The sequence below is a fragment of the Clostridium amylolyticum genome, from assembly GCF_900142075.1.
In the GTDB taxonomy this organism is placed as follows: domain Bacteria; phylum Bacillota; class Clostridia; order Clostridiales; family Clostridiaceae; genus Clostridium_AA; species Clostridium_AA amylolyticum.
The window spans coordinates 1-57,671 of sequence record NZ_FQZO01000014.1 but is presented as its reverse complement, the minus strand read 5'-3'; the positions used below and the strand labels follow the sequence as shown (position 1 = coordinate 57,671).

Below are 57,671 nucleotides of genomic sequence, written 5' to 3'. Positions count from 1 at the left end.
CTTATCATAGAAGCCTGCACCGTAGCCAATCCTTCCACCTTTAAGGTCAAAGGCCACCCCTGGCATTATTATTAAATCTATTTCTCCTGGATTCATTAACGGTGCCTTTTCTGAAGGCTCTAATATGCCGTAATAACCTTCTTTCATGTCTTCTAAGCTGCTTATTACCCTAGCTTCCATCATTTTACTTTCTTTATTAATCAAAGGCACTGAAACCTTTTTACCTAGGGTTAAAGCATGCTTTATTATTTCATGAGTATCCACCTCACTGCCAAAGCTTACAAATATAAATATAGATTTTGCAGTAATATACTCCTTAAGCTCTATAGTTTTATTAAATATTAGTCTATCTTTGTATTCTCTTTCTTCAACACTTATTTCATCTCTTCTTGAAATAATATGTTTTCTTAACTCTTTTTTATTCAAATAATCACACCCCACTTCTTACAATTAATAATCTATAATTAGATTATATTTATTATTTAACATTTAATATTAATTATATTATACATCAATAATTATAAAATTACTAATAAAAAGTATGTTAATAATAAAAAATTATTATATAACAAAAATTATTATACCCCTAAGGAACCTTTTATAATTACTATACCTATAAGATAAACTTATTCCTTTTTAATTAATTGTTAAAAGTTAGCTGGATTTAATTTGATGGTGAATAAAGTTACAATGTAAAACCTGATATTTAACTATGTCTAATCCTTCAATATATAAAAATAAGCTGCTGCCACAAATATTATCCCTCCTACCATATTACCTAGGGTTACTGCAGTTAAGTTATAGGCAAAGCCTCCCCAGCTTACTTTATCTCCATGAGGTATCAATAAAGCTGTAGAAAATAAAGTCATGTTTGCTACACTATGCTCAAAGCTTGAACTTATAAAAGCAAATATACACCAAAATATCATGATAAGCTTTGCTGATTCTTCTTTTAGCTTTATGCTGCACCATACAGCAATACAAACTAATATATTGCATAAAATACCTCTTAAAAAAAGCTGGCCAAAAGGAGCATTCATCTTTGCAGCTGATGCTGTTTGAAAAAATTTACCTGTGGTACCTGTGGCAAGTCCAGTTCCCACATATATTAATGCCAACATTATGGATCCTATGAGATTTCCAATGTAGCTAAAAATCCATATTCTTAGCACATCTATGGCTTTTATTTCTTTATTAAGAAAGCCTACAGTCATAACTAAGTTATTTCCAGTAAATAAGTCTGCCCCCGCCATAAGCACTAAGCTTAATGCCACTCCAAAGGACAAACCCATTATAAGCTTGCTATAGGGAGAACCTGCCTCATTTAATGTACCTCCAAGAGTAGCCATAAGTATTACTGCAAAACCTACAAACATTCCTGCCAAAATAGAGGATACTATGTACTTTCCTTTACTTTTATTTAATAAGGACAACTTCCCTTTAGCTGTAGTAGAAACCTTTTCAATGATTTCCACAAAAAATCACCTCACCCTTTTTATACTATAATTTAATTATACCTTTAAATATAAAAAAGGCATGTTATTTTTCTAAACATACCTTCATTAATATAAAACTATTTTGTAGTGCTAAACTTAATGGTATTACCATCTGAAACAGCCTTTATAGTTCCTTGCTCATCGGTTCTATATATTTTTATTTTAGCTTTATTAAGCCTATCCATTACCACCTTATGAGGATGGCCGTAATCATTGCCTGTTTCAGAAGAAATAACAGCATATTTAGGGGCCACTGCCTTTAAAAAGCCATCGGAGGTAGAAGTCTTACTTCCATGGTGTCCTACTTTTAATACATCTGCTTTTACATCTAACTTTTTATCCAGAATTTCTTTTTCACCTAAAGTTTCTGCATCCCCTGTAAATAAGAATGAATTATTTCCATATTGAAGCTTAATAACTATAGAATAATCATTGCCCCCTTCATAACTATCCTTATTAGGTGCCAAAATGCTACACACTGCATCTCCTAGATTAAAGGTAGAACCTACTTTAGGCAAGGTGAATTTTAACCCTTTATTTTTAACTGAATTTACAAATTTCTCATAGGTTTTAGTAGTGGCCACCTGCTTAGGGAAATACACTTTTCCCACGGGAAAGGCATCTATTACATCGTCTAAAGCTCCGATATGATCTTCATGAGCGTGAGTACCCACCACTACATCTAATTTTTTAACGCCTTGTTTTGAAATGTAATCCTTAACTAAGGGTGCATCCCCATTATTCCCTCCATCAATAAGCATGGAGTGCTCTCCCTGCTGTATCAATATGCTATCTGCTTGCCCTACATCTATAAAATGTACTGCAAGCTTGCCATTTAAAGAGCTCTTATCTTTAGAAGCATCTTTATTCTCTTCTCCTGCTTTATTTTTATCTTCCGCCTTATCCTCTGAACCTTTCTTATTTTTATCTTCGCTTACTGTAGTAATCTTCTCATTAACATCTTCTTTTTTCGGTGGTTTACTGCAAGCAGTTGCTCCAAATACTACTGCAATTATTAAAAAAATACTTAGTATCTTATTTTTTATTATTCTCATATCTTATCTCCTTAACGCATTTAATTAATAGTGATACCTATTATTATACTCATATGAAACTATATTTCAAAAGGTTATTGCTTAAAATATAACTATTATTTATTAGGTAATTATTATTATATTTTGCTTTTCAACATCTAGTTATAGTTATACACATTATCCACAATATCTTGTGTATAACTTTTTTTGTATATATTGTGTACAACTTTTTCATAAATCTCCCCCCCTTATTTTGCAGTATTTTTCCTTCTATATTTTTTCAATTACTCCCTATTTTTATATAACTGTTAAAAGTCTTGTATATAAAAATATTTCCCATAAAATTATAAACCTTACTTTTTTCAATATAAAATATAAATTTAAACCTTCCCTAATCTTCTCTTAAAACTTACAAGCATAATTTAAATATGAATATATTAAATTCTATTTTTAAATTTAAACAAAGTTACGATAGAAAAACCCTCTGCTTTTTAGCAGGGGGTTCTTCAACAGCCTGACAAAAAAACTCCCTAAGGAGTTTTTTTATTCATATCAGTTTAAAGAAACTCCCCAAGGAGTTTCTTTCTAAATTCTAAATTAAATACCCATTCTAAATTTTAAATTAACTCATAACTCATATTAATGTCATTAACTTTTACCATTAATATTATAAGGTTTTTAAATAGTCACATATGTCCATGTAAAAATCTCTTATGCGATAAAGCTCGCTTTCTTTGTTTCTTTCTCTCCAAACCTTGGAATAGTCAGCTATCCACTTTTCTAAAAGGGATGCCATTTCCTTTGGTGAGTAAATTAAAGCACTGCCCTCTCGACCAAAATCGTATTTTCTTATTATTAGGGATAAAGCATTTAATAAAGCTACCCCTCTAGCTGAAACATAGAATTCTTCTATATCTATGGTTCTTAAGCTGGATACTTCCCTAGATACCTTTATTAGTTCTTCAGAAAGCTCTAAGGCTCTATCATGAGCTTTAATTACTTTTTCATTATCTGTAGTGAAGTATTCTTTTTTCTTTTCTTCTGAAATTTCTGGGAAGCCTAGGAATTTGTTGTCCTTCCACCAAACAATTTCACCGTGATTTACTGTTTGCTGCCTGGATATTTCTCTTAGTATTCCTACTAAGCTTTCTGTTTTATCTCCATATTCCAGTAAGGAAATACTTTCATCTACCTTTGAGAATTCTTCATCATAATCTGGATTCCAAGATAAAGCTGCCCCATATATCATACCTGGCATGGAATTGCCAAATAGATTTATATGTCCATAATCTCCCCAGTCAGTATTTAAAACTCCTACTGCCTTATGCTTTTTACCGTGGTTTACCATTGTTTTTATATTAGGGAATGCTGACTCAAAGGAGTTCATAATCATGTTCCAGCCACCCACTCCTGGGCATACATATTGCTGTAGTCCTGATTTTGCCATAATCTCTACGTTTATCTCTACAGGGTCTGCAGCATAGTTCCAGTTAAGACAGATAACATCCTTTGGTATTTGGTCAAATAATTCTGGATGGTGTAGTATTATATCTCCCCAGAACATTACTTTTTTGTCCTGAGCTTTAACTATGTCTATAACCTTGTTTAAAAAGTTTACATATAACTGACCTTTACCTACTTTATCAGCTAATGCCTTATTCTTACCTTCTCCTAAGTCAAAGGTTTCATCACAGCAGATATTAAACTTATCTGAGGAGAATAAAGGTATAAACTCTTCTAACATGTTTTTTACAAAATCAATGCTTTCAGGATTTGAAACATCTAAAGTATGATGTGCCATACGATCATACCAAGAATACGGCTTATCTTCAATTTCTAACTCACATAAGTGCCTAAAAGATTTATTTCTTAAAGCCATATATAAGTGGCCAAAGGTAGATAAGGATGGAACTAATTCTATATGGCGCTGTTTACAATACTCATCAAATAAGATTATCTCTTCAGCAGTTAATGGATCTGCTCCCATCCATACTTCTGTAAGATTTTTAAAAGCAAAGGTATGCTCTACATAAAGCTGTATTTGGTTTAATTTATAAAAAGCGGCCCTGTCAGCTAATTCCTTTAAGGTTTCTAAAGTAGGTACCTTACCCCTAGTTACATCATGATAAAATCCTCTAAAGGCAAAATAAGGCTCATCATTAATAACCAAAGCTGGTATGCAAACTCCATGGTTTCTTATAATTTGACGCAGGGTTTGAATACCATAAAATAAGCCAGCTTCATCTGCTGCTTCTATTTCTATACCTTCTTTATAAACGGTTAATTTGTAACACTCTGAATTTCCTTTAGCCTTTCTTAGGTATATACTGTTATTTTCTTTTTTAAGAGATTTATTTACGTTAATATCTATTTTTAAACCATCTACTATCTCTTTCTTAAGCTCTAAAGCTGCCTGTAAATCTGTAGAATTACAGCTTGCGTCAAGTACGATTTCTGTATTAGGAAGTATGGTAAAGCTGCCTTCCTTTAATATCATTTCTTTTGGCATGGGAAGTAAACGCATGAATATCTCTCCTTATAAGTAGATTTCACTGGTGTTAAGCTTGTGAAAACCTCCTAACACCAGCATTAATAGGTTTAATATTTAAATTTATAGTTTATCATTCCTTATAGATGTTGTTACGCTTTATAAATTTAATAACAGGTAATGTTCTACAAATCTAATAAAGTATTTTGGGCAATTTCTTTAAATTCTTCATAGCTTTCACAGGTTTTGCTTCCCCAAAGCTTTTCAGCAAAAATGTGCAATGCTGGTTTTATGAGCTTATCTATTTCTTCTATGGAAGCTCCTTTAGCTTTATTATCATTCCAGTTATGAAGCTTTGCCCCTAGAAAATTAGGGCTGTTTTCTGGGCAGTTGTGCTTGTACCACATATTAGGCTGCCAACTCTCATAAAGATATTTTAGATCTGGATAATGACCTCCGGGAACTATATGGGTATATCCCCCTGAAGAATTTATGATGTCATATCCTCTTTCAATAAATAAATTAGGATCTTCATCTCCAGTCCAAGCATCTATAATGATATCTTTATTAGGCTGTTCTTTTAATTCCGTCTTAAAACCTGTCCAAACCACCGTCTTCTTGCCATGGCTTTTTATCTTTTCATTATATCTATTGATATATTTATTGAAGTTTTCTCCCATATCTCCGCTATATTCGTCTGCTCCTATATAAAAGAAGGATTCATCAAATAAGGGAGCAAATTCATCATATATCTTATCCATAAACTCATAGGTTTCAGGATTATTTATATCTAAATCCATTAAGCTGTTTTTTAAAGCAAGCTCTGGTTTTATCATGGTATAGCATCTAGCATGTCCTGGTGCATCTATTTCAGGTATAATGGCAATATTATATAACTTAGCATAGTCTTGAAGCTCTCTTATTTCTTCTTTAGTGTAATGCTCCTTAGCTGTAAGCTCTGGATAGCTGTCACACTTAATACGGAAGTGAGCATCCTTTTCATCATTAGTATCATTAAAATGAATCTGAAAGTAATTCATCTTATAATAAGAAAGTAATCTTACGTAATCCTTTAAAAAGCTTAAAGGGAAAAACTTTCTTGCTACATCTATCATAAAGCCTCTAAATCTATATTTAGGGAAATCCTTTGCAGTACCTCTAGGTAAATTTTTATGGGATGGCTCTTCCAATAGCATCTGTAAAAGTGTTCTTGTACTATAAAAAACTCCCTTAGCTGTATTAGCTTTCAAAGTAATAAACTCTGAAACCTCTAGTATATACCCTTCATGTCCTAAATCCTCATCCTTGCATCTTAATGTTAGATATAAATCTCCTGGCTTTGGATTATTAGAACTAGCTGTCTCTAGTTTATTACCACTAATCTTCTCTATATCTTCTCTAAATATGTCAGCTGTAATAGACAACTCTTGATAATAGGAGGCATCTACTAAAATTCTAGATTTTTCTCCTAAGGTAAAGGTGCCTTCCTTTGAAATCCAGCTGTTAAGAGCTGGTATTACCTTAGGCATGGCATTATTTAGGGAGTTATTAACACTATTCATTTCTTCATCTCCTCAGGTAATAAATTTTGTCTAATGGTTTACAACCTTCATTATATCACTTGCTATACCTAGTTTATAACCTATAGATTGGTAAACTATTTCACTTTCAGTATTTATCAAAAAAACCATAGGGTATTTTTTAGGTACTTTGTCTATAAGCGCAGAAGTGAAGCTTTCTAATATTTCATGATTTCTATCTATGGAAAAAGCCTTATTATCTGGCAGTTCTTTATAGTTTTCCAAATTAAAAGATGAAGTTAGCTTATCTTCTCCTATGATTAAATATATCCTTCCATCCCAATTATCAAATTCTTCTGAAAGCTCTTTTAGCTCTCTTAAGAGATGTTTAGTAGGCTCCCTGTCTGGTTCTATAAAGGCTATTACCGCGCCCTTATCTCCTAGAGAGTCCTTAATACTTTCAATTTTTCCATCTGCCAAGGTTATATTAAAGTTTTCAGGAATATTTCCATGGAAATTTAATTTGGCCTTATCCTTTAAAAATTCTACTTTCACTGAAGTTTTCTCATTAGGCTTTACTGTAAAATAAGTAAATTTAACTAATACCGTACCATCAGTAAGCCTAGTACCTGTAGTTAATCTATAGCTGCCCATAGGTACTTCAAAGCCTTTTTGGAAATAACTCAGGTCATTTCCTTCATAATCTAAAGTTTTAAAAATTCCATCTTCAAATCTAGCTAGAGAAAAGTTCCCAAAATACTCAGGTTTATTTTGCATATCCTCTTGGAATCTTAAGGTTATGCTACCTAGGGTTTTATTTACACCTTTTTCACTCTTTATTAATAAGGCCGCATCCTGCCAGCTTCCATCCTTTAGGTACTGAGGCCTTTTATCTGAGGGTTCCAACCTTGAAGGGATACCAAAGCTTCTGGCTAGGCTTACAAAAAGTATATTCCTTGAAGGAGCATCAGCTTTTTTAAGGCTAAAGGTGCCCTTGGAAGAAGCATATCCTACATAATAATTATAGCCATCCAGCACTTCTATATTTTCTTTCACCCACTTTACAAGCATTTCTGGATTTTCCTTAAAGACATTTATTTCACTTTCTTCGAAGCTTTCTTGAAATAGCTTTTTATGTTCTCCCAGCATTTCATAATTAACTCTTGGACACATTATATAAGGAAGAAAAATTTCCTCTTCATAATCACTTTTATACTTTAAAGAATTTACTAGATGATCTTTTAATACAGGCTTAAAGGTATCTTGCAAATCCTTTTCTCTTAAACTTTCTAAAAGTTTTAAAGGCCACTCACCGTACTTTTCTGTTTCCTCTTGTAAGAAAGCTACAATTTCCTTACTATTCCCTCTAGCGGGTTTTAAAACCTTCCAAACCCTATCTTTAGGAAGTTTTAATTGTAGTGCTATTTTTCCTGATTGCTCTTCACTTATAAAGATAGTTTCATAAGCTGTCCTTATATTATCTTCTTCTTTTAACCTTATATCGTTAGCTTTACGTTCTTCTTGGGTAACTTCTATATCTCCCTTATGAATTTCTGGAGGAGGCACCATTTTAAACTCCATGGTTCCATTCTCAGGAAGCTTATCCTCAATTATTACTTGAAATTCCTCTCCATCTTTAACACTGATTTTCTTAAACCCCCAAGAGGAATCTTTAAAGGCGTGAATTAATACATCACCATAACCTGTAGTTAAAAAAGTTTCTCCCTTTTCATCTGTAGTCTTTTTTACTATAGGATAAAACTCTGCAGTGTTGTATAGCTCAAAGTGAACTTTAGCCCCCTGAACTCCATGTCCTTTATTATCTATAACCTTAACTTTAATGCTTTTATTAGGAGAATAATTATCTAAAAGATTTATTTCGGTAAACCAATTTTCTGCTAAGGTTATTTCTTCAGGACCTGGATAGTTTCCTGCCACCCTGGTATTTACCAGCATAGCTCTTCTGGCAGGACCGCTAAACCATCCCATATTTAATCTTGGCTCTGGTTCACAGGCACCTAAAAAGTACCAGGTTCCATCTGCTAAGGCTTCTACCCAAGCATGATTAGAGTCACAGTGAGCCCAGCGAGGGGTATAACACTGACGAGCAGGTATGCATACACTTCTTAAAGCAGCTACCAAAAGTGTGGACTGCTCACCGCATCTTCCTAAAGCAGTTCTCATTAATGTAAGAGGTGACACTGTTCTCATATCAGTACCTATGTAAGTAGCCTTTTCATGACACCAATGGTTGATTTCTGAAATAGCCTCCTTAATGGATAAGTTTTCTATTCTAGGATAAAGTTCCTGAAAAATAACCTGTACAAAATCTTCTATATTTTCGTTGTTTATCCTATAAGGAAGGACAAAATGCAGGAATTGAGAGCCTGTTATACTCTTTCTCCAAGGCATTTTATCTCTGATGTTTAATATATTTCTTATGTGATTTAGAAAAAACTCGCCATCATGATCTGCCATATCATTTAAAGGCATGTAGGCATAGAGATAAGTTAAAGCAAATCTTTCTTCTTCTGTAAGCTCCTCTTTAAAAACAGAGAATAACTCCTTTTCTCTTTCCTTGGCTATTTCCTTTTTTATATTAAATTTTTCTTCTATGGTTTCTACATATTTATCATCTAAATTAAATATATTCATAAATTGTATCACTCCCTCCATACCTTTCCATCTTGCCTTATGCAGATACGATATTTTTTATCTTTAGAAAGAGTGGAAATTTGAAACATGCTGCTGGTAATTTCAATATCAGGGTTAATAGTAAAACTATCCCCTTGTGAAAGCTGGTTAAAATCACCGCAAAAACTTCCATGCTTTTCATAGTAATTTCTTTGTCTATAATATAGCTTTCTAAGCTGCCATTTTATAATCTCGTCTTCAGGAATTTCAAAATCTATATCTCCCTGCTCAGAGAAAACCACAAATCCCCAAAGCTCTGGATAATGCATGTTTATTACTCCTGTAGGGCTCCATACCCAGTTATCCTCAGCATAAGGAGCATTGGTTTCAGAATTAATTAATTTTCTATACTTTCCAGCCTTAACTTCCGTTTTCCATTGAACCCTGGAAAAATTAACCCTCCAATACTCTCCATGCTTTGGTTTTCTAGATTCAAAGGCACATTCCCGTAAAACCTTCCAAGGCATAGCCACCTCTACGCTCCATGATAAATTATGAGCTTCTGGGTTATTAAGCTCTCCTTGAATATGGATAGCGGTTTTTATACCTCTTATATCCCAACTGTTAACAGGTTTTCCATTATCCCTATAAGGCTGGGGAAGAAATAAATCCCAAATAGTATTTAAAGCATTTATCTCAAACTCGTAATAATTATGAGTATCACCATCTGGATCTATGAAAATTTCAAAATCATTGTCATGAAATATCACTGAATCCCTTTCCGTTAAAGTGGCCCATATTTTATCTTCTTCTAATTTGGCTCCAAAGTATAGGTACTCATCATCCCAAAGCATTTTAAATCTTGTACTTTTATTGGGCTTAGGTCTTATATCTCCTTCTATATCTACAAATTCTTCACTCCAAGGGGCATCTTCCCAAACCTCCTTTTGCAAATTTCCATCTAAAATAAGCTCCTTGGAAGTTTTGTGGCATATATAATCACTGGGTGCAAAATCTATATATGGCTCTAGGACACCGCTAAACTTCATAATTATCCGCCTTCCTCTGTATATATATTTTAGTTAATACTATTTGTAAGTATCCTGTAGGGATTTTATAAATAATCCCTATACAGTTAGTTCACTTCTATATTTTGACCTGTTCCTCTATATAGGTCTAACTCTTCTTCAAACTCTAGCTTTATAACGGTACAGTTTTTATCTAAGCTTTCTTCCTGTACATTTATCCAAAGTATACCCGGTATATTAAGCCATGGAGCTCCCCCCATGTTTCTATGATTAAGTTCTATGTCCGTACCCACTACAGAAGCTTTTTTTATCTTATTTCTAATGCCTTTAACTCCTATGTCATCATAAGGTCTGTCAAAGCAGAAAAGATAAAGGGTCTTTTTATCTTTTGAAAGTGTAGATGGTCCATAAAAGTGACCTAAAGGCAGTCCAGCATCTGTTTCAAAGATAGCCTCTTCATGCTTATTTATCCATTCTCCTAATCCTAAAAGCCTCTTTTCCTGCTCTGGGTCTATAGTTCCATCTTCCATAGGTCCTATGTCAAGAAGCATGTTTCCACCCATGCCTATACACTCTGCAAACATCCTAACCAATTGTCTTACGGATTTATAATTCTTATCATCGTGCTGATATCCCCAAGAATCATTAACGGTAACGCAGAATTCCCAAGGTCCTTCTGGTCTTACTATAGGTATACCTTGTTCTGGAGTCCTATAATCTCCATGATTCCACATTCTAGAGTTAAGCACTACCTCTCTGTTTAAACTATGTAAAAACTCTCTAAGTTCTGGCATTCTCCACTGGTCCGAGCTCTTTTCCCAGTCTCCATCAAACCATAAAAGGTCTACAGGGTTAAATTCAGTCATAAGCTCCTTAAGCTGCTCTCTATGAAACTTTAAAAATCTTTCCCAAGCTTCAAAATCTTCCTCTCCGCTAGGATGAGTATATCTATTTCTAACTAGCTTATCTAAATTTTTTCTTTCATCCTCTCTATAAATAGAAGCATAATCAGGATGAGACCAATCTAAGTGCGAGTAATAAAGACCTACCTTTAACCCCTGCTCTCTCATAGCTTCTACCCAAGGCTTTACTAAATCTCTTGCTGCAGGAGTCTTTTTAACTACGCTTAAATCATTAGTCTTTGTATCCCATAGTGCTACCCCGTCATGGTGTTTTGTGGTAAGCACGGAATATCTAGCTCCAATGCTCTTAAATAATTTCGCCCAAGCCTTTGGATCATAATTCTTAGCTGTAAAGCCTTCACACTGTTTCATATAGTCCTCATAAGAGATTCCATCGTGATAAAAGGACCAGGATTCCGCTATGCCATTTACAGCGTATATCCCCCAGTGTATGAATATTCCAAGCTTAGCATCTTTAAACCATTGCTGCATCATAATTAACTTCCCCTTTACTTTTTATTTATTAACTAATCCATTATATATACTATTTAAAAGCGTTCTTGTGTTATCTAGAGAATACTCCCAGAACATAATGCCTCCTAGGTTATTTTCCTTAATATAATTAGACTTATTCCATAGAGATTCTTCATCATCATAGGATATAAAAGAACTTCCATTAAAGACATAAGCAGCCTTAGAAGTATCATCCCAATGCCTTTTAAATCCATTTTTATCTATAAACATCTTATGTATATCTGAGTAGTTTACCATATGTCCTCCCGTGGTTTCAGCTAAAGAGTTTAAGCCTATCCCATCATCTTCTACCCCCTTCCACATACGGCCATAAAAAGCTGCTCCAAGTATTATTTTACATCTAGGAACCCCATAGGATAGTATCTTTTTAACAGCTTTGTCTGCACTGATTCCTTGTGGATCAAATTCAGGAGAATATAAATTAGCATGATGACCAGTGGTATGGGTAAAGCTTCCTCTCATATCGTAGGTCATGATATTAATAAAATCTAAGTAGTTATGGATTTTGTCCATCTCCATATCCTCTATTATTTCATCTGCTGCTCCCACAGCTATGCTGAGTATATATTCTTTATTATTTTTCTTTTCTAAAACATCCAGCTTTTCTCTAAGTGACTTAAGCATTAATGTAAAATTCACCTTATCCTCTGGTCTTGCTGTTATCCCTGCTTGATCAGAGCAAGGATACTCCCAATCTATATCTATACCGTCAAAATTATTATCTATCATAAACTCCACTGCACTTTGAGAAAATATCTCTCTGCTTTCACTACTTAAGGCAGCATCGGAAAACCCATCTGCACCCCATCCCCCTACGGAAATAACAGTTTTAATATATGGATTTTTATTCTTAATTTCATTTAACAAATCAATTTTTCTTAAGTTTCCTATTATCCTTCCATCCTTAACATGTACAAAGGCATAATTAATGTGGGTAAGCTTCTGTGCTTCTATGTCAGTTTCTTTCCAATCTTCTCCATCTCCTAAGTATGCCATTATTTTATATTCACTACTACTATTAAACTTCATCTTATCTATCATGCTTACTCTCCATTTCTTATAATATTTACCTTTTTAAAAATTAAAACTGACAACCTTATATTGTCAGTTTTAATTTTTTATAACTATAGCTTTAAATCTATACCAATGAATTTTCTTTAATATAATCTATAAGCTCATCTACATCGGCATAGGCTAAACCTGTTACCGTATCTGCTGCACCGTAATATATAGCTATTTTTCCTGTGTCCGCATCAGCTAAGGCAGCGCAAGGGAATACTACATTTGGTACATCTCCTACACATTCATAAATCGTCTGAGGGGATATTATGTAAGGTGCTGTTCTATATAGAACCTTCCAAGGTTCATTTATATCTAAAAGCGCTGCACCTGCGCTATATACATAGCCATTGCAGGAAGTTAACACCCCATGATATATAAGCAGCCATCCCTCTGAGGTTTCTATAGGAACAGGGCCTGCACCAACCTTTGTACTCTGCCAGCTTCCTGTTCTACCCATAACATGGCGATGATGTCCCCAATGCTCCATATCAAAGCTTTCACTATAGAATATGTCACCGAAGGCTGTATGTCCCATATCACTTGGCCTGCTTAGCATAGCATACTTGCCATTAATCTTTCTTGGGAAAAGCACTCCATTTCTATTAAAAGGTAGAAATGCATTTTCTAACTGGTGATATTCTTTAAAATCATAGGTATAGGCAATCCCTATAGTAGGACCATGATAGCTATTACACCAAGTAACATAATATCTATCATCAATGTAACAAACTCTAGGATCATAAGCATAAACAAAATTACCAACTTCCGCATCGTCACATTTAAACTTAATAGGTTCTTCCTCTATAACCCAGTTTACACCGTCTTTACTCTTACCTGTATGTATTCTCATTTCTCTACATTTATTATCACATCTAAAAACCCCGGCAAATTCGCCATTATATGGTACTACAGCACTGTTAAATATACTGTTAGAGGTGGGGAGCAAATCTCTCGGTATAATTGGATTTAAACTAGAACGCCATACTACATCTTTACAGTTCTCCGGTTTATCTTCCCAAGGAATATTAGGTATAGACTGTCCGATTATTTTATATTTAGTCATTTTATTTCTCCTTTTCTGCCATAACCAGTTTAGTATTATCTATTAACCCTTAACTGAACCTACCATAGTACCTTGTACAAAATATTTTTGTACAAAAGGATAAACTATTAATATAGGAATAGTAGAAACCATTATAGTTGCCATGGTTAATGTCTTTTGAGAAACATTTGCTGCATTTTCATTTCTCACTGTTATGCCCTGCCTTGACATGGCCTCTTGAGTATTGGTAATTATTTCTCTAAGTACTGCTTGTAATGACCATTTATCTTTATCAAATATAAACATTACTGATGAGAAGAAGTCATTCCAAAAACCTACTGCTAAAAACAATGAAATGGTAGCTAAAATAGGTTTAGATAATGGTAATATGATCTTAAAGAATATAGTAAGGTCTGAAGCTCCATCTATTCTAGCAGATTCTTCAAGGCTTTCCGGTATACCTTTATAGAAATTTTTTATAACAAGTATATTCCATACACTGACGCAACTAGGTAAAAATAATGCCCAATAAGTATCAATCATATGAAGCTTCTTTAAAAGCAAGTATTCTGGTACTAATCCACCACCAAAAAACATAGTAAATAGGAATAAATATGTGATTCCTTTTCTTCCTGGAAGTCGCTTTTTAGATAGAGGATATGCAGTCATAGCTGCTATCATGGTACCTATGGCCGCTCCTCCAGTAGTTACTATTATTGAGGTTCTAAGTCCTGTTAATATAGATTTATTTCTTAAAACCATCTTATAAGCATCTATGGTAAATCCCTTTGGTTTAAGAAAGGACCCTCCGCTGGCAGCCAAGTCTGGATTACTTAAAGAGTACATTACTACATACCAAAAAGGATAAATCATAAATATTATTAATAACACCATTAATATGGCATTAACTATACGGAATGTTCTTTCTCCACGTGATTCCTTTATAACCATCTACGTTTCCTCCTTACCATACCCCTTCTTCTCCTACCTTATTGGCAATCTTATTAGTTAATATAATAAGCACCATGGCTATAACCGACTTAAACATTCCTGCAGCGGCACCAAGACTGTAAGCAGCTTCTTTTATACCTTTTCTATATACATAAGTATCTATTATGTCTGCTACAGGCATAACCATATCATTATAAAGCAAGAAAATTTGTTCAAAACCAGCATTTAATATTCCGCCAAGTCCAAGTATAAACAATGTCATTATAACTGGTTTTATACATGGAAGAGTTATGTGCTTCATCCTTTGGAAAAGATTAGCTCCATCTATCTTTGCTGCTTCATAAAGTTCAGGGTCTACCCCAGCTAAAGCTGCCATGTAGATGATGGTTCCCCATCCTATTCCTTTGTATATATCTGTAACCACTAGTAAACTTCTAAAAGTATCTTTATTTCCTAAAAAGTCATAAGGCGCTGCGCCAAAGAACTTAATTATCTCATTTATAAATCCATCTACGGGATTAAGGAAGGCTCTTAATATTCCTGCAAATACAACCCAAGATACAAAGTGTGGCAAATATACTATAGTTTGAGTAATCTTTTTAAACTTAATATGTCTTAGCTCATTTAGTAATAATGCCAGTATTATAGGTGCAGGAAATCCAAATAACATCTTAAGTAAACTTATTATAAGTGTATTTTTCATAACTAATGGAAATTTAGGAGTATTAAACAAATCTCTAAAATTCTTTAAACCTACCCAAGGGCTTGCAAAAATCCCTTTAAACATGTTGTAATCCTTAAAAGCTATTACAGACCCATACATAGTGGTATATTTAAAAAGTATCAAATGAATTAATCCTGGAAGAAGGAGCAAATATAAATATTTATTCTTGGCTATTTCTTTCCATACCTTATTTGAAGAAGGCGTTTTTAGTGCTTTTTTTGTCTTACCACTATCTACTGTTGCATTTAATTGACTCATTATAGTTCACATCCTTAAAACGCACTTAATTTTACTTTAGAACAAAAGTTTCACCTTATAACTAAGCCCAGCTTTAGTATTTTGCAGCCTAAGACTACAAAATGTTACAACTGGGCCTTAGCCTAGGTTTTATAAATTAATTAACTTTTAACTCTTTGTCATATACCTTCTTGAAATCTTCAAAGGCTGTCTTTTCTTTAGCTGCAAGGTCTGTTGCTTCTTTTTCTATTTGTTTTCCTTCAAACTTGTTATAATATGTTTCTACGAATTTATCATACTCAGACATTGGTTTTTGTCCTGTAATAACTCCTACAAAAACTTCATTCATAAGGTCATCTATCTCTGTAGCATGTTTCATATATGTAGGCATGTTATCTCTAGCGCTTAAGCTGAAGTGGTGTATTCTTTCTCTTGTTTCATTAGCAGCTTTTGCTCTGTCTTCACCTAACTTTTTCATCTTTTCAGTCTTTTCTAAGAAAGGCTTACCAAACCAAATCCAACCAAGTGATCCTAACCCTAAATTGTTCTTTTCTTCTTCTGATATAGTTCTCTTAGGTTGTCCATTTTCCATAGTATAATGTTTTCCTTCTTCACCATACTCATTAAGCAATCCTATTTCAGGAGTCATCATCTTATCAAGAACATCAACTACTTTTTGTGGATTCTTTGCTTTATTAGTTACTGATATGTAACACCAAGATCCTGCTGGTTCTGGATATTCACCACTTAAACCTTTAGGTCCTTTTATAGCTTCTATAGGTAATAAGTTTGCATTTGGCACGTTAGCTTTTAATGCTTTTGTAGTAGCATCTTCATCATCAGCATATCCTTGCCAGCTGTAGAACATACCTACTTTACTCTTGGATATTAATTGACCAAAATCATTTCCAGTGAAGGTAGTTGGCTCTATTAATCCTTCTTTATACATATCCCTTAATACTTGTAAAGCTTCTTTCATTTCTGGAGTAGTTCCTCCAAGCTTCATAGTACCATCGGTATATTTTCCAAAGAATTCTGGAGCATATCCATAAGCATAAAATACTGGTGCAAAGGCTCTCCAGTCCATACCACCAGAGTTTTGTCCTCCAAAACCAAAGGTATCTGCTTTTCCATTTCCATCAGGGTCATTCTTTGTAAAGGCTCTTGCTACATTTATAAACTCTTCTAAAGTTTTTGGCTCTTTTAATCCTAATTTATCTAGCCAGTCTTTTCTAACAAAAGTACTCATGGTAGAACCATTTCCATTTATGTCTGTAGGAAGCTTATATATTTTACCATTGTCATAATAAGGGAATAATATTTCAGGAGTAAACTTCTTAAGCATGTTCTTATCTTTAGTATTTTTTAATAAAGGTAAAACGTCTACAAGAAGTCCAGCTTCTACCCATTGCTTATACTCATTTGCCATACCATTAAACCACAATACATCTGGTCTCTTATCATTATCTTGCATAAGTAGGTTTGTCTTAGTATTTTTTTCTTCCCACCCTGGAAGCATTATAAAATCAAGATCAGCACCTAATTTTTTACTAACCTCTTTTTGTAACCAAGTATCTGGCTTCTTTGGTCCAGCCATTAATGTCATAGATATCTTTGGTGTACTATTATCCTCCTTGCTAGTATTGCCTTTGCTACAACCAGCAAATATTGAAACTGAAATTGAAGCTACAAGTAAAAGACTTAATATCTTTTTACTTTTCATTTTGTTTCCCCCTTTATAATATATTGTATGGTTATTTAACTAAAATCTTAAGGTTATAAATATGATTTTATAACTTATATATATTAAGTTATTAACCTTATGAATACGATTAAATTATAACTCACTATAACTTAAAATACAATAACTAAAATTAATATTTTTATTAATTAACTATTTTTCATTGTAAAGTATTACATATGCCCTATAATCAAATATAATAATACTGTATAAAATCATATTTATTAATAATTTTTAATGAAATGTTTCCTAATCATTACATAATATTATAGTTAATTACAGTTAAATAATCTTTTAATAACCCTTTAAACCAAAGTTAATAACTTTAATTTATAACTGATATCATCTTGTATATTTCCTAATATTTTCAAATATATGTTGATTTTCATTCTATTTTAATTTAAACTATATCTGTCGAAGGTTGTTTAAATATGTTCGGTTTTTTATTATGAAAATTAAAGAAATTAACTAAGTGTGGTGATTAATTTTGTCTAAAATAACTTTAAAGGACATTTCTACCAAAATAAACGTTTCAACCAACACTGTTTCCAAAGCTCTTAGAGGTGCTCCTGGTGTAAGTGAAGAATTAAGAAAAAAAATATGTACATTGGCAGAAGAAATGGGTTATAAAAAAGTCTTCCAAGACGAGGATGACACCATTAATGGTATTACAGTATTATGTAGAGATACCTTTTTATCTGATGTAACCTTCTGGTCCCAAGTTCTATACGGTATAAGCGGTTATGCCAGCCAAAACAAAATAAAACTAAGTATAGTAAGCATTGATGAAACTAAGGAGCATAATCCTGAAACATTATCCGCTATAATGTCTCATCTAAGCGATGGCTTTATAATTGCAGGAACCATCAGTGATACATTACTTAAAAAGGTTCAAGCTTCCAATATACCTTTTGTGGTAGTAGATCATTTTAGTGAAGAAATTGAATGTGATTATGTAAACATATCTAATAAACATGGCATATATAAGCTCCTTAAGCACCTTTATACTAAAGGTCATAGAAATATAGGTTTTATAAGCAACTCTATATCTGCTTACAGCTTTATAGAGCGATATGAAGCTTATTTAAAATATATGAAGGAGTTTAATCTTACTGTTAGGGAAGAATACTTGTGGATGGAAGCAGAGTATATAAAGACTGATTATTTTAAAAGTAAAATTAAATCCAGCATAAATAATAAGGATTTCCCTACAGCTTGGATATGCGTCAACGACAACACTGCCCTTACCCTTATTAAAGCTTTAAAAGAAATGAATATGTCAGTTCCTGAAGATATAAGCGTAGTAGGATTTGATAATATCCCCGAGCTTCTTTATAGCGAGCTTACTACCATAGATGTTCCTAAACAAAGCATAGGTCAAAAAGCTGTGGAATCTCTTATTTACAGGATACAAAACCCTGATAGCCCTTATGCCGATATAATGCTAAGCACACAACTAATAGAGAGAACCTCTGTTAAAGATATATCTTAGTATAAAAAAACAAGATGCGTTCAATAAATCACGCATCTTTTTTTTTTATTATTGAACTTTTAATCTAAAGCTCTTAATTTCATAAGGTTTAATTTCAAAATTAAAGCTATTTTTATCATATGCTATTTCTTCTAGATCTCTTTCCATAAGGTTGCATTCTACTACTCCCTTAAGGTCTTTAAAGAATTCTACACTAACCTTAGTTCTCTTGTTGTAGCATTCATACATTCTAACTATGATGTCATCATTGTCTTCAGCCTTTTTAACCACTTCTACGATAACATTATCTTTATCAACCTTAACCATGGAAAGGCACTTTGGAAGCTTGCCTTCATGAGCATCTTCAAATTTTGTTTCCACTGGGTTATTAAGCATATATGCCATTTGAACTGTATTTGCTTCTCTCCAGTCTCCACCGTGAGGATATATTGAGTAAGTGAAGAAATGCTCTTCTTGGTCAGTGGTTAAGTTTGGCTCAATACCACTCTTTAGAAGGGTTAATCTCATTACTCCATCCTTTATGTCATGTCCATATTTACTGTCATTTAATAAGCTTACTCCAAAATCTCCTTCTGAAAGGTCTGCCCATTTTTGTCCTGCTACTTCAAATCTAGCTACATCCCAGGAAGTATTGTGATGTGTTGGTCTTTCCACATTTCCATATTGTATTTCATAGGTAGCTTTATTAGTGTTTATCTCTATAGGGAAGGCAGTTTTTAATAGAACTTGGTGTTCCTTCCAATCTACATAGGTTTTAAAGTCTATTCTTGCTATATCATTATAAACATACATATGTTGAACTATTATAGAATCTGAGAACTTTCTTTCTATCTTAAGAGCAGATCTTACAGGTCCTCTTTCTACCACTTCTATGCTTTGAACATCATCAACAGCCCACATTTTTTCTTGATAGAAGATATCAATATCCCAGTTATCATAGTTCATAGGTTTATCTTCAAAAGCTTGAAGAGCGTTAGCTACTTCTCCCTTCTTTAGTACTTCTCTGTTATTTTCTTTATCAAAGAAGGATTTTATTTGTCCCTTTTCATCTAAATTAAGTTTAAAGAACTTATTTTCTGCTGCTTCAGGGCTTAACTTTATAGATGAAGTATTTTCTTTATTAGAAGCTTCAACTATGGTATAAGCTTTATATCCCATAGCAGGTATTCCTTCAGCAAAGAATATAGCCTTGTTTCCTTCTACCTTTTGGCATACTATCTCATTATTATCGGTATCTATAAGCATTGGATTGCTTATTCCTTCTGGTATTTCAAATTCTACTATGTCTTTTCTTTCAAAGGATAAAGTGTTAAATACCACTAAAGACTTATTATCTAAAGATATATTTAAACCTACAGCCTCTACAGCATCAGATAAAACATTTTTACCATTCTTTATGATTTCCTTATATTCTTCTTTGGTAACATCATAAACTTCCTTTATGGATGAACCTGGTAAAATATCATGGAATTGATTTAAAAGTATAGTTTCCCATCCTTTATTAAGTCTTTCTTGAGGATAATTTTTTCCAAGAAGCATAGCTAAAGAGCTAATCTTTTCAGCAGAGGTATAGATGTTTTCACTTAGTCTGTTGTCTCTCTTATTTCTAGCCATGGAAGTATAAGTTCCTCTATGGTACTCTAGGTATAATTCTCCCACCCAGCTAGGTAGTCTCTTATGATCTTTTACTTTTTCTTCTAATCTCTTAAAATAATCTTTAGAAGTTCCCATCTCTACCTTAGGACATCCTGGGATACCTTTGTTTAATCTTCTAGCCACTTCTAACATTTCATAGGTAGCTCCGCCACCGCCATCTCCAAAGCCGTAGGATACAAGCACATCGTTGTTTATTTCCTTTTGTTGATACCTATCCCAAGCTCCTATGATAGCACCTGGATGTATTTGTCCATTATAAGTGGTGAAGTGTGAGTCTTTAGGTTGATATGGATCTTTTGTAGTTATAAAGTGAGTTAATATATCTGTTCCATCGATACCTTTCCACATAAAGGTGTCGTAAGGCATTTTATTAAACTGATTCCAAGCTATTTTAGTGGTCATAAAGTAGTTAACATCAGATTTCTTAAGTATCTGTGGAAGAGCTGCACTGTATCCAAAAACGTCTGGAAGCCATAGTATTTCACTTTCTACTCCAAATTCATCTTTGAAAAATCTCTTTCCAAATAATATCTGACGCACTAAGGACTCTCCAGAAGTTACATTACAATCTGCTTCTAACCACATAGCTCCTTCTGGTTCCCAAACTCCTTCTTTAACCTTTTCTTTTATCTTTTCATAAACATGAGGATGATCTTCTTTTAAGAACTTATAAAGCTGTGGCTGGCTGGACATAAATACGTACTCTGGATATTCTTCCATAAGCTTTAATACTGTGGAGAAGCTTCTAGCTACCTTTTCTCTAGTTTGAGCAACTGTCCAATGCCAAGCTACGTCTATATGTGTATGTCCTACACAAGTAGCTATGATTTCATCATGCCCACATAGTTTTTCATAAAACTCTGTTCTTAAATACTCGTTAGCTTTATTTACAGTTTCATTAAATTCCTTGGAAAAAGGTTTTCTTAAGTCAAGAATATTTATCGCTTCGTTTAACACTGCAAGCATGTCTATTCTCTTTTTATCTTCCTTATCTAACTTTTCGCATACCCATACTGGCACTTGTAAGTTAAAGTACAACTCTCTTACCGCTTTATCTATGGTTACCAAGTCTCCATATAAAGTAGACTTTCTATCTGCCACTAGTCCGCTGTAAGCATGAAGATCTATGGTATAAGTTTTTCCTGGTTCTGCAGAGTCAGATATTATTACTTCTCTATGATTTATATCTATACCTTGAATGTGTTCTCCATCTATATAAAGTATAAATTGAGGATTTATAGCATCCCAACCTTCATCAAAGGTTTTAAAGCTTAGAGCTGCTACCTTTCCAGCAAATTCTTCTGGTACTGTCACTTCTGTTCTAAACCAGCAGTGATAATCTCTTCCTCCCCATAAATCTCCCACATGAAAGTCTTTCCATTCACCTTCTGCGTTGTTTATGCCTTCCATCCCTAAAAAGTTACCTTCCATCACCTTGTAGTCTTGTATTTGTAACTTATTAGTGTAAACATAATTTTTTAATTCATAGCATATCTTTTGAACTCTTTCTAATGCATAAAACATAGCTTATCTCCTTTAAAATTTTATTTATTTAGGTAGTTTAATTACTTGATTTTTAGCATTATTGATAATTTAATTATTAACTTAAACTTTTAATTGAATTTCTTTTAATAAGCTTCATGGGTATTATTTCTTTAACTTGATCATTAGCCCTTCCTTCTATGGAATTTACCACTATTTCAGCAGCTTTCTTTCCTATTTCATAAAAATCTTGCTCTATGGTGGTTAAGGATATACCGAACTGTTCTAATATTTCCAAGTTATCAAAACCTACTAATGATATATCATTAGGTACTTGAAGTTTTAAATCACTTAACTGTTTCATTATATCTAGTGCTGTGTAATCATTTTCACATACTATAGCAGTTACTCCCTTTTCCATGAGTGTCTTTATTATGGATGTGATTTTATCTTTTTTATTTTTTTCAAAATCCTCTCCATAAACGGAATTTAAAAAATCATCTATGATAAATTCATTATCAATTTCTATACCATGGCTTCTTAAAGCTTTACAGTATCCTAAAAACCTATCTCTTACTGAAGATACCCCTTCGATATTCACACTGGAGAGAAAGGCTATATTTCTGTGTCCCTCTTTAATAAGAGTACTACAAGCATCGCATCCACCCTTAAAGTTGTCTGAAACCGAATAGCTTAAGGGTAAAGAATTTAAGTATTTATCAATAAGAGCTATAGGAAAATTCTTTATGTATAGGGTGCTTAGGATATCAAAATTAGTTATCCTATTGGTGGGGTAGTATATAAGTCCGCTAATACCGCTGCTCATAATATTCATAAGAAAATCTCTTTCCTTTATGTCGTCTCCATCAGTGCAGTTTATGGATAAAAAATATCCCTTAGAGTAAAGATAATCTCCTGCTCCTCTTATATAATCAATAAATCTTCCTGTAGAATTTTCATAAGGAATAATCATTGATATTATACTTTGACTATTCTCATTGCTGTTCTCTACTGCTATTTGCTCATTTAAAAAACTTCCATGACCCTTCTTCCTGTATATAAGCCCCATGCTTCTAAGCTCCTCTAAAGCTCTTTTAGCTGTTATTCTGCTAACTTCAAACTTTTCCATAAGCTCTAGTTCTGTAGGAAGTCTGTCACCAGGCAGTATTTCCTTATTTTTAATAAGCCCTAACAAATAATCTACTATTTGACTATAAAGAGGCTTTTTTTCTTCCTGCATAAGCTCCCTCCTCCTAAATGATATATCATTTAACCTTATATATTTTAATATAGTATATTATACTTAGAATTTCAATAAAAAATAAAAAATAATTTATAAAAATAAATAGGGACTCAGCTCACCATTAATTATGAGCTGAATCCCTATAAAATATCCTTTTAAAACTACTTAAATCTTACAGCTGTTCCAGAGGCAATAATCGCTAAAGTAGAACCTTGAGCCATGTTGGTCATAGAGTATTTTACATTTATAACCCCATCTGCACCAAGTTGGGTTGCTTTTGCTACCATCTTTTCAAAAGCTGACTTTCTACCATCTTCTACCATTTCCGAATAACTCTTTACCTCTCCTCCTACCATATTTTTAAAACCTGCCATAAGGTCTTTACCTATATGTTTTGAATATACTGAAACTCCATCTACCATATTTAATACTTCTAGTTCTTTTTCTGGTACATAGCTTAAATTTGAAATATGCATATAAATTCCTCCTAAAAATGAAATAATTACTATTTATAATATCTATTATAATATATTATTACATTATAAAAAACATCCCGTGAAGAAAACTATATATTTTTCTTTAAAAATTTTAACTTTATTTCGTTCTGAGTTTCTCTTCCACCTTCATGACCGTTAAATGGATATATCTTTATCTCTTTAGGGCTTTGAATTCTGTTGTATGTAGCAAAATAATATTTTGCTGGGCACACATTATCCTTTAGTGCTACAGAAGCTAAAACCTTACATTTTATCTTATGTGCCATGTTCATGGTATCAAAATAGCTTAAGGTTTCTAGAACCTTATCTGTTTTTTCCGGGTAAGCCTTTAAGTATTCAGTAACGCTGCTAAAGGCACCGTGAGCACCTTCCACTCTTTTCTCTAGATTACTGTTGCTGGGAACATCCACCATAGCCATATAAGGTCTGCTATCTAAAGCACATACTGCCATCCCCAGAGCTCCTCCTTGACTTCCTCCTGCTATAATAATCTTCTCTTTGTTCACTTCTTTTTGTTCATAAGCGAAATCTATTGCCTTTAGACAATCCATATAAACAGCTCTAAAATAATATTCCTCTTTATCTAAAATACCTTTACACACCACATTATTTTTATATCCGCTAGAGTATTTTCCATTATCTACAGTTTTTCCACTTTGATCTCTACAATCTATAGATATTACAGCTATCCCCATTATAATCCATTTCATAAAATCAGATGGACTTCCTGCATTTCCTCCAAAACCATGATAGTGAATAATGCAAGGATATTTTTCTTTCTTTACAAAGTCAGGTACCATATACCATCCATGAATCCTAGTATCGTCAAAACCATTGTAATTTATTTCATATACCTTTACATAAGAACTTGGATAATCATACTCCTTTAAAGTAGAGTTTAGTGGTACGCTTCTTGCCTTTTCTATAGTACTTTTCCAAAACTCATCAAAATCTTCCTGCCTAGTTAAAGGTGGATAATAATCAAATAAACCCTCTGATGCTTTTTCTATATAATTATATTTATCTCCCATGTGCTTTTCCCCTTTTACTAAATATATTTATATTTATAATATCATAAATAAAAAGACAAGATTTACTAATAATGTAAATCTTGTCTTTTTAAATTATCTATTGGGTATACTAGGTTCAGAGATGTCCTTTAAGGCATCTTGAGCATTATCTTCTAGATGAGGCTCTACAGCTATATCACCTAAGGAAACCATGCCTACTAAACTATTAGCTTCTACTATAGGGATTCTTCTTATCTGATTATCGCTCATTAACTTTGCAGCTTCTTTTACATCAGCTTGGGAGTCTATAACTACAGGATTTGATGACATAACGTCCTTAACTGTTTGATTTCTATTATCTTTCCCCTCTGCTACCGCTCTCAGTGCTATATCTCTATCTGTTACTATACCAATTACCTTTTTTCCTTCACATACTGGCAATGATCCTATATTAAATTCCTTCATAAGCTCAGCTGCTCTTTCTATACTATCCTCTGGCTTTAAACTAGCTACATCATTAGTCATAACATCCTTTACTCTCATCTAAAATTCCTCCTTTATAATCACCTATTCTCCAATTTAGTTTTACCTAAAAAAAATTTTTTATTATATTGGGTTAATAAAAAGAGGAAAAAAGCTCTTGAATTTCTTCAAGAGCTTTGGCAGGGCGTGTAGGAATCGAACCCACAATGTGCGGTCCGTAGCCGCATGTTATATCCATTTAACTAACACCCCATATTTATATTAAACTAACATAGATATATTAGCACAATGAGGCGGTAAAATCAATTTATTTTTATGGTGGAATTTATACCCATTGAATTTTAAAATTTCCTTTTAAAGGCTTAATATTTCATTAATAATTTAAATTATAACTACAACCTAGTTTATATGACAGTTTATTAATAACACAATACCTTTTATGGTAAATAAAATATTAACTTTATTTATTTGGTAACAATAATAATTTTTACTATGCTAGAATTATGTTGTAGTTAAAGCACAATAATCTTAATAATGGCAGGTTTTTCATTGATATACTGTATTTAATTTGTAATTAATATTATAATGATTATAATTGGACTAATAATTATTATAAATTAATTTAAGGAGAGTTGTGCATGAATAACATTATTATAATGACAGACTCTAGCTGTGATTTACCACTAGAATATATAAAGAGCAATAATATACCCTATCTAGGCATTGCTTGTAACTTCAAAGGGCAAGAATATTTAGAGGATTTTGGTGAAACTCTTAAATATAAAGAGTTCTATGCTGCTGTAAGAGAAGGTGAAATGCCTACTACAGCTCAAATAAATTCCTATAGATTTAGTGAGGAATTTAAAAAGTATGCTAAAGAAGGTAAATCAGTAATTTATCTTGCTTTTTCTTCTGCTCTTAGCGGAACTTATAACAGCGCTTTAGTAGCAAGAGAAGAGGTTTTAGAAGATTATCCACAAGCTGACATCACTGTTATTGACACAAAAGCAGCTTCCATGGGTGTGGGGCTTATTGTTCATCATGCCTATGAATTATTAAAGAAGGGTGCTTCTAAAGATGAAATAGTAAAATGGGTAGAAGACAACAAACTTAAAGCCATACATTGGTTTACTGTAGATGATTTAAACCACCTTAAGAGGGGGGGAAGAATATCTGCAGCAGCAGCTGCTGTAGGCAGTCTTCTTGCCATTAAGCCTGTTATGCATGTTAATGATGCAGGTCAGTTAATACCTGTTTCTAAAGCTAAAGGAAGAAAAAAATCCATTAAAGAATTATTTGAAAATCTAGAAAAGCATATTGTAAATCCTGAAGAGCAAGTTATATTTATAAGCCATGGAGATTGCATAGAAGATGCTGAAACTCTTGCTTCCATGATAAGAGAAAAATATGCAGTTAAAGATATAATTATTAATTTTATCGGACCTGCCATAGGATCTCACTCAGGACCAGGAACCCTTGCACTATTCTTCTTAGGAGATACCCGTAATCCTTAAAATTACTATCCTGCCTTGTATTTATGCATAAATTTAATAGCTCATACTTAAACTAAGAGGAGCTGTTTTAATTATAAGGAGGTTTTTTTAAATGAAGAGTCTTAAAGGTACACAAACTGCTGAAAATCTTGCAAAGGCATTTGCAGGAGAATCTCAAGCAAGAAATAGGTACACCTACTATGCTGCAGTGGCTGAAAAGGAAGGACATAACTATATAGCAGATGTATTCCGTGAAACAGCCCATAATGAAAGAGCCCATGCTGAAGTTTTCTACAATTATCTTGTAGAAGGTCTTGGAGCTGTTCATATCAAAGTTGATGCAGAATATCCTATTGGTAAGGAAACTACTCTTGAAAACCTAAAATACGCTGCAGATGGAGAAAAAGAAGAATGGGGAACATTATATCCTAACTTCTCAAAAATAGCCAAAGAAGAAGGCTTTCCTCAAATAGCTCATTCTTTTAACGAAATTGCCGAAGTAGAAGAAAGACATGAATCAAGATACTTAGCATTTTATTATCATATGAAAGAAGATACTCTTTATAAGAGAGAAGAGTCTATATTCTGGAAATGCGCAAACTGCGGATATATCCATGAAGGTAAAGAAGCACCAGGCGCTTGTCCTGCATGCAAATATCCAAAGGGATACTTTGAACCATTAAGAGAAGAACCTTATGCTGATAGAGATAAGGGAACAGTTGAAAAATAAATCAATAAGGAATGCTATATGAAGATAAAGGTCTGTATCTCTAAGTAAATATAATGAGATACAGACCTTATTTTATTAACCTTCTAAATTATCAAGTGATTCTTAGCTCCAGATGGACTAAGGAATACCCTCTCCAGCTGAAGCTTAGAAGAACTTATCCAGAAGCTTAGCGCTCATTATACCACCAATTAAATAAGTGGAGAATTAGGAGCGGTTAGCTATAGGATAAACTCTGCATGGCTTCCCTGCATTCCAGGTGTAATTTCCAGCCTAGCATCTATTCTTTCTTTAAGTTCAGGTACATGTGATATTATACCTACAAGCCTTCCTGAACTTTGAAGATCAATAAGACAAGATATAGCATTATCCAAAGATTCAGGATCTAAGGTTCCAAAGCCTTCGTCCACAAACATAGTTTCTAAGCTTATACCTCCAGCGTAGGATTGAACCACATCCGCCAGTCCTAAGGCCATAGATAGGGAAGCTTTAAAGCTTTCTCCCCCAGAAAGGGTTTTAACATGGCGGGCTTTCCCGGTATAGTTATCATATACCTCCAGCTCCAATCCCTGCTGAGCATTTCCCTTACCCCTTTCTTTAATTCTGCTAAGTAAATATCTTCCGGAAGTCATCTTCTGAAGCCTCATGTTGGCTGCTTCAATGATATCATCAAAATAAGCTGCCAGCACGTATCTTTCAAAGCTAACCTTTTCTTTATTATCCCCTTTAGCCACTCTGGCTAGCTCTCCTATAGTAAGATAACTTTCTTCTCTATCACTTATTTCCTCTTGTGTTTTAATAATTTCTTTTAACAGCTTTTTATTATTATCCATCCTAGAAAATAAAAGCTTATCCTCTTCTAAAAGCACTCTTCTATTTTCTTTAACTCCTTTTTCCTTTTCCTCTAATAAAGTTATATCTACTATTTCAATATTCTCTAAGGATTTGATTACCTCTTCAAATCTATCTCTTATAGATTTTAGCTCTTCATTGTAATCTTTAATGGCCTTATCCAGGTTGCTTATTTCTTCCTCTTTAAGCTTATGCTTTTCATAATCTTCCTTATGTTCAAAGCCACAATTTTTCACAGCCTCTTGAAAATCCTTTAAAGCTTCTTTAAGCTCAAATTTAGATGCTTCATGATCCTTATCCTTAACAGCCTTATCTGCTTGAGCTGCGGCATAACCCGCATTAGCCTTGCTATTAGCTTCCTGTGCTTCTTTATAAGCCCTTTCTAATAAGTTAAATCTTTCTTCTAAATTATTTATTTCTAACATAAAGTCTTTCAGGGTATTTATTCCTTGAGGCATGTCTTCCTTAAGTCTTTTAATAACTTCCGATTCCCTCTCAAAGATACCATAAGCCTGTAGATAGGCTTTTTCTACTTCTTTTAAACTTTCTTCTTCTTTTATAAGCTTTTCCTTTAAATCCTTAAGCTTCTCGGTATCTGTCTTAAGCTGCTTTTGACACTTATCTAAATGCGTTATTTCTAACCTAATAGTTTCAATTTCTCCATTTATCAACTTAATTTCATTATTTACAAAAGCTGTAAGCTCTTCTTTTTCAAGCTCTTTAATCTCCTGACTTATAAAGCTCTTTAGCTCATTCTTTATGGTATCTACCACTTCTTTTTGAGCTATGCCTTGAGTTCTATATCCTTGTAAATCCACTAAATACTTATGATATTCTTTATTTTTTTCCTCATATATATTTTTAGTATTTTTAAGCTCCTCTTCAGTGGGAACCCCTTCTATCATCACTGCAGGAGAAGGATGATGGGAGGATCCACATACGGGGCATGGTGCGTTTTCCTCCAACTTTTGAGCTAGTATACCAGCTTGTCCTTTTTTGAATATTTCATCCATATATTCATACTTAGCTTTTATTTCTTTATAGATTATTTCTAATTTAAAAAACTCATCCTTGCACTTAATATATTTTTTTCTAATTTCCGTAAGCTTATTATCCTCTATATGAAGCTTATCCAATTTATTTTTAATATCTTCTTTTTCTTTTAATTCATTATTCTTTTCCACTAGTTTAGGAGCAGTATTATTAAGCTTCTCTAAACTATCGGATATAAGGCTTATTTCTTTCTTAAGAATTTCTATAAGCTCTAATTTTTTATCTTTATTATTTTTACTTTCAATTAAGTTATTTTTAATCCCTTGAATATTCTTATTCTTTTCTTCGTATTGCTTAACCTTGTCTATATCCTTTTTAAGTTCTGTTATCCTTGCAGATAATTTCTTTCTGTCTTCTTCTTTCCCTTCTTGAACTTTAAGGTTTTCTTGAGCTTTAATAAGCATTCTATAGGAAGCTTTAAGTTTATTTTCACTTTCTGAAAGGGCTTCCCGTCTTTTTTCTACGTTAATACATCTATTATGGTAATAATCTTCTTTCCCTTTAATGCTTAAAGCCTTACGAGCCTTGTTTAACACATATTCTTGGTTATAATAATAATCCTGCTTTGCTTCTAAAGAAATTTTTCTCTTTTCTAATACTTCCTTATCCTGAAATTTCTTATTGTTTTCTATGGCTTGAGCCCTTTGCTTTTGCAGGGAATTAATTTCTTCATCTAAAATACTTATTTTATCAGTTATTTCTTTTCTTTTGCCTTCATCTTCCAGAATCTTTTCTTGTGCATGTTTTAATATCTCAGTTACATTTAAGTCCTTTGCTTCTTTAAGAGCTTTAAACTCCTCATTATCACCACATTGAAGATTTCTTATATTAGTATCTCTCTGTTCTTTAAAGCTTTTAATACTAATGGCAATTTCTTTAGCCTTATTATCCAAAAGTTCTTGTACCCTAAGAAAGGCATAGGTTCCAAAGACCTTTCTAAATATGGCTTCTCTTTCTTTGCTATTAGCGCTTAGAAGCTCTCTAAATTCTCCCTGGGGTATCATTACAATCTGTTTAAACTGTTCATAGCTTATACCAAATATCTCATTGATCTTATCCTTTACATCATTTACTCCTGAAATCACTTTTCCATCTGGAAGTAAAAGCTCCGCATCGGATTTTTGCTCTGTATAACCTTCTCCTCGAGATTTTTTCTTTCTTTGTTGAGGTATTCTTTTAATATAATACTCTTTACCGCTTACCTGAAACCAAAGTTCTACAAAGGTTAATCTATCATCTTCTGCAAAATCACTTCTAAAATTTTCACTTTCCCTTTCATCACCGCTGGCTCTACCGTAAATAGCATAGCATATACCATCAAATATAGTGGTTTTACCTGCTCCTGTAGGTCCTGTAATCAAAAATATCTTTTTATCCTTTAACACTTGAAAATCTATGATTTCTTCCTCAGCATAGGGTCCAAAGGCTGACATAATAAGTTTCAAAGGTCTCATTGTTTCTTACCCCCATTCTTCTTTTTCAACCTTTTCCAGTACATTTACCATAACACTCTTTTTATCTTCACTAAATTCTAGACCTGTAATGTTAGTATAAAAATCATTAAAAAGTTCTAACTTACTCTTTTGTTTATATCCTAAAGCTGCAGCTGTTTTGGAAGGCTCATTATTTCTAATGCTATTTTCTCTTGTAAGCATCATGATATTTGGATATACAGCTCTAAGCTGACCTATAGCATCTAATATCTCCCCTTCATCTGTAAGTATAACATTTATGTAATCTTCAAGGTTTGTACCTTTATAAACCTCTGGGTTTAGCAGATCTTTTAAAGAGCCTTTAATTTTTCTCATATCTCTTTTTGCATTTAGCTCCTTTAAATCTACTGAAACCTTACCCTTTTCATCTATGTTAACTATGGTTACACTCTTTTTATGCTTTACTTCTGAAAAAGAATACTTCATAAGAGATCCCGAGTACCTTATGTTATCACCACCAACTTTTTGAGGTCCATGAAGATGTCCTAAGGCAGTATAATTAAAAGCATTAAAATATTCAGCCTTTATGTATTCAGTGCCTCCTATGGAAAGAGGCCTTTCAGATTCACTGATTTCTGGTTCTTCACAGCCTATTACAAAGCCGTGACATACCATAACGTTTCTTTCATTTTCTTGCATCTTTTGTTTTATATTTTCTATAATACATTTCATGGCATCATCATGACACCTTATATCTTCTCTTCCATATAACGCCCTAACCACCGGTGGATCTGCATAAGGCACAAGATAAAAATTTACTGGCCCATATTCATCTTGAAGCACCACTTTTGTTATGTCTTCCTTTAATATTCCTTCTATATAAAGTCCTTTAGCATTTAATATAGAGCTGCCAAAACCTAAGCGTTCAGGACTGTCATGATTTCCAGCTATGGCTATAATAGGTGTTTTAAGCTCTAACAGTATCTTGCTAAAAGTCCTGTCTAATAACTCTACCGCTTCTACAGGAGCTACAGATCTATCATATAAATCTCCTGCAATTATTAGAGCATCCGGTTTTTCTATGGCTATAAGCTCTATAAGCTGATTTAATATATATTCCTGGTCAAGAGTCATATAAAATTCATTTACTATCTTTCCTATATGCCAATCTCCAGTATGAATAAACTTCATCCTAATCACCCTAACTAAAATTATTAATTATAAAAGCGCCCTATAAAGCTTAAAATATGACTTTACAAGGCGCCTAATACTTCAGTGTTTATCAATATACAAGCTTACTTATCATTGTGTTTAGAGGAAATTACGTTAAGTAATATTCCACCAACTAAAAATATGCCTACTACAACTATTATAGTTATATCCATAGAAGACATATTCTCACCCCCTTTTACAGCATTAATACTGAAAAAGAAGGTACATCTTTATACTTGCTCCCATTAAAATACATTATATTAAATCTTTTAAAATATACTCTTATATCCGCTATATAGTTTTTATTTCTAAGAAAAAAATATAATCTGCCAATAAGATTTCTAGATATAATAAACAAAAGGAAGGCAAAAACCAAATAGCTTACTGAATTTTTATCCTTTAGTGATCTTAATATAAATACAGAGTTTATATCTTGGTATGCAACCAATCTATCTATATCATAGTTTCTCCCTGTAGCAGATAAACTGTTATTTGGGGCAAATAAAGGAGCAAATCTCATTACTGTAAATATAATTAAAGATATTACCAGCAGCTTTCTAAACCTGCTTTTTTTCAAAATAATCTACTCCTTACTTTTTTAATAAAGCTATCTTGTATATACTTCTACTATTTTTAATATTACTTCCACAGCCTTTTCCATGGTTTCTAAACAAGCAAATTCATATTTACCATGATAATTTTCTCCACCAGTAAATATGTTTGGTGTAGGAAGTCCCATAAAGGATAATCTTGCTCCATCGGTACCGCCTCTGATAGGTTTTATCTCAGGGATAACTCCTACTTCTTCCATAGCCTTCTTAGCATTTTCCACTACATACCAAACAGGCTCTATTTTTTCTTTCATATTTTTATATTGCTCTTTTATAGTAACTTCTAGGGTGCCTTGTCCATATTTTTCATTTAATTTTGCAGCTATTTCTTCCATCTTATTATTTCTTGCTTCAAAACTATCATTAAAGAAATCTCTTATAATAAAGGACATTACTGTTTCTTCAACCTCTCCCTTAATATCTATTAAGTGGTAGAAGCCCTCATATCCTTCAGTATTTGAAGGTGTTTCCTCTGGAAGATTATTTAAATATTCATTAGCTATAAGCATAGAATTTATCATTTTATTTTTTGCAGAGCCTGGGTGAACATTTCTTCCATTAATTTTAACCTTTACTCCAGAAGCATTGAAGTTTTCACATTCTAGCTCTCCTTCTGGCCCTCCATCCATGGTGTAAGCTAAATCAGCATTAAAGAACTCAACATCAAAATGGTCTGCTCCTTCTCCTATCTCTTCATCAGGAGTAAAACCTATCTTAATATTTCCATGCTTAAATTCTGGATGAGTCATTATATATTCCACTGCTGTCATTATTTCTGAAACCCCAGCCTTATCATCTGCTCCTAATAAAGTGATTCCATCAGTGGTAATTAAAGTCTTGCCTTTATAACTTGAAAGCTCGGGAAATTGTTTTGGAGATAACACTACCTTTAATTCTTTGTTAAGTACTATATCTTCTCCATCATAATTTTTAACTATTTGTGGGTTTACATTTTCCCCTGTCATGTCTGGTGATGTATCCATATGAGATATAAAGCCTATAGTAGGAACTTCTTTATCCATGTTAGAGGGTATAGAAGCATAAACATATCCATATTCACTTAAGGTTACATCTTCAACTCCCATGGCCTTTAGTTCATCTACAAGGATTTTTGCAAGATCCCATTGTCCTTTAGTACTGGGTGTAGTACCAGTGTTCTCATCAGATTTAGTTTCTACCTTTACATATCTTAAAAATTTTTCTAATAAATTTGACACATTATCACTCCTCGTTTATTAATATATATTTCTTATTATGAATTTTAAATATTAAAACCTAATATTATATTTCTCATATCCAAATTATACCATAAGAAAAAATATAATTTCTATATAATAATTATACCGTTTCAATTATTTGTTTTCTATATGATATATACTTTATTGCAAAATATATATAAACCAAAGTTATGAAAAAAAGCACATAATTTACTGCTGGTATTACCATATAAACTATCCTCACTAAACAGTTTATTATTATAGGAAGAGTCATGGCATGGATGGATATATTAAATATTTCTTTAAAGCTTAATTCACCATTGAAAACAGCATTAAAGAGTATGGCAATTATGGCTGCAGAAAAAGCCATAAACAAATTCATGGCATAAAACATTAAAGGTCCTAGGATAACTATTAACCATGAGGCCATTTTAAAAGAATATATCATAGAGGTAAAGCTGGATTTTTTAAACCTATAGTTATTGAATATATCATAATTAAACTCATCTATCTTATAATTTGATGTTTTATATATTATTTTATCGGAGAATACAGCTACCACCTTTTCATAATCTTTTATTGTTCCTTCTGAGGTTTTATTGGTAGTATCTATGTATATTGGAATGTTCCTGGCTGACATAAGCACCGTTGGCTGTTTACCTTGTATTATAAGCTCTTTTCCGTCAAAAGTGAAATCGGGAAAATTGTGAGTTATTTCTTTTTCTAGAATATCTAAAAAAGTATAATAATTATAAGCTTGAGGTATATAGCTTATAAAACCAAATATCAAAGTAACAAAAAATAAATAGAGTAAGGTAGATTTTAAAGAGAGCATTCTGAAGTAATTATACTTTTTAATATCTGTAATGCTCTTAATAAGCTTGCTGGAAAACTTCATTTATAACACCCTGCTTTACAATTTTATTAATTATTCTGCCGTAGTAAGAGAATTTATATTCAACAAATAAAAAATAATATGATTATTTTTTCCTCCCATGGTTATAATTACTCATATAAATATATTTTATTTTTATATAGGCGGAGGGAATAATGATTAAAAGTATTTATTATAAAAGCCCAATTAAAAGATTATTACTTATACTTTCCATTGTAGCTTTTAGTTTATATATAGCTTATTCTGCTGTTTCTTATAATAAGCTCACTATTACCTACAAAGATGTTTTAGTTTCATCTGACTATGAAAAAGCAGATTATATTCAAAATAACAAAAGCCAGCTAAATATTTTTAAAAAGCTGCTTTTTAATAAAGATAAAGACCTAATATTAAATAATTGTATCAATGAATTAACTACAAAATATTCAAATAAAAACATCTCTGAAGATGCATATACTGATTATTTAGAAGACTTTAAAAAATTAGGTGCAGACAAAGATAAAATAGAAAAGATAAAAGCTACCTTACCCAGCATAAAAAGCTCTAATGAAATGTACAATAATGCTGTAAATCACATAAATAATGAAAAGTTTGAAGAAGCTTTAAAGCTCCTTGATAATATACCTAGCTATTCCCCTATACATAGCAAAGCTTCAAATGATAAAAGCATAGCCTTGGAAGGTTTTAAAAGGTCATTGATTAAAACCTCTTCAGACTATGCTTCAAAAGAGTATTATTCTCAAGCTATTAGTACCCTAGAGAGCATAAAAAAATATGTTCCTCTTGATGAAGAGTTTAATGCCAAAATTGAAGAATACAAAACCCTTAGGGCGGATTATATAGCAAAAAACAGCAAATCCATATCCACCAATGCTAAGGCAGTTTTAACTCTAGATGACATAGCCTCAAACCTTAAAGAATCTTCTAGCATAGAAAATCATATTAACGCATTAGGGTTGTCCAGCAAAACTCCTTATCTTGCTTGGGTAAGTACCAATAACCAAATTACCTATATATTTAAAGGCGTAAAGGATTCTTGGCAATTAGTTCAGCAGTTTCAATGCTCCACTGGTAAGCCTGGTCATGATACTCCCAAGGGTGTATTCAGCACTAATGGAGATAAGGACACGTGGTTTTTTAATCCAAAATATAATGATGGGGCAAAATATTGGGTAAGAATAAATGGAGATTATCTTTTCCATTCCCTTCCCTTTGATAAAACCCAAAAGAATGTCACAGACAGCATCTTAGGAGAACCACGTTCCCATGGCTGTATAAGATTATCTATAGAAAATGCTAAATGGGTTTATGATAATTTAACTAAAGGTTCTACCGTAGTAGTAAGATAGATAATTTCATCAAGTTCTTCTTAGCTTCAGAGGTCGTTTGCTTAAAAGGAATACGCCTCCAGCTGAAGCTTAGAAGAACTTATCCAGGAGCTTAGTGCCCCTTATTTCACCACTTAAAGAAGTAGGAGTATTAGGGGCAGTTAGCTATGGGATAAGCTTAAATAAATGGCGCCAAAGTTCTTATGTATAGGTTTATACCTACATAAGTACCTTGGCGCCATTAAAATTATCAATATTATAAATGAAAAATTTACTACAAATAAGGTTTATAAATTCTTCTATTTTCCAAAGACCATAATCTCTCTGAGAAGTCCCCAGGTTCTATATCTTCAGTAATCTTCTTCATGTCAAACATCCTAGCATCTATTATATCTATGTGATGAAGTATTTCCGCTTCAGGTATCATAGGTTTTACTGGACTTCCGTATTCTGGCTCATAGTGATGAGAAAGTATCATATGCTGAACAAGCATTACTATTTCCTTGTCTATATTTAACTCTCTTGCCACCATCTCTACGTTTTTTATACCTTGAGTTATATGTCCTAACAAAGTACCTTCTACAGTATAATCATTTACTATTCCTAAATCACTGGAATCCATTTCTTCCATTTTTGCTAGGTCATGGAGTATTATACCTGCATAAAGAAGATCTGAATTTAAAAAGGCATATATTTCACAGATTTTCTTTCCTAAACTAAGCATGGTCATAATATGATATAAAAGGCCAGTTCTTATAGAATGATGATTTTTCTTTGCTGCTGGATAGTACATAAGTTTATCTTTATAGCTTTCAAATAATTTAAGCACTAAAGCTTTAATTTGAGGATTTGCCATATTGTTTATATACTTTAATATTTCATTGTACATAAATTCTGGTTCATAGGGAGCGCAAGGTACAAAGTCTTCTATGTTAACATCATCTCGTGCCTCTACCTGTCTTATTTTTTCAATTTTCAGTTGAAGCACATTTTGCCATGAATTAACTAGAGCTTTTACCTTTACCAACATCTGAGCTTTAAATAATTCTTGCTTTTCTTCATCAGCATCCCATAGTTTTGCATTAATTTCCCCTGTTTTATCTCCTAATACAAAGTCCATATACTTCTTTCCATTAGACCCTGTTTTTACATCCACGGATTTTATAAGATAAAATCCTGTAATAACTTCATTTAATTGAAACTCATTTATATTCTTAAATTCTAATGACATATTTCACTCTCCTCTGTATTTTTCAATGCGTTACTTATAGGTTACTATTTATTCACTTGTGTTTTCAATGTTTTTTGTGGAAAATAGATTATATATAGTAATTTGTGAGAAAATAATAGATGAATATATTTAATGAGGTGATTTTATGATTATTAACCTCCCTCATAAGGTGGATTTTATAATAAATAAATTATATGAAAATGGCTTTGAAGCTTTTGCAGTAGGTGGATGCGTAAGAGATTCTATATTAAATAAGATGCCTGGAGATTGGGATATGACCACCAGTGCCCTTCCTGAAAATATTATAAGTATCTTTGATAAAACTATTCCCACGGGAATGAAGCATGGCACTATAACCGTAATTATAGATAAAGAATCCTTTGAAGTCACCACCTATAGAATAGATGGGGACTACAAAGATAACAGAAGGCCTGACCAAGTAGAATTTGTAACTTCTATAAAAGAAGATCTATCCAGAAGAGATTTTACTATTAATGCCATGGCTTATAATCATAAAGAAGGTTTACTCGATTTCTTTAATGGTAAGGAAGATCTTCAGAACCGTGTTATTAAGTGTGTTGGTGATGCAAATATCCGTTTTAAAGAAGATGCCTTAAGGATGCTAAGGGCCATAAGATTTAGTACTCAACTGGAATTTTCTATAGAAGAGGAAACCTTTAAAGCTATAGCTAATAACAGCCATCTTATAAAAGCTATTAGTCAAGAACGGATAAGAGAAGAGCTGACTAAAATACTACTATCGGAAAAACCTTCTTATGCCTTTATAAATTTAGAAAAAAGCGGAATTTTAAAGCACATATTGCCTGAAATTCAGAAAATGGTGGGCTTTGATCAAAGGAATCCTCATCATGATAAGGATATATTTATGCATACCTTATCCGTGGTAGACAACACTCCTAAAGATAAAAGCTTAAGATTAGCAGCTTTATTTCATGATATAGCAAAACCTGTCACTTTTTCCGTGGATAACAAAGGCATAGGTCATTTTTACGGCCATGATAAAACTGGCACAGAAATCACAGAGAAGGTTCTTAAGAGGCTTACCTTTGATAATAAAACCATAGACATAGTATCAAGACTAGTGAAAGACCATATGGTAATGTTTAATAAACCTAAGGATATCACCATTAAGAAACTTATTAACAGAGTAGGAAAAGAAAACATGCCCTTACTCTTTGCTCTCCAGAGAGCTGATATAAAAAGCAGCGCTCCTCCCTTTAGCTTTACCCCTATAGAATATGTAGAGCAAAAGGTAAACATCATCTTAGAGCACAAGGAGCCTATTTCCTTAAAAGATTTAAACATCACCGGAGAGGATCTCATAAGAGAACTAAATTTAAAACCTGGAAAAATAATCGGAGAAATACTAAACAAACTCCTAGAAAAGGTATTAAAAGATCCTTCCCTTAATCACTATGATAAGCTAATAATTTTAGCAAAAAAAGAAGCAAGTTAAAGATTGTTCTACTATATAAAATCTTATTTGTTAAATATTGAAAAATAAATTATAATTAGTGGAAAGCTATGTTAATTATTGGGAGAGAAAAATGAAAATAGTTAAACTTGTTATACTTATAATTTGGAGTTTAATAAATATAGTATATGGAATTAAGGTTTCTGAAGATACCAGTGCATTTTATTCTTATACGGAAATAGCATTATATACTATTAATTTACTTATATATTTGTATTTTAATTATAAATATATAAATACAATAAGCAAAAAAATTAATGTCATTTACTTGTTATTTCTAATTATTTTCATGTCGTTATGGTCATTTTATTTAAAAATTATTATCACAGATAAAAATATAAGCAATTATGATTTTATAAGTTCAATAATTTTATTTTTAACTTTAATAAGTATAGTAATTTATTCTTTTTATGTCATGTTTAGTAAAAATAAAAAACAAACTCATATGTTTTAACCATATGAGTTTGTTTTTTACCATATTGGAAAACCAAATAGGTCTGTTCTTTTCTTTAAAGCGGTCTATGAGTTTTAAATTCTAAATTTTAAATTTCTACTGTTTTTCCGTTATAGAATAAGTATAGATATTTTTCTTTTACCTTCATTCCTGTAAGCCTTAAAAGGCTTTCACAATAATAGTCTATTTGAACCTTGTATCTTTCTTTTATTGCTTCTTCTCCCCCTTCTTCTACATAGTCGGTCTTGTAGTCTAAGAGCACCAGTTGGCCATCTTCTTCAAAGAAGCAGTCTATAATCCCTTGGACTCTAATCTTTTCATCCTTATATATATCTTCAGGGAGTTCAGGGTTTACTAAGGTGCTGGGGACTTCAATAAAGAAAGGAACTTCTCTATAGACCTTTCCGCTTTCATTAAAGACTTTAAGCAGCCTTTCACCTAAGGAGCTTTTAAAGAAGTTTAATATCCTTTTACTGCTTACAGCTTTTTTTTGTTCTTCTGTGATAAATTCTTGTATTATCATATCTTCTAGCTGCTTATCTATTTCTTCTTGGTTGCTTACCCTATCCAATTGAAGATGCTGCATCACAAAGTGCACCACAGTTCCTCTTTCTGCTCCAGAAAGTCCTCTTTTTTCTTGAAGGAATTCTGGCTTCTTAAGGGCTTCAGGCTTAAATAGACTTACATATTCTCCATCATATTCTTCTTTTAAAGATTGTCTTTTAAGCTCTGAAACGGATATGTTTGCTGGAAGCTTAGAAGAATATTTATATTTGTATTCAAAGCTTAGCCTTCTATATATTTCCTGTGTATAAACACCTTCTTCAGAAACAAATTCCTGTGAAGCTTCTAAATTATCCACAGCAGTATTTTTTTCATCCACAATTATATCTTCTTTATTCCAAGTTTTTATGCTCCATGTGGATAACTCATCTTCATTGGTTATGGAAACCTCACTATTATTAACCTTTCTTATAGCTTCTCCTTGTTTATGCTTAGCTAATGCCATGCCTAGCCAGTCTAAATAGCTCTTGCCTTTCATAACTTCGGATTCCGGAAGCTTTCCTTCTGAAGCAGCAGATTGGCACCATTTATCTGCAGAAGCTTCTAACTTATTAACAGAACCTGTAATTATTAGTTTTTCCTTAGCTCTAGTAAAGGCTACGTAAAGCACTCTCATCTCTTCGGATAAACTTTCTAGCTTTATTTTTCTTTTAATGGCCTCTTTAGCCATGGTAGGATAACTAATTCTATTTTCAATATCCACAAAATCTGGACCATACCCTAATTCTTCATGATATAAAATACTTCTGTTTAAATCCATAAGATTAAAATTCTTTCCTGTGCCTGAAAGTATTACCACAGGAAATTCCAGTCCTTTACTCTTATGAATGCTCATTATCCTAACCACATCTTCATTTTCTCCCAGCATTTTGGCACTTCCCATATCTCCGCTGCTTTTTCTCAACTTGTTTATAAAGTTAATAAAATTAAACAACCCTTTGTAGCTGGTTTTATCATATTCTCTAGCACGCTGGAAAAGTATTCTTAAGTTAGCCTGACGCTGTGCTCCCTTAGCCATAGCCCCTACATAGCCATAGTAGGAGGTATCCATGTAAAGGTACCAGATAAATTCATCTATGGGCATGTAAATGGATTTTTCTCTCCATTTAATTAAATACTCCATAAAATAGCTACATTTTTCTTTAAGTTCCTGTGGGAAGTCTTCTTCTTCACTGCTTTCTTCTATATCCTTTATATTTTCATAAAAGTACTGTTCCTTATTATACATTCTTATATCCGAAAGATCTTCTGGGGTAAAGGAAAATATAGGAGAACGTAATACAGCTATCATAGGGATATCCTGCATAGGGTTATCTATAACTTGCAGTAGTGCCATTATGGTCCTAATCTCCACGGTTTGAAAATAACCTGTACCAGAATCAGCATATACAGGAATTCCTTGAAGGCCTAATTCTTCTCCAAACACCGGGGCCCATTCCGTGGTAGCTCTTAAAAGTATTACTATATCTTTATATCTTACCCTTCTATAATCTCCTAAGTCCTTATCAAAGACCTTAAATTCACCATCTTCTGAAGGGTTTATGAGATGCTGTATCCTTTTTGCCACTAACCTGGCTTCCAGCTGTATATTATCTAATTCTTCTTCTGAAAGCTCACTGCTTCCTTCCTCTACTCCTGTTACCTTTTCCTCTTCTTCTATCTCTTCCTCTGATCTTTCAGAGCTTCTATCTAAAATATGAAGTTCAATTTCTCCTCCCACTATGGCTTTTTCCTCTTCATTTTCCTTATAGGATGCTCCAAGGTTTAAAGCTTCTTTAGAAGTATAATCAAGCTCTCCTACGGTTTTTGACATTAGCTCTTTAAATATATAATTAACTCCATTTATAACTTCTTCTCTGCTTCTAAAGTTTTTATATAAAAGTATTTTTCTATTTAATGAACCTTCCTCTTCTGAATAATTATTATATTTATCTAAGAATAACTCTGGTTTTGCTTGTCTAAATCTATATATACTCTGCTTAACATCTCCCACCATAAATACATTGGGAGTATCCGTAAACTTTTTAGACACCATATTTATAATAGTTTCTTGAACGTTATTGCTATCCTGATATTCATCTACTAATATCTCATCAAAGCTCTCTCTAAGCTCTAAAGCCACAGGACTAGGCTTTATTTCTCCACTGCTCTTATCTACTAATATATCTAAACAGTAATGCTCTAAATCATTAAAATCTAATATACCTCTTTCCTTTTTGGCATTTCTATATCTTTCATTAAATTCTAAAACTAATTGAGAAAGCTCTTTCATTAATGGGTACATAGCTTTAATATTACTTACACTATCTTCCACTGAAATAGAAAACATGCTTTTGCTTATACCGCTTACCTTTTTCTTAATTTCATCTCTTATATCCTTAACTCTCTTTTGAGCTTCTTCATCAGATACATTAGCCTTTCTAACGGTTTTTAACTTTGAGAAACCAGAATTCATAAACACTGTTTCTGCAGCTTGAAAACCCTGATTAACAGCTTGGTAGAGATTATCTATTAAAGTAAGATCTTCATTAAAATTATCAATGTAAGGCTCTAAGCCTTCTGTATTTTCACATATTTCTATGGCAAATTTTATTCTTCCTTTTAAGCCCTTAAGCTCTACCTGAGCCCCTTGCAGCAGTACCTTTCCCCAAATGCTTTCACTGATATCAAAGTCTTCTGATATATTAAACTCTTCTGCCTTATCTATAAGCCACTTTTCTGGCCAGGAACCGCTCATGGAAAAATTATAGAGACTATAAATAAGCTCCTGTAACCTTCTATCATCACGGCCACCGCCAAAAGCCTCTACTAAATTTATAAAGCTTTCATTATGATCTTCAAATTTATCTTCGAAAAGTTCTTGAAGTATATCCTGTTTCATTAATATAGCCTCAGTATCGTTGGCTATTCTAAAACCAGGATCTAAATCTATATGATGAAAATTATTTCTTATTACATCCAAGCAAAAAGAGTGCATAGTTGTAATATTGGAACGGCTAAGGAGGGTAAGCTGCCTTTGCAACAGCTTAGAATCTGGATTTTTATCCAATTCCTTTGAAATGGCATCTGCTATTCTTTCTCTCATTTCTGCTGCAGCGGCATTGGTAAAGGTAACCACCAAAAGCTTATCTATATCCACTGGTTTTTTAGTATTAGTTATTATTTTTATTATTCTTTCTACCAATACTGCAGTTTTCCCCGCTCCCGCAGCTGCTGCTACAAGAAGGTTGCATTCTCTAGTTTCAATAGCTTGAAGCTGCTCATTGGTCCATTTAGTTGCCATTTTCCTCTCCTCCTTCCACCTCATGTTCAATTTTCTTTTTCATAAGTTCCCATATATCCTCATCATCTTTTTTAGATAAATAATTATATTTATTATCCTTCATGCTGGTATCAAACTGACATACCGATGCATAGTTACAGTTCTCACAAGCAGTATATTTTAATTTTTTAGCTGGTTTTATCTTAATGTTACCCTCCAGCATCTCATCACATAATTTAACTAAGCTTTCTCTAACATAGTTTCTTAGTATTTCAAATTGTTCTTGAGTAATGGCAGAGCTGCTTTTACTTAAGGTGTCATCTTTATTAAGCTTTGCTGGTATAATCAATGAATAACTAGTCATAGACTTATCCATTTCCTTAATAACCTTAGCATCATCTAACAATAACCCTTTCATCTTAAGCTTTTTCATTATTTGTTCTTTTACTTCTTCCTCTGTCATGCTTGGATTTCCTTTTACTATAGGGTCATCCAGTCTAAAATATAGTATAGCTCCTGGTATGCTTTGATGTTTTATAAGGGTTTCTGAGTTTGATATAAGGGCTTCTAAATAAATAAGCAGCTGAATTTGAAGGCCATAGTATATATCAGATAAATCTAGCTCTTTATTTCCAGATTTATAATCTATTATTCTTATATAGGTTTTTCCCTCAAATTCCATGGTGTCCACTCTATCTATTCTTCCTCTAAGAAAAACCTCTTCTCCAGAAGGAAGCTCTATCTTAAGGGCAGGCATATCATCTTCTTTACTTTTTCCAAAGGTCATCTCATAACCTAATGGTTCAAAGCTTCCTCTTTTTATCTGTTCAGCAATGATATTCACAGACTTAGTAATTATTCTTTTAACCCTGTTTCCTATATATTTATACCTGGCAGAGCTATTTAGTATGGAATTGGTCTTTTCTGAAAGCATTTCATCTACTATGGTTGAAATGGTGCTTCTGGTATATTCAGGAGTGAGTTCTCTCCAACTGCTACCTACGCTATCAATATCATGAGAGAATTTATCTATTACCTCATGCATAAAGCTTCCTAGGTCAGGAGGATTTAGCTCATATATCTTTCTATCCTTTGCTTTAAGACCATACTGAACAAAATAAGCAAAAGGGCATTCTGCATATTTTTCTAGTCTAGATACACTGAAATAATGAGGCCTTCCGTAAAGATTTCTTATTTTTTCAGAATTTATATTTTCTACTTGATTGCTATAGGTTAAACCTTCCATTATCCTTTCAGACTTTTCTCTCCATACCTGTTTTTCTTCATACCACTTTTGAGCCTGCTTCCATATATCTTCCACTTCTTCCCCTTCATAATCCCGCCTTAAGGCTCCTATAAGCTCATTAAAGGTTGGTTGTGGTGCTGAAACTTTTTCTAACTCTATATATTTAATATTTTTCTTTACTATATCGCTTTCTTCTATGAGTTTTGGGAATATCTTTTTAGCTCTAGATATTACTATGGAAGGTCTTAAGGCTTTTCCTTCAAAATCTGCCATAGGATAAGTGAGCATTAAGTATTTACTGGACATAGTTAGTGCTGTATAAACTAAAAGCTGCTCTTCAAAAGCTTTAGTTTTAGTATCTGCTGCCAGCTGAATTCCTCTCTCTTTTAAATTCATCCTATCATTATCAGATAGTATTCCTTCATCTTTATCTGCCTTAGGAAATATACCATCATTAATGCCTATAATATATAAAACCTTAACGTCTTGGCTTTTTATTCTAGCTATGTCTCCAACCTTTAATTGATCTAAAGAAACAGGAATAAGCCCTATTTCACATTTTGAAAAGCCCACATTAAGTATTTTTGCAAAATCTTCTATCTTTATATATTCTTCTCCCATGGTTTCTACCAGCTGATCAAGAACACCCATGATAAAATCTATTACCTGGTCATATTCGCTTACATTTTCTTGTTCTCCCTGGCTCTTAAATTTATCACTCCACTGCTGCATCCTCTCTAGGGCACCAATTTCTACTATATAGTCGTAAATAGCTACGCATAAATCTTTTACCTTTGCTTTACTATTTATCTTTTTGTATATATTAAGCAAAGGATCTACCACAGCTTCTCTGGTTTCATTTACCCTGTTTATAATAGAGCTTTCATAAAGCCCCATAGCCTCTTCTTGAAAGCCATAGCTTAGCCTATAACCCCACATATCCTCCATCCACTTGCTGCCTCTTATACCGTTAGCTAATACATAATTTTCAAGGATATCTATATCTTCCATAGCTATACCTGTAAGCCCTGTCTTAAGATATCTAAATACCGCTTCATAGGACCAGTTTTTGGTGAATATTTCAAACAAGGAATTTATTAAAACCACCAATGGATTATCCATAATATCAATCTTTTTATCCATGAAATAAGGTATATCATATTCTCTAAATATAACTGTAGAGAGCTTTTCGTATCTATCCAAGTCTCTGCATACTACAGCTATATCCTTAAATCTATATCCTTCATCTCTAACAAGCCTTAAAATATCCCTGGCTATAAAGTCCATTTCTTCATAATTATTTTGTGCTTTATACAGCCTTAATTTGTCCGTTTCTTTATTATAATAGCTATAAGGGAAGGAGAAGAAGTGCTTTTCTATATGCTGAAGTTCCTCACTGTTTTCAAATCTTGGACAACAATCCTTATTTAAATCTATAGGTTTTAAATAAGCTATATTATTTCTTTCAGCAATATCTAAAATTCTTCTTTCAGTGGTTTTAGTAACATTAAAGATATCTGTGGTATCGTGAATGTCATAAAGACTTAAGGAATCTGAAAGAAGTGTTATATTGATAGTTGAAGCGCAATTTAAAAGCCTTTCTATAACAGCATATTGTTGAGGAGTAAAGGTAGTAAATTCATCTATCCATATCTCTGCATCATTATATATATTACAACCTTGGAGTTTTTCCGCTAGAAAGGTTAATTCATCTTGAGGATCTAAAAACTTATCTTTTATACCCTCTTCAAATTTTGAATATAAAAAACTTAAATCCTGAAGCTTCTTATATAACTCAGATTTATCATCAAAACTTGAAGAACTTACCTCTAACATTTCCGGGGTAATATTATACTTTTTAAACTCAGATATGGCTTCATTTATTATATCTACAAAGCCTTGCTGCTTGCTGGCATTATAAAATATCTGCATATCCTCTTTAGACTCTTCTATTATTTTATAAAGCAGCATAGATTTACCCGCATCATTCATCCTTTTATGGGTAACTCCTCCTACCTCACTAAAGACATTATGAGCCATCCTCTTAAAGCTAAGAACTTCCGCCTTTAATATGCCCAGCTCTCCCACGGCTCTCAAGAGATTTTTTTCCGCAGTAAAAGAAAACTGCTCAGGTACTAACAGTATTAATTTATTTTTACTGCCTTCATCTATACGCTTTTTAATCTGCTCTAGGCAATATGTACTTTTCCCGCTGCCGCCTCTACCAAATACAAATCTTAAACTCATAATTCCTCCTCAATTCTAAATTATCTCGCTCCATTGTTCCAATTTAAAGCCCACCAACACCTTATCCTCCCCAACCAATATTGGTCTTTTTACTAGCATTCCATTGGTGGATAGTAGCTGAATTTGTTCCTCTTCTGACATATTAGTAAGCTTATCTTTTAGATTCATTTCTTTATATAAGTTTCCGCTGGTATTAAAAAACTTTTTAATGGGAAGACCACTTTGTGAAATCCAGGTTTTAAGCTCTGAAGCATTAGGATTTTTCTCTACTATATGTCTTTCCTCATAATCTATATTATTTTCATTAAGCCATTTTTTAGCCTTTTGACAGGTGCTGCATTTTGGATATTGTAAAAATAAATATTTCATTAATTATTCCTCCATTCTTCATTTTATATTATACCCTTATGTTATCATTGTACTTAATAACTGTACAAGAATGTGTAACGTAAATATGAAATTTAAATTTTATTTTAATCCATAATTGAATTTTTATAAATAAAAAAGAGGAAGTAATTCTCCTCTTAAAACCTAATAAAATTTATCATATTAAAAAAACTATCTAAGCCTTACAGCCTTCCCCACATTTCCATCTAATAGTTTCCATAAATAATTGTGATCCTCTACCCCTTGAGTAAAATCTTTATTTTCCCATCTGTCTAAAATCTCAAATAATCTTTTGTGGCTTGGATCATTCTTCTTTAAAGCTGTTCTTACTGCTATTATCCTGTCTTTTGTCATAGGCTGCAGTCCCCATATCATACCATCTTCTGCTACGATTTTTGTATTAGCCATTTCATGCATCATGGTGTATATGCTCACCTTATCCACTAACTCTTCTACCGCAATAGTTTCCTTAGTTTCAAATTCTTGATCTATAATAACTTTCTGCTCAGTAGTAGGGTTGTCCTCAATTTTTTCAACATTATTTTTATAAAAGAATAACCTCCATGTAAAAAATGTTATTCCTCCAACAAATGTAATTATAATTAATGATATAACTCCCCATTTAATATATTCCTTCATAAATCTAACTCCCCCTTATTATCAATATTTACATTATATACTAATATTATAAATAAATCTAATATATGGTATTTATCTATGATAGATTTTACAATAATAATAAAAAAAAATAAAAACACCTAACAAAATAGTTAGGTGTTTTCTTGGCGGAGAAAGAGGGATTTGAACCCTCGCGCCGGTTACCCGACCTACGCCCTTAGCAGGGGCGCCTCTTCGGCCACTTGAGTATTTCTCCATGTCCTACAATATATTAATATTATTAAATTGTAGTGGCGGAAAGAGTGGGATTCGAACCCACGGTACGGTCACCCGTACGCCGGTTTTCAAGACCGGTGCCTTAAACCAACTCGACCATCTTTCCATATTAGTCACGAGTATTATTATAACAACTGCTTTATACTATGTCAACATTTTTTATTTAAATACTCATGGATATTTGCTATTAATTTATTACAATTCATGATAATTTTGCATATCAGTAATTAATAACCAATTACTGTCACTACCCCTGGGGTGCTTCCATAAAAATGGGAGCACCCCAGGGGCGGTACATTATTTTACAATTACTTTTTTATTATGTCTACGCCCATGAAAGGTCTTAAAACTTCTGGTACCACTATGCTTCCATCTTCTTGTTGGAAGTTTTCTAATATAGCAGCTACGGTTCTGCCTATGGCTACTCCTGATCCGTTTAGAGTATGCACGAATTGTGGCTTATCCTTTGGAGTATTTTTGTATCTTATATTTGCTCTTCTAGCTTGGAAGTCTTCAAAGTTACTGCAGCTTGAAATTTCTACGTATCTATTGTAGCTAGGCATCCATACTTCTATATCGTATTTAAAGGCTGCTGTAAAGCCTAAATCGCCTTTGCATATCTTAACTACTCTATAAGGTAGTCCAAGGCCCTGAAGCACTGATTCTGCATCTTTAACTAGATTTTCCAGCTCATTATATGAATCTTCTGGTTTACAGAACTTAACTAGCTCTACTTTATTGAATTGATGTTGTCTTATAAGACCTCTAGTATCTCTTCCAGCTGAACCAGCTTCTGCTCTGAAGCAAGCACTATAAGCTGCATGTTTTATTGGAAGCTCTTCACCTTTTAACATTTCATCCCTGTACATGTTTGTTACAGGAACCTCTGCAGTAGGGATTAAGAAATAATCCTCTCCTTGGATCTTAAAAGCATCTTCTTCAAATTTAGGAAGCTGTCCTGTACCAGTCATGCTTTCTCTATTTACCATGAAAGGTGGGAATATTTCCACATAGTCATTTTCTATGGTGTGTTTTTGAAGGAAATAGTTTATAATAGCTCTTTCTAATCTTGCTCCTAAGCCTTTATACATAGTAAATCTGCTTCCTGTTACCTTAACTGCCCTATCAAAGTCTAAAGCATTTAAATCTGTACCTAAATCCCAATGAGCCTTTGGTTCAAAATTAAATTTTGTGGGCTCTCCCCATTTTCTAATTTCTACATTATCCTCATCAGTGTTACCATTAGGAACTTCTGCATTAGGTATATTAGGTATCCTCATCATAATATATTTAATTTTTTCATCAATTTCTGATACTTCAGTATCAAAAGCCTTAACTTTATCCCCTATCTGTCTCATCTCTTCCATGATAGGTGTTACATCCTGGCCAGCTTTTTTAAGTTTCGGTATTTCAGCAGATACTTGATTTCTCTTGCTTTTTAAAGCTTCTACCTCCACTAATATCTGTCTTCTTTTTTCATCAAGAGCTATTATTTCATCTATAACAGATATATCAAAATTTTCTCCTCTATCATTTAAAGCTTGTTTAATTTCTTCTGAATTATTTCTAATTCTTTTAAGATCTAACATTTAAAATTTCCCCTTTCTACATAAAAATATATTATTAAGTACCGTGGAGTACATTTGTATACATAGGTTTAAATTATCTATACATAGCTTGATAAGCTTATATATTAAAGCAAAATAAAAAGAGCCTTACATCCACAAAGGGACGAAAGACTCCGCGTTACCACCCTAATTGATAGCTTGATAAAGCTATCCTCTCAACAAAATAACGGTTTAAGCCGTACTGCTCATCGCAGTCCCTCAGAGGTGGATTCATAAGGATTAATTATCAGTTTTCACCTAACACTGACTCTCTTAAAATTAAAACCATATTACTATTCTCTTCAAAGGTTTTAGTATGAAAATTTTATAGTTACAATATAATATAACCAATATATATTATTTATATTATACATTATGCTTAAATACTGTCAACACCTTATGAATCAATATTTCTAGTAGCCTTAGTTGAAAATAATAAAAGGATTATTGACTTTCACCAATAAAGATGATAAGATTAAAAAAAATAATTTTTGGAGGAAAGTAATTATGAAAAACTTATGTATTGTTAAAACACAGTTTGTCTTTAATAGCCAATTTAGATAGGGTTTGTACCTAAAACAACTTAACATAGGTACAACCCTTAGAAGTTCTTTGAATTCAAAGGTCTGTATCTATGTTGGCTATGATATATAAGTTTTTACTAATTATTTTATAGAAAGCCACGTAGATAATCTATGTGGCTTTTACGTATTTTTACGCTTTTTAAAGTCTCATGGAGTTCCATGTGGCTTTTTTTGTTAAAATGCATAAGTGAATTTAAAGGCTTAAAAGAGAAATTAGTAATGAGAAAACATATTAAGAATTCAATATCATCAGAAGGAGAGAAGATATTATGAAAAAAATAATTGCAATGATATTAATGTTAGCTATTGTTATTACAGGATGTGAAAGCAAGGGTACTAAAAATAAAACTTTAAATATAGGTATTAGCCAAATTGTAGAGTATGTTGCTTTAGATGAAAATAGGGAAGGCTTTATTAAAGCACTTGAGGAAAGCGGATACAAGGATGGAGAGAACATAAAAATTGATTATCAAAACGCCCAAGGAGACATAGCTTTATCACAAACTATAGCCAAGAAGTTTTCTTCAGAGAATAAGGATTTAATCTTTGCTATAGGTACTCCTTCTGCTCAATCAGCATTTAATGCAACAAAGAAAATACCAATAGTAATTAGCTCTATAACTGACCCAGTAAAGGCTGAATTAGTTAAATCCTTAGAAAAGCCAGAAACTAATGTATCGGGAACTTCAGATTATTTGCCTGTAGAAAGACAGTTAGATTTAATGAAAAAGCTTTTACCCAATGCTAAAAAAATAGGTTTTATATATAACACCAGTGAAGTAAATTCAGAAGTTCAATTAGATGAACTGAAAAAAGTTGCAAAAGGCTATGAAATTATAGCTGTAGGAGTTACCAATTCCAATGAAGTAAATAGTGCCATAGTAAGTTTATTAAAGAAAATTGATGTATTATATGTTCCAACAGACCAACTAGTAGTTTCATCTATGCCTATGATAGTAAAAAATTCATTACAAGCAAAAGTACCTATAATTGCAGCAGAAAAAGGCAGTGTAGAGTCAGGGGCATTGGCTACTGTGGGAATTAACTATTATAAGTTAGGCTATGAAACAGGAACAATGGCAGTTTCAGTTTTAAAGGGTGAGGATATTTCTAAAATGCCAGTTAAAATATCCGATAATACCGAAGTTTATATAAATGAAGACAGTTTAAAAAAGCTTAACATTGAAAAACCATTAATAGATAATATTAAATATATAAAAACAAAATAATTTTAAAGAGCAGCTTCGCAAGTTATTAATAACTCGTTGCTGCTCTTTAGATTATCTTATGCGATATAAAACAGTAACTAAGAATCTACATTTCTAGTAGCCACTATATCTACTCCAGTATTAAGTATGTTTTTGCATATTATATCCCCTATTTCTATAGGAATGCCTACATATATCCTGCTGAGGACTTTAGAACACTCAACCCAGAGGCCTTTATCTATAGGTTTAGTACTTTTAACAGAAACTACATTATATTTATCACTGCCTTTAATTCTCACTAAGGTAGTTAGAGCTTCCTCTTCCACAGTTTTCTTCCTTTCCTTTAAAAATTTCTATATATCATCAAATTCTTTTATTCTTCCTAAAAGCACATTGGAATTTTTAGAATCCTCCACCAGCTCCGTAGGCTTTTTATCCATTTCTCTGGCAAGAATTTTAATTATCTTATTGATACAATAAGCGCCATGACAGCTTCCAAAGCTTGCTCCAGTTCTTCTCTTTACACCTTCTACAGTCCTAGCTCCTAATGGCCTTCTTATACTATCCACTATTTCTCCTTCTGTAACCTGATTGCAAAGACATACAATATTGCCATATCTCCTATCTAGAGCTATAATTTCATTTCTCTCATCTTTAGTTAATTCCTTAAATCTATAAAATTCTCTTCTTTTATCTATGAAGTTTTTATTTGGGACACAATTAAGATAATTAACTATAGATTCACACACCATTTTAGCAATAGAAGGTGTAACGGTTATTTCAGCATAATTATCTCCTGTAACTTTAACATAGCCTTTTTGTATATCGCTATCATTTATAAACATCTTTTCAAAATATAATTTAGATTGAAAAAAACTGTTTACATCATTTTTAGTTACATCTGTTAGAATTCTAGATGCATTTTTTACAGTATTGTGAAAACCTAAAGGTTTAGTATCCGAAATACCAATTAACATTCCCCCATTTAAAGAAGGTACATGCATCATAAAATTATTGTTTTTCCTAGGGGTAAATACTATATTAGATAACTTCCCCTTGAACTTATTTTCAAGAGAAATATAAGTTACATCTTTCCCCTTTTCTCTCTCAATACATTTATTATTATCAATGCTGTAATTATCACCAGGTATAGTATTTATAACTACCCTGCAGGAAAATTTATTTTTATTAGTGGTTACTTTTAATCCTTTAGCCATTTTTTGAATATCTAAAACTACTTCTTCAAGTTTAAAGCTAACCCCATTATCAAAGGCAATTTCAGCATAAGCAATAGCTAGATCATAAGGGGATATAACCCCTGTATTTCTAGCATATAAAGCTTTTTTAACATTTCCTTCAATGCTTGGTTCAATATCCTTAACAGCCTTATCATCTATTATATAAACTTCTTTTATTCCTCTTTTCTTAGCCTTATCATATTTTTCTTGAATATATTTTATCCCCTCATCATCTTCAGCTATAGTTAAAGAGCCTAATCTTTTAAAAGGAACATTAAACTTCTTAGTAATATCATTCAGCATGGAATTACCTAATATCTCTAAAGCTGCCATAAGGTCATCCTCTGCTTCTGAACCATCATACACTATAGAAGTATTTACAAAGGATATATCATCTGCTATATCAAAGTCTTTTTCTATCAATGCTATATTTAAATTATATTTTGATAACTCATATGCTACGGCGCAACCAATTATTCCTCCACCCAGCACTAGAACATCGTAATCCATGCTCTTCCTCCTAAATTTGCTTAATTAATATTCTCATTAGATTTATTAATATACTATTTTTAATATCTAATATCTCTAAATTTTATTATATCATAACTATTTATTAAGATTATTTATTATATCTCCAAGTTCTTTTATATATTCTCCATATTTTGCCCAATCACCATTTTTCTGAGCTTCAATAGCTTTTTCATAAATCTCCTTAGCTTTTTTCATTTCAGCATTAGCTTCGGGAGTTTCTGGTTTAGGAGCTGGATTGCTTTCTCCTGGCTTTTCTATAGAATAATTAAATAAGGAGGCTAAAGCTTTCTCTATATTTTCTTCTATTACAAGCCTTTCACCATCAAATAAAATTACTCTTTTCATCTCTGGAATACTGTTAGTTCCACCAGATCTAAGATATAGAGTTTGTACATATAAAAGAGACTCATTTATTGGTATTATTAAAGTATCACCATAATCTACTGAAGAACCTTTCGAGTTCCAAAGAGACATCTCCTTAGATATAGTAGTATCTTGATTTATTTTATTCATGAAAAGCGTTGGAGAATATACGGTTTTTTGTGGTGGAAATTTATATAATATTAGCTTTCCATAATCATCTCCATCCATTCTAGCCCCGAATATAGATACCATGTTTTGCTTACTTTTAATATTAAAATATTCAAAGAGCATCATTTCAGTTTTTTCTTCTCCAGGAAGCCTAGTCATAATATAAGCGGATTCATTAACTCTATTTTCTTTTTCCACATTCTTTTGTGCTGTAGATATCTGCCACATATCTTCCTCTGTAAAGAATTTAAATGGATTAGTTACATGATATTTTGTAAGCACATCGCATTGAACATCAAATAGTGTGGAAGGATATCTATAATGAGTTTTTATACCCTCTGGTATATTCTCTGCATCTTTAAATAATCCCTTAAATATTTTTGAATAACTAGCTGCTATAGGATCATTTTTATCTATGATATAAAAATTAATATCACCATCATAAGCATCTACAGTAACCTTAATGGAATTCCTTATATAATTCACCTTTTTGTAAGGTTGTGAAAAAGGATATTTGTCTGTAGTAGTGTATGCATCTAACACCCAAACTAACTTTCCATCATTTATAACAAGATAAGGGTCCTTATCATAATTTAGAAAGGGGGCAATCTTTTCTGCTCTTTTTACTATATTTCTATTTAAAAGCATTTTACTATCGGAATTTATAGAATTAGACAGTAATATCTTAGCGTTTCCTTCATATATCGAGAAGAGAATCTTATTCCCCAGGCTCATCCTTATTCCAGCTTTACCATCATATTGATTTTCCTCACTTTTATCTCCTTTAGGATAATCAAACTCCATTAAATCAGTTTTTACCACGGCATAGTAATTTGTACTTTCACCAAAATAAATTCTTGGATTATCTACTTTAATTTCAGTATGATTTTCAGAAGGTATATCCTTCATTACGAAATCAGGTTGTCCTTCTGGTGTTACAGAATTTACTTTACTCATTACTAATCCATAACCATGAGTATACCTTAAATGCTTATTTTGCCATATATCTACTGCATCAGAGTTAATCTCTCTAGGAGAAATAAATACCTGATTATATTTATTATTAATAACATACCTATCTGTATCTATATCATTAAAAGTATAGTAATTTTTAATAACTTGTACCTGATTATAAAAGTTTAGTACAGGCTCAAAGGAATTTATCTTTAAATTATCTACAATATCCTTATTCTTTGTTATATCATTTAAACTAATTTTTTTATCTGCACCAAAGGATATTTCAGACACATCGTGAATATTAAAAGCTTTTCTTGTAGCCTCAATATTAAATTCAATATATTTTTTCTCTAATTCAAACTCGTTAGGTCTTACCATAAACTGCTGAACTAAATTTGCACTTATTGGTTCTAAAATTACTAATACAATTATTACTAAAATTGAACCTATTATAGGTTTAATTTTAGCTTTCATAAGGCTTATAAAGACTACTACAGCTGATATTAAAGCGGTTACAGTTATGATTCTATAGAATAATAAAGTAACATGAACATCTGTATAGCTGGCTCCAAAAGCTACCCCTCTAGGGCTATACACTAGATAATATGCTTTTAAAATATAGCCAAAGGATACAAATAAAAGTATTAATGATGCTAATAGTGCCATTTGTCTGCCAAAAAATTTAGTTAAGTTACTAGAAAAATCAATTATCTTACCGGGTTTCTTTCCTTTTAAAATCTGATCTTTAGTAAGATTTATAATATATATAACCACTGTAATTATAGTGAAAAATACTAATAATGCAAGTATAGAACCATAGATAGATTGTACTAAAGGAAGCTTAAACACATAAAAGGAAACATCCTTATTAAATATAGGATCCTTTACATTAAAATCTACAGAATTACTAAATTGTAGTATTCTATACCAATAATTATCTGCAACCTTATAAGAAAAGAAGAGAGAAACAAACAAATTTCCTAAAAATAATAATATCTTTTCTATCCTTTTCTTCTTTAAATTCCCCTGATCTATAACCTTAAGTTTAGGAATACTTTTTACTATGCTTCTATAATAAAACCATATAGCTAAAAAAGTTATTAAAAATATAGGGATCATAAATTTGGCTACAGCTGTAAGCTTAATAAAATACATTTCAACATAATTTACTTCCTTGAACCATTGAAGATTAACAAGAAAATCTGTAATAGCATTTAAAAATACTAAAATCAATATGGCAATAAAAATAATGGGAATAAAAATTTTTTTCTTTTTCATAAAACGCCTCCTGCAAGCTTTAACTTACTTAATTCAAGGATTTAATAAAACTAATCCATTATAATATAATTCTTATGCTTTAATTCTTCTATTATTTTATCAAGTATATCATCTCTTTCAGCGGATATAGTATGTAAATGAAGTCCTCCTGTAAGAGCTGATAAGGGTTCTGCTTTATGTTCATTAAAAGACTTAATAAAAGCCTCTAAATCTGCTAAGGTTTTTATAAGTAAATTAGATTTTATTTCTCCGTAAAGAGGGTGCTCTACTATAACATCCTCAATGGTACCTCCGTATTTTATAATAGTAGCCATTTCATCATATAGCTGATTTTTATCATGGCTTACCGCTATTATTCTTTTTATTTTAAACTCTCCTGCCTTAGAGACTATATAGCCCTCTGGTGTGGCTATTATCTCCTTTCCCTCAGCTCTAAGTATAGCTATATCCCTAACTATAACCTGACGGGTTACTCCAAACTCATTAGCTAAATCCACACCCTTTAAAGGTAGAGTAGTATTTAATAACATTCTTAATATTTCATTTCTTCTTTCTATAGAATTCATAATATCACCTACATGAATTAATAATTGATTAATTTTTGTTATCAGCATATTTCAATATCTTAAGTGCCATACTAGGATTTTGTATTTTTTTATGATGATTTTTTACCGCATATAAAAATTCCTCATCATATCCAATATCTTTTAAAATTTTAACTCCTTCTTCTGGATGATTATAATATATGTAAACTTTTTTAGATTTAGATTTATTTTTAAGCTCCCCTTTAGTTAACTTATTAAGTATTACTATAATAGATTTATCTATAGCGGTAAGAGGCTGTTTTATTTTACCTATATCATGCAATAGCCCTAGCTTTATAACCATATCTTTAGATACATCCATGAGTCTTTCTTCCTGTAATATGCTTTCATAATATTCAGCAGCATCCTTAGATACCCTTATACAATGAAGCTTTTCACTTTTTTTAAGCCTATTAAAAAACTCAATTTCTTCCAAGGTTAAATATTCATTGATATATTTATAATCCACCTTTCTAAAAAAAGAGCTAATAGTCCAATAAAATTGTTTTACTCTATACAAATACATAGTACCCTCGCTAATTTTAAGTATTATTAATATTATAACATAAAAGCAATTTAGAATTGAGAATGTAGAATTTAAAATGAGGGATAATTTTTCTGAAAAAGCATCAGAAAAAATTTTAAATTAATATAAAAATAATATAAAAAAGCTTCTTAAAAAGAAGCTTTTTTATATCTTTTATTACTTTATCTTTTTATAAATTCAAAGAATTTACGCTAGGAGTTTTCTCCTTTATTCTCAATTCTAAATTTTAAATTCTAAATTGAAAAAGCTACAAACGTTAGTTTGTAGCTTTTTTTGGTGGAGATAAAGAGATTCGAACTCTTGACCCCCTGCGTGCAAGGCAGGTGCTCTCCCAGCTGAGCTATACCCCCAAAGTATTAACCAAGCTGTATAGCCTGGTTAATCATGGTGGACCTTCAGGGACTCGAACCCCGGACCAACCGGTTATGAGCCGGTTGCTCTAACCAACTGAGCTAAAGATCCATGTAGACCTGGCGACGTCCTACTCTCCCACACAGTCTCCCATGCAGTACCATTGGCCCTATGAAGCTTAACCTTCGTGTTCGGAATGGGAACGGGTGTTACCTTCATGGCATTATCACCAGATAAGTGCTTTTCAAAGAAAAGTACCTTTTCATTATAATATCGACATCGTTTATTGTCAATATTTTTTTCGAAAGAATTTTGTTCTTTCAAAACTGTATATAGAACTTTGTAAAGAAAGATTTATTGGTCAAGCCCTCGACCTATTAGTATCAGTCAGCTGAACA

General features: G+C 32.4%; 39 protein-coding genes, 5 tRNA genes, 1 rRNA gene, 1 pseudogene and 1 other annotated feature (1 of these 47 running past the window's edge). Of the genes and pseudogenes, 6 read left to right on the top strand and 40 right to left on the bottom strand.

Features of this window, described 5'->3' with window-relative positions; genetic code table 11:
* The 13 genes from ygiD to BUA82_RS19650 form a co-directional block, all read right to left on the bottom strand.
* Positions 1-426: the 5' end (the start) of a 4,5-DOPA-extradiol-dioxygenase gene (gene ygiD / locus BUA82_RS20395; protein WP_178140788.1), read on the bottom strand. It extends 957 nt beyond the left edge of the window; the window shows 426 of its 1,383 coding nt (coding positions 1-426); its start codon is at positions 424-426; its stop codon lies beyond the left edge, outside the window.
* Positions 427-716: 290 nt separating this feature from the next.
* The gene (locus tag BUA82_RS19705) at positions 717-1,475 is read right to left on the bottom strand and encodes a formate/nitrite transporter family protein (RefSeq protein ID WP_073012699.1); all 759 of its coding nucleotides are present in this window, start codon (positions 1,473-1,475) and stop codon (positions 717-719) included.
* Positions 1,476-1,573: 98 nt separating this feature from the next.
* Entirely contained in the window at positions 1,574-2,551 is a 978-nt protein-coding gene (locus BUA82_RS19700) for a ComEC/Rec2 family competence protein (RefSeq protein WP_073012697.1), read from the bottom strand.
* Between the two features lie 646 nt (positions 2,552-3,197).
* Positions 3,198-5,054, bottom strand: a complete 1,857-nt coding sequence (locus BUA82_RS19695) for a glycoside hydrolase family 20 zincin-like fold domain-containing protein (RefSeq protein WP_073012695.1) — start codon at positions 5,052-5,054, stop codon at positions 3,198-3,200.
* Positions 5,055-5,203: 149 nt separating this feature from the next.
* On the bottom strand, positions 5,204-6,580 hold the full coding sequence (locus BUA82_RS19690) for a family 20 glycosylhydrolase (protein WP_073012693.1): 1,377 nt from the start codon (positions 6,578-6,580) through the stop codon (positions 5,204-5,206).
* 30 nt (positions 6,581-6,610) lie between these two features.
* Positions 6,611-9,193 carry a transglutaminase family protein gene (locus tag BUA82_RS19685; RefSeq protein ID WP_073012692.1) on the bottom strand — a complete coding sequence of 861 codons (2,583 nt, stop codon included), beginning with the start codon at positions 9,191-9,193 and terminating at the stop codon, positions 6,611-6,613.
* 8 nt (positions 9,194-9,201) lie between these two features.
* On the bottom strand, positions 9,202-10,221 hold the full coding sequence (locus tag BUA82_RS19680) for a carbohydrate-binding family 9-like protein (RefSeq protein WP_073012690.1): 1,020 nt from the start codon (positions 10,219-10,221) through the stop codon (positions 9,202-9,204).
* Between the two features lie 86 nt (positions 10,222-10,307).
* Positions 10,308-11,597: an alpha-L-fucosidase gene (locus BUA82_RS19675; protein WP_073012687.1), complete on the bottom strand. Its 1,290-nt coding sequence runs from the start codon at positions 11,595-11,597 to the stop codon at positions 10,308-10,310.
* 21 nt (positions 11,598-11,618) lie between these two features.
* Positions 11,619-12,677 carry a glycoside hydrolase family 18 protein gene (locus BUA82_RS19670; protein WP_083600044.1) on the bottom strand — a complete coding sequence of 353 codons (1,059 nt, stop codon included), beginning with the start codon at positions 12,675-12,677 and terminating at the stop codon, positions 11,619-11,621.
* A 97-nt stretch (positions 12,678-12,774) separates the two neighbouring features.
* Positions 12,775-13,761 carry a glycoside hydrolase family 130 protein gene (locus BUA82_RS19665; RefSeq protein ID WP_073012684.1) on the bottom strand — a complete coding sequence of 329 codons (987 nt, stop codon included), beginning with the start codon at positions 13,759-13,761 and terminating at the stop codon, positions 12,775-12,777.
* Between the two features lie 42 nt (positions 13,762-13,803).
* Positions 13,804-14,691, bottom strand: coding sequence for a carbohydrate ABC transporter permease (locus BUA82_RS19660; protein ID WP_073012681.1), 888 nt, complete (start codon positions 14,689-14,691; stop codon positions 13,804-13,806).
* Between the two features lie 13 nt (positions 14,692-14,704).
* Complete coding sequence (locus BUA82_RS19655; protein ID WP_083600043.1) at positions 14,705-15,673, bottom strand: ABC transporter permease; 969 nt, start codon at positions 15,671-15,673, stop codon at positions 14,705-14,707.
* 136 nt (positions 15,674-15,809) lie between these two features.
* Complete coding sequence (locus tag BUA82_RS19650) at positions 15,810-17,375, bottom strand: type 2 periplasmic-binding domain-containing protein (protein WP_073012678.1); 1,566 nt, start codon at positions 17,373-17,375, stop codon at positions 15,810-15,812.
* Between the two features lie 505 nt (positions 17,376-17,880).
* On the opposite strand from BUA82_RS19650, the gene BUA82_RS19645 reads away from it, so the two are divergent.
* Positions 17,881-18,885: a LacI family DNA-binding transcriptional regulator gene (locus BUA82_RS19645; RefSeq protein ID WP_073012674.1), complete on the top strand. Its 1,005-nt coding sequence runs from the start codon at positions 17,881-17,883 to the stop codon at positions 18,883-18,885.
* Between the two features lie 48 nt (positions 18,886-18,933).
* Here the strand turns inward: BUA82_RS19645 and BUA82_RS19640 are convergent, their stop codons facing one another.
* From BUA82_RS19640 to BUA82_RS19615, 6 genes are all read right to left on the bottom strand, one after another.
* The gene (locus BUA82_RS19640; RefSeq protein ID WP_073012671.1) at positions 18,934-22,065 is read right to left on the bottom strand and encodes an alpha-mannosidase; all 3,132 of its coding nucleotides are present in this window, start codon (positions 22,063-22,065) and stop codon (positions 18,934-18,936) included.
* 76 nt (positions 22,066-22,141) lie between these two features.
* Entirely contained in the window at positions 22,142-23,263 is a 1,122-nt protein-coding gene (locus BUA82_RS19635) for a GntR family transcriptional regulator (protein ID WP_073012668.1), read from the bottom strand.
* 164 nt (positions 23,264-23,427) lie between these two features.
* The gene (locus BUA82_RS19630; RefSeq protein WP_073012665.1) at positions 23,428-23,742 is read right to left on the bottom strand and encodes a YbjQ family protein; all 315 of its coding nucleotides are present in this window, start codon (positions 23,740-23,742) and stop codon (positions 23,428-23,430) included.
* A gap of 89 nt (positions 23,743-23,831) precedes the next feature.
* A complete protein-coding gene (locus BUA82_RS19625; protein WP_073012661.1) occupies positions 23,832-24,794 on the bottom strand; it encodes an acetylxylan esterase in 963 nt (320 codons plus the stop codon).
* Between the two features lie 93 nt (positions 24,795-24,887).
* On the bottom strand, positions 24,888-25,316 hold the full coding sequence (locus BUA82_RS19620; RefSeq protein WP_073012658.1) for a CBS domain-containing protein: 429 nt from the start codon (positions 25,314-25,316) through the stop codon (positions 24,888-24,890).
* Positions 25,317-25,433: 117 nt separating this feature from the next.
* Positions 25,434-25,508, bottom strand: a tRNA-Arg gene (locus BUA82_RS19615).
* 386 nt (positions 25,509-25,894) lie between these two features.
* Between BUA82_RS19615 and BUA82_RS19610 the strand changes: the two genes are divergently transcribed.
* Both BUA82_RS19610 and rbr read left to right on the top strand, forming a co-directional pair.
* Positions 25,895-26,770, top strand: a complete 876-nt coding sequence (locus BUA82_RS19610) for a DegV family protein (protein WP_073012655.1) — start codon at positions 25,895-25,897, stop codon at positions 26,768-26,770.
* 91 nt (positions 26,771-26,861) lie between these two features.
* Positions 26,862-27,479 carry a rubrerythrin gene (gene rbr, locus BUA82_RS19605; RefSeq protein WP_073012652.1) on the top strand — a complete coding sequence of 206 codons (618 nt, stop codon included), beginning with the start codon at positions 26,862-26,864 and terminating at the stop codon, positions 27,477-27,479.
* A 218-nt stretch (positions 27,480-27,697) separates the two neighbouring features.
* Here the strand turns inward: rbr and BUA82_RS19600 are convergent, their stop codons facing one another.
* The 5 genes from BUA82_RS19600 to BUA82_RS19580 form a co-directional block, all read right to left on the bottom strand.
* Entirely contained in the window at positions 27,698-30,835 is a 3,138-nt protein-coding gene (locus tag BUA82_RS19600; RefSeq protein WP_073012649.1) for an SbcC/MukB-like Walker B domain-containing protein, read from the bottom strand.
* 6 nt (positions 30,836-30,841) lie between these two features.
* Positions 30,842-32,005, bottom strand: coding sequence for an exonuclease SbcCD subunit D (locus BUA82_RS19595; RefSeq protein WP_073012646.1), 1,164 nt, complete (start codon positions 32,003-32,005; stop codon positions 30,842-30,844).
* Positions 32,006-32,222: 217 nt separating this feature from the next.
* Entirely contained in the window at positions 32,223-32,603 is a 381-nt protein-coding gene (locus BUA82_RS19590) for a hypothetical protein (RefSeq protein ID WP_073012643.1), read from the bottom strand.
* Positions 32,604-32,633: 30 nt separating this feature from the next.
* Positions 32,634-33,854 carry a peptidase T gene (pepT, locus tag BUA82_RS19585; RefSeq protein ID WP_073012638.1) on the bottom strand — a complete coding sequence of 407 codons (1,221 nt, stop codon included), beginning with the start codon at positions 33,852-33,854 and terminating at the stop codon, positions 32,634-32,636.
* A 121-nt stretch (positions 33,855-33,975) separates the two neighbouring features.
* Positions 33,976-34,752, bottom strand: coding sequence for a DUF1189 domain-containing protein (locus tag BUA82_RS19580; protein WP_073012635.1), 777 nt, complete (start codon positions 34,750-34,752; stop codon positions 33,976-33,978).
* 152 nt (positions 34,753-34,904) lie between these two features.
* Here BUA82_RS19580 and BUA82_RS19575 point away from each other — a divergent pair, with 152 nt between their 5' ends.
* Positions 34,905-36,098, top strand: a complete 1,194-nt coding sequence (locus BUA82_RS19575) for a L,D-transpeptidase (protein WP_073012632.1) — start codon at positions 34,905-34,907, stop codon at positions 36,096-36,098.
* Positions 36,099-36,351: 253 nt separating this feature from the next.
* On the opposite strand, the gene BUA82_RS19570 is transcribed toward BUA82_RS19575, so the two are convergent.
* On the bottom strand, positions 36,352-37,308 hold the full coding sequence (locus BUA82_RS19570) for a 3'-5' exoribonuclease YhaM family protein (protein WP_073012628.1): 957 nt from the start codon (positions 37,306-37,308) through the stop codon (positions 36,352-36,354).
* 145 nt (positions 37,309-37,453) lie between these two features.
* Here BUA82_RS19570 and BUA82_RS19565 point away from each other — a divergent pair, with 145 nt between their 5' ends.
* Positions 37,454-38,785, top strand: coding sequence for a CCA tRNA nucleotidyltransferase (locus tag BUA82_RS19565; RefSeq protein ID WP_073012625.1), 1,332 nt, complete (start codon positions 37,454-37,456; stop codon positions 38,783-38,785).
* Between the two features lie 560 nt (positions 38,786-39,345).
* On the opposite strand, the gene addA is transcribed toward BUA82_RS19565, so the two are convergent.
* The 7 genes from addA to serS form a co-directional block, all read right to left on the bottom strand.
* The gene (addA, locus tag BUA82_RS19555) at positions 39,346-43,104 is read right to left on the bottom strand and encodes a helicase-exonuclease AddAB subunit AddA (RefSeq protein ID WP_073012619.1); all 3,759 of its coding nucleotides are present in this window, start codon (positions 43,102-43,104) and stop codon (positions 39,346-39,348) included.
* On the bottom strand, positions 43,094-46,576 hold the full coding sequence (gene addB / locus BUA82_RS19550) for a helicase-exonuclease AddAB subunit AddB (protein WP_073012616.1): 3,483 nt from the start codon (positions 46,574-46,576) through the stop codon (positions 43,094-43,096). The genes addA and addB overlap by 11 nt, the downstream gene beginning before the upstream one ends.
* Before the next feature lie 15 nt (positions 46,577-46,591).
* Entirely contained in the window at positions 46,592-46,945 is a 354-nt protein-coding gene (locus BUA82_RS19545; protein ID WP_073012613.1) for an arsenate reductase family protein, read from the bottom strand.
* Between the two features lie 189 nt (positions 46,946-47,134).
* Positions 47,135-47,602: a DUF6241 domain-containing protein gene (locus BUA82_RS19540; RefSeq protein ID WP_073012610.1), complete on the bottom strand. Its 468-nt coding sequence runs from the start codon at positions 47,600-47,602 to the stop codon at positions 47,135-47,137.
* A gap of 144 nt (positions 47,603-47,746) precedes the next feature.
* Positions 47,747-47,837, bottom strand: a tRNA-Ser gene (locus BUA82_RS19535).
* A 35-nt stretch (positions 47,838-47,872) separates the two neighbouring features.
* A tRNA-Ser gene (locus tag BUA82_RS19530) sits at positions 47,873-47,963 on the bottom strand.
* Between the two features lie 202 nt (positions 47,964-48,165).
* The gene (serS, locus tag BUA82_RS19525; protein WP_073012608.1) at positions 48,166-49,446 is read right to left on the bottom strand and encodes a serine--tRNA ligase; all 1,281 of its coding nucleotides are present in this window, start codon (positions 49,444-49,446) and stop codon (positions 48,166-48,168) included.
* A 135-nt stretch (positions 49,447-49,581) separates the two neighbouring features.
* Positions 49,582-49,779 (bottom strand) — a binding site (T-box leader).
* Positions 49,780-50,317: 538 nt separating this feature from the next.
* On the opposite strand from serS, the gene BUA82_RS19520 reads away from it, so the two are divergent.
* On the top strand, positions 50,318-51,277 hold the full coding sequence (locus tag BUA82_RS19520) for an ABC transporter substrate-binding protein (protein WP_073012605.1): 960 nt from the start codon (positions 50,318-50,320) through the stop codon (positions 51,275-51,277).
* 77 nt (positions 51,278-51,354) lie between these two features.
* On the opposite strand, the pseudogene BUA82_RS19515 reads toward BUA82_RS19520, so the two are convergent.
* The 8 genes and pseudogenes from BUA82_RS19515 to rrf all read right to left on the bottom strand — a co-directional run.
* Positions 51,355-51,576 (bottom strand): annotated as a pseudogene (locus BUA82_RS19515) (DUF1667 domain-containing protein); the annotation flags it as partial.
* 33 nt (positions 51,577-51,609) lie between these two features.
* A complete protein-coding gene (locus BUA82_RS19510; RefSeq protein WP_073012599.1) occupies positions 51,610-53,004 on the bottom strand; it encodes an NAD(P)/FAD-dependent oxidoreductase in 1,395 nt (464 codons plus the stop codon).
* A gap of 96 nt (positions 53,005-53,100) precedes the next feature.
* Positions 53,101-55,791, bottom strand: a complete 2,691-nt coding sequence (locus BUA82_RS19505) for a UPF0182 family protein (RefSeq protein WP_073012596.1) — start codon at positions 55,789-55,791, stop codon at positions 53,101-53,103.
* A gap of 50 nt (positions 55,792-55,841) precedes the next feature.
* On the bottom strand, positions 55,842-56,357 hold the full coding sequence (locus BUA82_RS19500; RefSeq protein WP_073012703.1) for a transcription repressor NadR: 516 nt from the start codon (positions 56,355-56,357) through the stop codon (positions 55,842-55,844).
* A gap of 28 nt (positions 56,358-56,385) precedes the next feature.
* Positions 56,386-56,901 (bottom strand): HD domain-containing protein, encoded by a 516-nt coding sequence (locus BUA82_RS19495; RefSeq protein WP_073012593.1) that lies wholly within the window; start codon positions 56,899-56,901, stop codon positions 56,386-56,388.
* A 295-nt stretch (positions 56,902-57,196) separates the two neighbouring features.
* Positions 57,197-57,272: transfer RNA gene (locus tag BUA82_RS19490), tRNA-Ala, on the bottom strand.
* Between the two features lie 35 nt (positions 57,273-57,307).
* Positions 57,308-57,384: transfer RNA gene (locus BUA82_RS19485), tRNA-Ile, on the bottom strand.
* Positions 57,385-57,390: 6 nt separating this feature from the next.
* Positions 57,391-57,507 (bottom strand): 5S ribosomal RNA (gene rrf, locus BUA82_RS19480).
* Between the last annotated feature and the right edge of the window lie 164 nt (positions 57,508-57,671).

Bases quoted from the DNA above. Each gene is read 5' to 3' on its own strand.
- BUA82_RS19700 (WP_073012697.1), bottom strand. From the start codon at position 2,551: ATGAGAATAATAAAAAATAAGATACTAAGTATTTTTTTAATAATTGCA.
- BUA82_RS19695 (WP_073012695.1), bottom strand. From the start codon at position 5,054: ATGCGTTTACTTCCCATGCCAAAAGAAATGATATTAAAGGAAGGCAGC.
- BUA82_RS19690 (WP_073012693.1), bottom strand. From the start codon at position 6,580: ATGAATAGTGTTAATAACTCCCTAAATAATGCCATGCCTAAGGTAATA.
- BUA82_RS19685 (WP_073012692.1), bottom strand. From the start codon at position 9,193: ATGAATATATTTAATTTAGATGATAAATATGTAGAAACCATAGAAGAA.
- BUA82_RS19680 (WP_073012690.1), bottom strand. From the start codon at position 10,221: ATGAAGTTTAGCGGTGTCCTAGAGCCATATATAGATTTTGCACCCAGT.
- BUA82_RS19675 (WP_073012687.1), bottom strand. From the start codon at position 11,597: ATGATGCAGCAATGGTTTAAAGATGCTAAGCTTGGAATATTCATACAC.
- BUA82_RS19670 (WP_083600044.1), bottom strand. From the start codon at position 12,677: ATGATAGATAAGATGAAGTTTAATAGTAGTAGTGAATATAAAATAATG.
- BUA82_RS19665 (WP_073012684.1), bottom strand. From the start codon at position 13,761: ATGACTAAATATAAAATAATCGGACAGTCTATACCTAATATTCCTTGG.
- BUA82_RS19660 (WP_073012681.1), bottom strand. From the start codon at position 14,691: ATGGTTATAAAGGAATCACGTGGAGAAAGAACATTCCGTATAGTTAAT.
- BUA82_RS19655 (WP_083600043.1), bottom strand. From the start codon at position 15,673: ATGAGTCAATTAAATGCAACAGTAGATAGTGGTAAGACAAAAAAAGCA.
- BUA82_RS19650 (WP_073012678.1), bottom strand. From the start codon at position 17,375: ATGAAAAGTAAAAAGATATTAAGTCTTTTACTTGTAGCTTCAATTTCA.
- BUA82_RS19640 (WP_073012671.1), bottom strand. From the start codon at position 22,065: ATGTTTTATGCATTAGAAAGAGTTCAAAAGATATGCTATGAATTAAAA.
- BUA82_RS19635 (WP_073012668.1), bottom strand. From the start codon at position 23,263: ATGCAGGAAGAAAAAAAGCCTCTTTATAGTCAAATAGTAGATTATTTG.
- BUA82_RS19630 (WP_073012665.1), bottom strand. From the start codon at position 23,742: ATGCATATTTCAAATTTAAGCTATGTACCAGAAAAAGAACTAGAAGTA.
- BUA82_RS19625 (WP_073012661.1), bottom strand. From the start codon at position 24,794: ATGGGAGATAAATATAATTATATAGAAAAAGCATCAGAGGGTTTATTT.
- BUA82_RS19620 (WP_073012658.1), bottom strand. From the start codon at position 25,316: ATGAGAGTAAAGGATGTTATGACTAATGATGTAGCTAGTTTAAAGCCA.
- BUA82_RS19610 (WP_073012655.1), top strand. From the start codon at position 25,895: ATGAATAACATTATTATAATGACAGACTCTAGCTGTGATTTACCACTA.
- rbr (WP_073012652.1), top strand. From the start codon at position 26,862: ATGAAGAGTCTTAAAGGTACACAAACTGCTGAAAATCTTGCAAAGGCA.
- BUA82_RS19600 (WP_073012649.1), bottom strand. From the start codon at position 30,835: ATGAGACCTTTGAAACTTATTATGTCAGCCTTTGGACCCTATGCTGAG.
- BUA82_RS19595 (WP_073012646.1), bottom strand. From the start codon at position 32,005: ATGAAGTTTATTCATACTGGAGATTGGCATATAGGAAAGATAGTAAAT.
- BUA82_RS19580 (WP_073012635.1), bottom strand. From the start codon at position 34,752: ATGAAGTTTTCCAGCAAGCTTATTAAGAGCATTACAGATATTAAAAAG.
- BUA82_RS19575 (WP_073012632.1), top strand. From the start codon at position 34,905: ATGATTAAAAGTATTTATTATAAAAGCCCAATTAAAAGATTATTACTT.
- BUA82_RS19570 (WP_073012628.1), bottom strand. From the start codon at position 37,308: ATGTCATTAGAATTTAAGAATATAAATGAGTTTCAATTAAATGAAGTT.
- BUA82_RS19565 (WP_073012625.1), top strand. From the start codon at position 37,454: ATGATTATTAACCTCCCTCATAAGGTGGATTTTATAATAAATAAATTA.
- addA (WP_073012619.1), bottom strand. From the start codon at position 43,104: ATGGCAACTAAATGGACCAATGAGCAGCTTCAAGCTATTGAAACTAGA.
- addB (WP_073012616.1), bottom strand. From the start codon at position 46,576: ATGAGTTTAAGATTTGTATTTGGTAGAGGCGGCAGCGGGAAAAGTACA.
- BUA82_RS19545 (WP_073012613.1), bottom strand. From the start codon at position 46,945: ATGAAATATTTATTTTTACAATATCCAAAATGCAGCACCTGTCAAAAG.
- BUA82_RS19540 (WP_073012610.1), bottom strand. From the start codon at position 47,602: ATGAAGGAATATATTAAATGGGGAGTTATATCATTAATTATAATTACA.
- serS (WP_073012608.1), bottom strand. From the start codon at position 49,446: ATGTTAGATCTTAAAAGAATTAGAAATAATTCAGAAGAAATTAAACAA.
- BUA82_RS19520 (WP_073012605.1), top strand. From the start codon at position 50,318: ATGAAAAAAATAATTGCAATGATATTAATGTTAGCTATTGTTATTACA.
- BUA82_RS19510 (WP_073012599.1), bottom strand. From the start codon at position 53,004: ATGGATTACGATGTTCTAGTGCTGGGTGGAGGAATAATTGGTTGCGCC.
- BUA82_RS19505 (WP_073012596.1), bottom strand. From the start codon at position 55,791: ATGAAAAAGAAAAAAATTTTTATTCCCATTATTTTTATTGCCATATTG.
- BUA82_RS19500 (WP_073012703.1), bottom strand. From the start codon at position 56,357: ATGAATTCTATAGAAAGAAGAAATGAAATATTAAGAATGTTATTAAAT.
- BUA82_RS19495 (WP_073012593.1), bottom strand. From the start codon at position 56,901: ATGTATTTGTATAGAGTAAAACAATTTTATTGGACTATTAGCTCTTTT.